We start from the raw sequence: 47566 nt of genomic DNA, 5'->3' as shown, positions 1-47566 counted from the left end.
GTTAAATAGAATTTATAATAATTGAACTAAAACTCAAATTGAGCTACTGCACAAAACTCCTTTCCTTTTTCAAGGGAAGGTGGATTTGATTTCCCCGAAAGAAACCAAAGACGGAAGGGTTAAAAATCATGAATTATTTCAAGCTAATCTCTGTATCTTCGCAACATCATGCAAGTAGATTATATAATAGTTGGAATAGGATTGGCAGGCATTGGCTTTTGCGAACAGTTAAGGGCCAATAACAAAACATTTGTGGTTTTTGATGATACTTCGCAACAATCTTCAAATGTAGCTGGAGGTTTGTACAACCCAGTGGTTTTAAAGCGATTTACGGCCTTTTGGAAATGTAAGGAACAGCTCGGTTTGGCATTGGCTATGTATGCTAAATTAGAAACAGAATTCAATGTAAAACTAGACCATAAAATTCCTGTTTATAGAAAATTTGCCTCTTTTGAAGAGCAAAACGATTGGTTTACAGCTTCCGATAAGCCGATACTTTCAGAATATCTTTCACCAAAACTAATCAAAAATGAAAATCATGCCATTGATGCGCCTTTTGGTTTTGGGGAAGTTTTGGAAACAGGACGTATTGATGTAAAAGCCTTAATGGATGTTTATAAAGAGCATTTGCTGAAAAATAATTTGTTTTTTGAAACAGGGTTTGATTATGAGGGTTTAAAAAATCTAGATAACGGTGTTCAATATGAAAATATAACCGCAAAACACATCGTATTTGCTGAAGGTTTTGGGGTAATGAAGAACCCGTTTTTTAAAGAATTGCCCTTAGTGCCAGCAAAAGGCGAATTGCTTACTATTCATGCCCCAGAGTTAAAAATTGACTATGTTTTAAAAGCCAGTGCTTTTTTGATTCCGTTAGGGGATGATTTATATATTGTAGGCGCCACTTACGAATGGAAAGATTTAAGTAATACTATTACAAGCATTGCTAAAGAAGAACTTTTAGGCAAACTCAAAAAACTCCTTCATTGTAAGTTTGAAGTAGTTAATCAGGTTGCCGGTATTCGTCCGACAGTAAAAGATAGGCGTCCTTTGGTTGGCAGGCACAAAACACATAAAAATTTATATGTGCTTAATGGTTTAGGAACGCGAGGCGTTATGATTGGTCCCTATGTGGCACAACAGCTTTTTGATTTTATTGAAAAAGATATTCCTTTGGAAGAAGATATTGATAGCGCTCGTTTTCAATTGTGAATACGACTTGAATCGGTATTTGCGTTAGGGATTGCAGCGATATCCTTTTTAAAACTTAGGAAAACGAACTTTGGTCAGAACTAAAAATTGGCAGATTGTTGTGTCGTTCCTCCGCGCAATGACGTTTTAAAAAGATTTAGCGGAAAGCCCGACCCTTGTGGTAACGCCCAAATAAAACTTATTTTCTTTTTGCCAACGTTTTATCGTAATGTATAAAAATATTGATCCAAATGTTTCTTGAAATCCTAATGATTATAGGAAAAAATATAATTAAGGTTGCTACAATGGAAGCAAAAACCACATTAATGTTGGCTTTTAAAAACACAAACGAAATTACAAAAGCCACCACAGCAAACGCAATGCCTATCCCATAACTTACGTACATAGCACCATAGAAAAATGAGGGTTCTATTTTGTATTTAGTACCGCAATTACTGCAGGTTTCGTGCATATCCATGATTTGGGAAAGTATGTACGGATTCTTATTTTTATACATGGATTCCTCATGGCATTTTGGGCAAGTTCCTGTAGAAATGCTATATAATTTTGAGCCTTTTTTAAACATATAATTTAATGTACTTTTGCATTCGCAATTACAGAACAAAAATAGAAGTTAAATGTTAAAGTTCTGTAGCAAAAGTTACATTTCTATGATGAATATCCATAATCTATCGATTTCCTTTCAAGGAGAATACCTGTTTGAGGACATTACGTTTAAACTTGGTAACGGCGATAGGATAGGGCTTATCGGCAAAAACGGGGCAGGTAAATCGACGATGCTTAAAATCCTGTCCAAAGAGATGGAACCTGATACCGGACAGATTGCTGCCGATAAAGAACTTAAAATCGGGTTTTTGAAACAGGATATTGATTTTGTTTTAGGAAGAACCGTTTTGGATGAAGCTTATGAAGCGTTTACCGAAATCAAGCAACTGGAAGCGAAAATAGAGCACGTTAATACGCAAATGGCGGAGCGAACGGATTATGAAAGTGACGGGTACCATCAATTGATGGTGGACGTTAATGAGTTTCAGCATGAATTTGAAATTTTAGGGGGCTATAATTATCAAGGTGATACAGAAAAAATTCTTCAAGGGTTAGGTTTTAAACGTGAAGATTTCAATAAATTGACCGATACCTTTTCCGGAGGGTGGCGCATGCGTATTGAATTGGCAAAATTACTGCTGCAAAACAATGACATTTTACTTTTGGATGAGCCAACAAACCATTTGGATATTGAATCCATTATTTGGTTAGAAGGGTTTTTAAAGAATTATCCGGGGGCTGTGGTAATTGTATCGCACGATAAAATGTTTTTGGATAATGTAACCAATAGAACCATTGAAATTTCTTTGGGCAGAATTTATGATTACCCCAAACCGTATTCAAAATATTTGGTTTTGCGTGATGAATTGAGGACCCAACAATTGGCTTCACAAAAAAACCAGCAAAAACAAATAGAACATACCGAAAAGCTTATCGAGAAGTTTCGTGCCAAAGCATCCAAAGCCACTATGGCGCAATCGCTCATTAAAAAGCTCGATAAAATTGACAGGATTGAAGTTGATGAAGATGATAATAGTGTGATGACCCTTAATTTCCCAGTGTCTGTAACCCCAGGGAAGGTGGTGGTTGAAATGGAGAAAGTATCGAAAAACTACGGCCAAACCCACGTTTTGAAAAATATTAGTTTATTGATTGAGCGCGACAGCAAAACGGCTTTTGTTGGGCAAAACGGACAAGGTAAATCTACGTTGGCAAAAATTATAGTGGGCGATATTAAATATGACGGCCATTTAAAGTTGGGACATAACGTGCAAATAGGCTATTTTGCCCAAAACCAAGCAGAGTATTTAGATGGGAATAAAACGGTTTTAGATACCATGATCTATGCGGCAAACGAAACCAACAGAAGTAAAGTACGCGATATTTTAGGGTCTTTTTTGTTTCGAGGTGAAGAGGTAGATAAATATGTACGGGTACTTTCTGGTGGGGAGCGTAACCGTTTGGCACTGGCAAAATTAATGTTACAGCCATTCAACGTGCTCATCATGGATGAGCCAACAAACCATTTGGATATCAAGTCTAAAAATGTTTTAAAAGAAGCATTGGCAAAGTTTGGTGGCACGTTGATTTTAGTGTCTCACGACCGTGATTTTCTTCAAGGATTGACCAATAAGGTTTATGAGTTTAAAGACCACAAACTAAAAGAGTATTTAGGCGATATTGATTATTATCTGGAACAGCGTAATGTGGAGAGTTTGAGAGAAGTCGAAAAACGTACGGTAGTTAAAGAAACCCCTAAAGAGAAGAAACAACAATCCTACGATGGCCAAAAGAAACGGAAATCTTTAAATAATAGGTTGAGTAATGTGGAGGCGCAAATAAATCAGTTGGAGCGCGACCTGAAAAAAATAGATTTTGAACTGGAAACCAATTATGAAACCGTAACGGCTAAACCCAATTTTTTTGATAAGTATCAAAAAATGAAAACTGATTTACAAGGTTTTATGGATAAATGGGAGGAAATCCATTTAGAAATTGACGCTTTAGATTCCTAAGTTTTAAGATTTTTTTAACTTTTCAGCCTTACTTATTAGGTAAATTTGCGCACTATACCATCAATAATTGAGTACATGCGTAAAATCATACTTTCTGTCCTTGGAGTGCTATTAATTATTGGCTCCGTTTTTCTTGCAAAATATTTAATAGCCAGTAAAAACAAACCCAAACCGGTTGTTGGGAAAGTAACAAAAACAGTGTTTATAGATACAGTTAAAAACGGGGAAGTCCAAATAAAAATCCCTGCAAACGGTAGTTTGGTAGCAAAACGTCGGGTTGAGATATACTCTGAGGTACAAGGGATCTTCAAATCAGGAAATGTACCGTTTAAACCAGGGCAGAAATATAGTCTTGGCCAGTCTTTAATCCGTATGGATGCGTCTGAATATTATGCCAGTGTACAATCTTCAAAAAGCAATCTATATAATGCCATTGCTGCTATCATGCCAGATTTAAGGCTTGATTTCCCCGAGGTTTATCAAAAATGGCAAAACTATCTCAATACTTTCGATTTAAACAAAACGACTCCCAAATTACCTGAAATGGCTTCTGAAAAAGAAAACTATTTTATTACCGGCCGAGGCATTGTTTCAAGCTATTACAATTTAAAAAATCTAGAACAACGCTTATCTAAATATGTGATAACGGCACCTTTTTCTGGTATTTTAACCGAAGCTTTGGTAACCGAGGGTACCTTAATAAGAAACGGCCAAAAACTGGGCGAATTTATAGATCTTTCAGAGTACGAAATGGAAGTGAACGTTAGCAAATCGTACGCCAATTTGTTAAAAGTGGGTGAAACGGTAGCGTTAACCAATTTGAATAAAACGGAAACCTATCAAGGCAAAATTTCTAGGGTGAATGGCAGTGTGGATCAAACCACGCAAACCATTACAGCCTATATTGATGTTAAAGACCCAAACTTAAAAGAAGGTGTTTATTTAGAAGCCACTATTAATGGAAACACTGTAGAAGATGCCATTGAGGTAGATAGAAACTTATTGTTGGAAGACCAACAGGTTTTTGTGATTAAGGATGGATTGTTGGATACGATGCCTGTTACTCCTGTTTATTTTTCTGAAACCAAAGTGATTTTAAAAGGATTGCCCGATGGTACCATACTGCTTAAAAAACCAGTTCCTGGGGCTTATGCGGGCATGTTGGTAAAACCTTTTGAAGACAAAGAAACCCGTCATCAATGAGAAAATTAATCACTTATTTTATAAGGTATCATGTTGCGGTAAATATTTTCATCATAGCTTTTTTTGCTTTTGGCATCATTGGTCTGTTATCATTGAAATCGTCTTTTTTTCCGTTAACGGATTCTAAAATAATAAACATAAATATTACGTATCCTGGAGCATCGCCCCAAGAAATAGAAGAAGGTATCGTGCTCCAAATTGAAGACAATCTAAAGGGGTTAAAAGGCGTAGATAGAGTGACTTCGGTCTCCAGGGAAAACAGCGGTACTATTACGGTTGAAATCCAGAAAGGGGAAAATATAGATTTTATGCTTTTGGAGGTCAAAAATGCTGTGGATAGAGTGCCTTCTTTCCCAACAGGTATGGAGCCCTTAATTGTTGCCAAACGCGAAGAAGTTAGGGAAACCATCTCATTTGCCGTAAGTGGAAAAGATATTCCGTTGGCCACATTAAAACAAATTGCAAGACAGATTGAAAACGATTTACGAACCATAGATGGTATTTCGCAAGTAGAAACCTCTGGTTATCCAGAAGAGGAAATTGAAATCGCAGTCAATGAAATTAATTTACTTGCCTACAATTTAACGTTCAATGATGTTGCTAAGGCCGTTGGTCAAGCCAATATTTTGGTAACCGGTGGAAATATTAAAACTGATGCCGAAGAATATTTAATTCGCGCCAATAACCGAAATTATTACGGCGACGAACTATCCAATATTATTGTAAAAGCTTCAAATGACGGGAAAACCATTAGGTTAAAGGACGTCGCCATTATTCGAGACCGTTTTGAGGAAACGCCCAATGCCAGCTATTTTAACCAAAAACTCTCGGTTAATATTTCCATTACAAGTACCAATAATGAAGATTTGATGTCTTCGGCAGATAAAGTAAAGGAATATATTGAAACGTACAACCAAAAATACAATAATGTTCATTTGGATGTGGTAAGGGATTTATCGATAACATTAAATCAGCGTACCCAATTATTGACTGAAAATGCCATTATAGGGATGCTATTGGTACTGCTTTTTTTATCCCTGTTTTTAAACACACGTGTTGCTTTTTGGGTGGCTTTCGGACTGCCCATTTCGTTTTTAGGCATGTTTGTTTTTGCAGGATTTTTTGATGTCACCATCAATGTATTGTCTCTTTTCGGAATGATCATCGTTATCGGTATTTTGGTTGATGACGGCATTGTAATTGGCGAAAATATTTACCAGCATTACGAAAAAGGCAAAACACCCATCCAAGCGGCTATTGATGGTACCATGGAAGTGCTTCCTCCGGTAGTTTCGGCAATAATTACCACACTCTTGGCATTTTCCCTGTTCTTTTTTCTAGAAAGTAGAATCGGGGAGTTTTTTGGGGAAGTCGCTGTTATCGTTATTTTGACTTTAGCTATTTCGTTAATAGAAGCATTGCTCATCCTTCCGGCGCATTTAGCACATTCAAAAGCACTTCGTAAACCTGTGGTAGAAGAAAACCCTTCAAGAATGAAGCAGTTTTTCTCTAAAATGAGGGAAATAAACAAATTGGGTGATAAGATTATGGGCTTCTTAAGAGATAAAATGTATAGTCCAACCATTTCATTCATTTTAAAATTTAAAATCTTATCTCTTGCTATTTTTGTTGCACTTTTGGTATTAACAATTGGTTCAGTTGGAGGCGGTATTATTGGGGTAACCTTATTTCCTTCCGTAGCGAGCGATGCAGTTTCCATTGAGTTGAATATGCCCAACGGCACCAATGTGAAGGTAACGGATTCCATCATTTCAATGATTGAGGAAAAATCATTTATTGTAAATAAAGAGTTTACCGAAAAATACTTAAAAGGCACAGGCAAAGAGCTTTTTGAGAACACTATTTTAACTTTGGGCAGCTCATCGAGCGCACGGCTTCAAATAAATTTATTGCCCGGGGAAGAACGTCCGGATGTGATAAGCTCTAATTTGGTTGCCAATAGATTACGTGAATTGGTAGGGCCGGTTATTGGAACAGAACGTTTGATATATGGTTCTGGTGGAAATTTTGGAGGCAATCCCGTGTCAGTTTCCTTGTTAAGCAATAATATTTCAGAGTTAAAAGCAGCAAAAGTAGAACTAAAGACAGTACTGGAGAGCAATCCGCTATTAAAGGATGTAGCCGATAACGACCCAGTAGGAATAAAGGAAATCCGTTTAGAACTAAAGGAAAATGCTTATTTGATTGGGCTGGATTTACAATCGGTCATGAGTCAAATACGGGCAGGTTTTTTTGGTGTACAAGCACAGCGCTTTCAAAGAGGGCAAGATGAGATTAGAGTTTGGGTCCGGTACGATAGAAGCAACAGGGAATCTATTAACGATTTGGATGATATGCGCATTGTAACACCCTCAGGTGAGCGGGTCACATTAAAGGATATCGCTATCTATACTATAGAAAGGGGCGATGTGGCCATTAACCACTTGGAAGGGCAACGGGAAATTCAAGTGTCTGCCGATTTAAAAGACCCGAGCAATAGTGCTACTGATATTTTAGATGATATAAAGGCAACGATTCTTCCGCAAATTCAATCAAAATACCCCACAATTTCAGCTTCTTTTGAAGGCCAGAACAGAGAAGCAACAAAATTATCGAGATCATTAAAAAGTGCCGGAGGCATCATTTTGTTGTTAATTTATATTACTATCGCTTTTACTTTCAGAAGTTACAGTCAGCCTATTTTATTAATTTTGTTAGTGCCTTTTAGCTTAACGGCAGTTGCATGGGGGCATTGGTTATTAGGGTTTCCGGTCAATATATTGTCCTTATTGGGAATCATTGCCTTGATCGGGATCATGGTAAATGATGGTTTGGTATTAATAGGGAAATTCAATACCAATTTAAAGGAAGGGATGCTGTTTGATGACGCCCTTATGGACGCTGGCAAATCGCGTTTTAGAGCCATCTTTTTAACTTCGCTAACCACCATAGCGGGTTTGGCACCTTTGCTACTGGAAAAAAGCCGTCAAGCACAATTTTTAAAACCCATGGCAATCTCTATTTCCTTCGGTATTGCGTATGCCACTATTTTAACATTGTTGTTATTGCCGTTATTCCTGTCGTTTAGCAACGATATTAAGAAAAACATAAAATGGTTAATTACCGGTAATAAAGTAACTAAAGAAGAAGTGGAACGAGCCATTAAAGAACAAAATGAAGAGCATGAATTATAGAGTTATTCTTTTGATCGTATTGTTTGTTGTTTCAAATGCATGGGCGCAACAAAAAACAATTACGCCCAATGAAGCTGTCTCATTGGCTTTAGAGAATAACTATGGCATTAAATTAGCCAACAATCAACTGGAAGTTGCAAAAAATAATGCGAGCATTTTTAATTCCGGATATTTGCCAACGCTTACGGGAAATGCAGGCGCTACAATTGATAAACAAAATACAGAAGGACTGCTAGCTAGTGGAGAAGCTAGAATTGCAGATGGAGTCGAAACAAGACGATATAACGCCTCAATAAATCTAAACTACACGCTGTTTGATGGAATGGGAAGAAGTTATGACTACAAACAACTAAAAGAGCGCTACCAATTAACAGAATTAGAGGCTAGGGAAACCATTGAAAACACAATTTTTCAGTTGTTTACTGTTTACTACAATGTGGCACAATTAATGGAAAACACTTCAGCATTAAAGCAAACCTTGGAAATTTCAAAAGAACGATTGTTGCGCGCACAATACCAATTTGATTATGGGCAAAGCACAAAATTGGATGTGCTTAATGCGGAAGTTGATATTAATAATGACAGTATTAGCGTAATAAACACAAAACAGCAGTTAATAAATGTTAAACGTGATTTGAATGTGGTTCTGGGCAATGCTTTAACAAAAGATTTTAATGTAAATACCCAGGTTAACTTTGATGTTTTGTTTGATAAGGAAGAGCTTTCCCAAAAAGCAAAAACCAGAAACACAGCCCTTTTACAAATTGACAGAAACATTGCCATTAGTGGTTTTGACATAAAATCCGGAAAATCGACTTATCTGCCAACCATTGGTTTGGTTGGTTCTTATGGATGGAATGAATCTACAAATAACAATCCACTGGCATTTACGCTACAAAGTACAAATTCCGGCGTCTCAGGTGGTTTAAACTTATCATGGAATTTATTTGATGGAGGCAATACCATTGCAAGAGTAAAAAACGCTAAAATCAATTTAGAAAACCAGCAATTACAAAAAGAACAATTGTTGATTTCGCTGGAGCGCGACTTTAATAATGCTTGGGACGATTATCAAAATAAGTTGAATATATACAAAATCCAGGAGACCAATATTATAACTTCCCAAAACAACTTTGACCGTACAGAAGAAAAGTTAAAAATAGGACAGGTAAATTCCATTGAATTCAGGCAAGCCCAACTCAACCTTCTCAATGCAGAATTGAGCAGAAACCAGGCAAAATATGAGGCCAAATTAGCAGAGCTGCAATTGCTTCAATTAAGTGGCGAACTTTTAAATGTAGCCTTTTGATCAACCCCATTTGCTTATTTTAAATTGAAATTTTAGATATCAAAAGTTTTTAATCGATTCGTATTTGTTAAAAAAATATACATTTCAACGAATAAAATAGTTTTTAATCGATTTATGTGTTATATTCGTAATAGAATTAATCCCCAAATATTCAACTATGAAGACTTTTAAACTAATAACGGTTTGTTTTTTTATAACAGCTTATTCCTTTGCAAATATTTCTTTAAATGAAAAAGATGCTCTAATGGCACTGTACAAGGCTACCAATGGGAGTGAATGGAACTCTACATGGGACTTGAATACTCCTGTAGATTCTTGGTATGGCATTAAAGTTGAAAACAATAAAATTGTAGAAATCAATTTACAGTTCAATAATTTACAAGGCGAATTGCCTCAAGAATTAGGAAACCTTATTTATTTGAAAAGGATCAATTTAGGTTTTAATAAATTAACAGGCACACTGCCTTCTTCAATAAAAAATTTAAAAGAATTAACTTCTTTGGAATTATTTATGAATCAATTGGAAGGCCAAATCCCAACAGAATTGGGGGAATTAAAAAAATTAGAATCTCTAAAGCTGTACAGCAATAAGTTTGCTGGAAACATTCCACAATCTTTAATGGGTTTATCGAACTTAAAAGAGCTTTTGTTGGGAAGTAACTATTTAACGGGTTCTATACCCAACACTATTTCTTCTTTATCCAAATTGGAGAAGTTGAGTTTTATGGACAATAGAATGGATGGAGAGATTCCTGCGGAAATTGCTCAATTGGCAAACCTACAAGAGTTGATATTATCTACAAACCAATTTACTGGCGATGTGCCAATAGAGTTTGTGAACCTGAAGAATTTAAATACCATCATGGTTAGTGACAACAATTTAAATTACGAATATATTAGCGTGTCCGGTAAAACGCCACCAAACTCTTTTAACATGCAATTAGAGAATTCTACCGCTATAATGGATATTGAAAAAGATTAATTTAAAATTCACCAACATTTTTTTAAGACAGCTTACAACTATTTGTTAGCTGTTTTTTTTATCTTTATATGCATGTTGGAGCATCATTTTACCTGTCCATATTGTTGGGAAACAATATCCATATTGTTGGATAATTCGGTTTCTAAGCAGACATATATTGAAGATTGTGAGGTGTGTTGCAATCCAATTCAAGTATTTGTACGATTTGAAAATTCAGAATTAATGGATTTTCAATCAGATAGCATCGAGCAATAATATTTTGTGGGTTTATGTTTGTGGGAATTAAAAAGGGTTGTATATTTGCAGTCCGAAATGATTTGGTCGGCATTATGAACCGAAAGTTAAAAGCTAAGTAAATATTTTACAAATTATATCGCGGGATAGAGCAGTAGGTAGCTCGTCGGGCTCATAACCCGAAGGTCACTGGTTCGAGTCCAGTTCCCGCTACAGAGCAAACCCATTGATAAACAGGTACTTAAAACCTTTGTCAATGGGTTGTTTTTTTGATATATTGCATACGGCATACAGTACAGGTCAAGAACAAAAATATTAGTATTTTTATTAAATTTTTAGTCCTTTATATTATTGATTATCAATAATATATATATATATATATATATATATCATGTACTAGAAAGATTTAGTTTCAGCAAATTTTTGTTTGAATATGATTTTCAACCCCATATTATTAAAACATTCCGGACAGATATTACTTATGGGTGCTTTTTTTAGTGTAATAAACGATTCTTCCATCATTGATGTGCGCGTTTTAAAGTGATTTGAAACGTTGTTCCTTTGTTTATTTCAGATTCGAGAACCTTTATTCTGCCATCATGAAAATCTTCAATAATACGCTTGGTAAGCGATAAACCCAATCCCCAACCTCGTTTTTTTGTGGTAAAACCAGGCTCGAATATTTTATTGAAATTCTTTTTGGCAATGCCTTTTCCGGTATCGGTTAGACTTACCATAATGGTATCTTCCAATTGAGAGATTTCAACCGTAAGTTTACCACGTCCTTTCATGGCGTCAATGGCGTTTTTTACTAAATTTTCAATGGTCCAACTATATAGTTGTTTGTTCAAATTCACTAAAATTTCTCCTTTAGGGATATGGATGTCAAAATCAATTAAATTTGAAGACCTCGTTTTTAGATAATCGTAGGAGCTGATGGTTTCGGTAATAATGTCTGCCACCTCCAAAGTTGGTACAGAACCTATTTTACTAAACCGCTCGGTAATGGTTTGTAAACGGTCTATATCTTTTTCAATTTCAACAATATAACTGGGGTTTACATGTTCGGTTTTTAAAATCTCGGTCCAACCAATCAATGATGATAATGGCGTGCCTATTTGATGCGCTGTTTCCTTGGCCATACCAGACCACAATTTGTTTTGTGTCGCATTTTTATTGCTTCTGTAAAAAAAGAAAATTACGGCACCAAAAAGAAAAACGATAAGCAATAAAGCTAAAGGGTAGTATTTTAGTTTGTTCAATAATTCGGAATTTCCATAATAAATGGTGCTCACAATACTGTTGCCCATTTTTACGGGAATAGGTTTGTTTTCCGCTTCAAACCTTAAAATTAATTTTTTGACATATAAGGAATCCGATATTTTGGTTTCATCCAAATTGTTAAAACCTGATAGACTCCCATCTTCATTAATAACCAACATGGGCGTTGTTTTGTTACTGTTAAGTATCCTTAATGTCAATTCTAAATTGGCGTTTGTATCAGAATTTATAAAATCGGTCTGTGCAAACGACCAATTTTCCATTTTGGTGCGTTCTTCATCTTTAAAATGCTGAAAAAACTCATAGGTTTTCCATAAAATAAGCGATACAATAGCAAAAGAAGCAGCTATAATAAACCAGCGGAGGGCATTACTGTATTTGGTAAAAATCATTAAACAATCAATTGGTATGTAATATAATGCAAATCTGTTGATATTATTGTTCAAGTTGTTAGTAAAATGGTTTTTAGTTACTCATCAAATTGGTTACATTTGCTTAAATAGTTGAAATTAAATATTTAAACGAAGCCAAACGAACATCAATATTTAATCAAAATAAATTGTTAGTTTTGTTAAAATAAAAACGCTAAATGCCATCATTCGACCCGAAAAACCTATCAACCAGTAAATTACATAGTTATTTATTAAGTGCAGTAGCACCACGGCCTATTGCATTTGCGAGTACGGTTGACGCTGATGGGCATGTCAATTTATCGCCTTTTAGCTTTTTTAATGTATTTAGCGCAAACCCGCCCATATTGGTGTTTTCACCCTCGCGACGTGTAAAAGACAATACGGTTAAGCACACCTTAAAAAATATTTTGGCTACCAAAGAAGTGGTTATTAATATGGTTAGTTTTGATATGGTGCATCAAGCATCTTTAAGCAGTACGGAATATCCTGAAGGCGTCAATGAATTTGAAAAGGCTGGTTTAAGTATGCTGAAATCGGATATTGTTAAACCTTTTCGAGTGGCAGAATCGCCCGTGCAGTTTGAGTGCAAGGTAAATAATGTGATTGGATTAGGTACCGAAGGTGGTGCAGGAAACTTGATAATTTGTGAAATTGTAAAATTTCATATAGATGAAGACGTATTGGATGAAGATGGTTCCATTAACCAAGTGAAGTTGGATTTGGTTGCCAGAGCAGGAGGTAGTTTTTACAGTCGTGCCAAAAAAGGCTTTTTTGAAATACCAAAACCGTTATCAACACTAGGAATTGGCGTTGATAATTTTCCTGAGGATGTAAGAAACAGCATGGTTTTAACAGGAAACGATTTGGGTATGTTGGGGAATGTAGAAACCTTGCCCACCGAAGCCGAGGTAGATGCTTTTATTAAGGATATTAGTGATCGATATCCAAAGATTAAAACAGCAACCCACAGACAGAAACATAAATTGGCGCGTAATTATTTAAGTTTTGGAGACGTTGAAAGTGCATGGAAAATATTGCTGTCTTAAATAAGAAGAAAGAACAGAGAATAAAGAAAATAGAATAAACAATAAGAATAAACAATAAACAAATGGAAGTTCAAGGAAGAATTAAAATGGTAGGCGAAACTCAAACTTTTGGAGGTAATGGGTTTAGAAAAAGAGAAGTTGTAGTTACTACAGAAGAGCAATACCCACAACACATTATGGTGGAATTCGTACAGGATAAATGCGATTTGCTAAATAGCTATAAAGAAGGACAGCAAGTAAAAATAAGCATTAATTTGCGTGGACGCGAATGGGTAAACCCACAAGGAGAAACCAAATATTTCAACTCAATTCAAGGTTGGCGGATTGAAGCTTTGCAAGCGGATGCTTCAGGCGGAAATATGCCTCCAGTGCCACCAATGGATGCTTTTGAACCAGCAGGCGATTTAAACGAAGATGATCACGACGATTTACCTTTCTAATTAATTCCTGCGAAGGCAGGAATCTCACGATATTAAAACTCCTTCCTTTGTCAAGGGAAAAGCCTGTGCCGAACTTGATTCGGTATGGATTTTGATTCCTTAAAGAATCAAAAGACGGAAGGGTCTTAAAATTCAACCTCAATATTTAATAAAATGTTGAGGTTTTTTTATTTTTATTGAAATATTTAAAATGCAATACCTAACCCAACACATACAGTTCCCAAATGTAAACCAAGCCACCAAAGAAGGCTTGTTGGCCATTGGAGGCGATTTATCGGTTGAGCGTTTATTGTACGCTTACAAGCATGGTATTTTCCCATGGTTTAGTACCGGTGGGCCTATTTTATGGTGGTCGCCAAACCCGAGGTTTGTGCTGTTTCCCAACAAGTTGAAAGTATCAAAAAGCATGAAACAGGTAATACGAAATAGCGATTATAAAGTAACTGTTAATAAAGATTTTAAAAGTGTTATTACAGAATGCTCCAAAGCAAAGCGAGACCGACAAGATGATACGTGGATAACAAACCAGATGTTAGAAGCTTATGTGAAACTTCACGAATTGGGCTTTGCAAAATCGGTTGAGGTTTGGCGTCATGAAACTTTAGTTGGTGGACTTTATGGCGTCGATTTAGGCAACGGTGTATTTTGTGGTGAAAGCATGTTTACTAAAGAAAGCAATGCGAGTAAAGTAGGTTTTATAACTTTTATTCAAAACACCAAATACAAACTTATAGATTGCCAAGTTTACACGAACCACTTAGAAAGTTTGGGAGCTGAGGCGATTTCTAGGGATGCTTTTTTGGGGTATTTGTAGGGTGAGGAAACTTGATTTTTCACAAAAAAAAGTCGAACTTTGTTTAACGAGCGATATAGTAAATTGAAAGAGACCATATCTTAGAGTTGTGGGTAATTTGACGCAATCAATCGAAACAAATGGCATCTATTTTATAAAAACCTTGATATGAAAATTAGAATTGACTTATTATTATTATCCTTAACCATATTATTGTTTACATCTTGTGAAGACACATTTGAACCCAGTGGAATCGAAACAAGAGTTTTTGGGAGAATGTATGATAGTCAGAATCAATTACCTTTGGCTAACCATAAATTAAGGATTGGTGAATACAATTTAATACCAGGGTTTGGTTCAGCACCAAACATTGATTTTATCCAATATGTAGATTCTACAACCACCAATTCATCTGGATATTTTGACTTTGTTTTTACTACAAGTGGTCAAGGAGACAGGTATCAACTAGAAATCGATTATAATTATGACAATTTCTTTAAGTTAAATGATGAAAACGTCTTTGGATTATTAAGTCAACAACATCGCACTGAATTGGAAAATTTAGGTGGCGATACTGAAATAAATTTCGAGGTTCTATTTTTTTTCCCTGTAAACCTCAAAATCACACTCAATTCAGATGTTCAGTTTTTACCTATTAGAATACGCGAACCTTACTCCCGTGTCGCAGACAATTTGACTGAAACTGGAGTTGAAAATAGTCGTATTTTTTATATTGATAAGAATTCAAATTGGCAAATATTACTTACAAGAAATACATCAGATGGACAAAGGCAAAGAGTAGTAATTGATATGCCTGCAACTAATAATACTGGCTTGAGCGAATTTGAATTTAATATCAATGATGACGATTTTGAAAACTATTAAAAAACTACCCACAACATTTTCTATTCGGTTTTTTTTATTTGCTAAATGAGGTACTTAAACACCCACCCACCAAACCATACACGTTAAACGAACCAATACTTTCTAAAGTTTCACAATAGCCGAAGGTAATTAAAACATTTTCTTTTCAGTTTAAATATTAAATGCATCCAAACGGTATTATAAAGCATTTTGTAATTTTAAGTTATCATAAAGTTGCCAACCTATTCAGTAGTGTTTCTCGGGTATATTTAACTTTAATTTTATTCCTATTAAATATATAGATTTAATAGGAATAATATATATTTGCAATGAAATTAATTTTCTCTAGAATGAAACACAAAGCTATTACCTTAATTTTGACCTTATTTAGTTTGATTTCCTTTCCGGTACTGGCACAGAAAAACATTGAAACGCAACAGCTTTTATGGATGCGTTATAGTTTGAAATTAAAAATAAACCCGACCTACCAAATTCGGCAAGAGTTTGAGGAACGTATCTATTGGTTTCCTTGGCGTCAACATCAATTTGTTTCCAGAACACAATTAGACCGCAAACTGGGTAATGGTTGGAATGTAGCTCTGGGTTTTACGTATTTGTTACAAGCATTGCCACAAGATCCATTGGTTAAAGACTTTGAAACGAATACAGAATTAAGGCCACAGTTTGAAATTGCAAACAATCAAAAACTAGGTAGCGGGTTCAGTTTAAACCATCGCTATTGGACGGAATTCCGATTTCTGGAACAGCCAGATGGTTCATTTGAATATAACAATATTAGAACTCGTTATAAGCTCGAACTCAGCTATACTCCATTTAAGAAAACAACACTTAAAGCTTTTGATGAAATTCAATTGAATATAGGCAGTAAAATTGTGAATAATGTTTTCGACCAAAATAGATATGGGGCAAGTTTTCAATTTATGGCTAAGGAAAATTTAGGTTTTGAACTGGGGTACATCAATTGGTTTCAACAGCGTAAATCGGGAGCGGATTTTTATAGCAGAGATATTATAAGATTTACAATTCATCAATCTTTAAACTTAAAAAGACCTAAAAGTTGAATTGATGTTGTAAATAAAACATCCAAGAACATAAAACTATTGATAATTACCGGCTTAAAATTTATGTTTCAATTTTTGTTATGTACTTAGAATTAATACAGATTATTAATTAAACCTCATTATACCTAAAACACCCAATTTCATGGTCATTGACCATACCAGTGGCTTGCATGTGCGCATACATAATCGTGCTGCCCACAAATTTAAACCCGCGCCTTTTTAAATCTTTGCTCAGCGCATCGCTAATTACGGTTGTGGGTGGTGCTTTTTTGTAATCTTTAACACTGTTTTTAATGGGTTTTCCATCAACAAAACCCCAAATGTATTTGCTGAAACTTCCAAATTCTTTTTGAATTTCCATAAATAATTGCGCATTGGTAACGGTAGCATGTATCTTTAGTTTGTTTCTAATAATGCCAGCATCCTGAAGCAATGCATCAATTTTATCTTGTTGATATTCGGCTATTTTTTTATAATCAAAATGATCAAAAGCAGCCCTGAAATTTTCACGTTTTCGCAAAATGGTAATCCAACTTAAACCTGCCTGAAAGGTTTCCAAAATCAAAAATTCAAAAATAGTGGCATCATCATAAACGGGCACGCCCCATTCGTTATCATGGTAAGTTTCATATAACGCATCGCCTTCGCACCAACCGCATCTGTGTTTTTCCATAGGTTTATTTAAAAATTCAGTATTACGAATATAAACTTTTACAGCTTACCATTCAACAGTATATAGTTTACTCTTAGGTAAGCTTTTAAAATGATTTTATGCTTTGTGGTTTTTGTGTCTTCTTTGTGTGTTTTGTGTTATAGTTATTTCACAAAGGTTCACAAAGTTTTACACGTCCCCGATATCTATTGGGATCACAAAGGTTCTTGGGTTCCTAAAAAAGTCCGTCCTAAAGTTGCGCATTAAAAATTGTAAGGAATATATTAAAATCATGACAAAAATCATCTTGTTAAAAATATTCAGACACTACATTTGTTTAACTTATTTAGAACCATTAATTTCCATATTATGAGTACGCTTATAAAAAATAGTTTGAAAAACAGTATGTCGTATCAAGCTTACAGGGCATTGGTAAAACAATTGAGTTTAGAAAACTCTACCACAGGGAATGATAAAATCGAGGTTTTGGCCAATTATACAAAACTGAATGAACAGCGAATGAAGCGTTGGGATAAAACCATAAAAGTGCAAAAAAAAGCTGAAAATAGATTAAAAGATTTCAATAATGATATGACGTGGTTGGTTATTGCCGAAAGCAGGTGTGGCGATGCTGCACATGTTTTACCAGTATTGAATAAAATAGCGCAATTAAACCTGCATATTAATTTAAGAATTGTGCTTTGCGATGAAAATCCTGAATTAATGGATGCGTATTTAACCAATGGAAATAGGGCGGTTCCTAAATTGATTATTATTGATGATGAAACAGGCGATGTGTTGGATACTTATGGCCCGCGCCCTACCGAAGCCACCAGTCTTGTAAATCTTTACAAAGCCAAATATGGTGCGTTAACGCCAGAATTTAAAGAAGATTTACAGCATTGGTACAATAATAACAAAGGGCAGAATATTATTAACGATATTGTGGGGATACTTTGCAAATTAGAACCTAGTGCTTGCCAATAAAACTAAAAGTAATAGAGCCTACTTGGTTTTTTTTAGAAGCATCGGCATTAAATCGGGAATCTTTTGCATACTGCAAAGCATACTCTTTTAAACACTCGTTGGAAGATGTAGACGACGTGTTTATATCAGTACTGGTAACTTTTCCGTTGGAATCTACCGTAATAGTCACCACTATTTTTCCCTCAACCTCGCAAAGATAAACGGGAATGGGAATGTAGACTTTTTTTCGGTCCATCAACGAAAAACTAACGGTACTTTTGGTATTTACACCTTCGTTTTGCTGATTTTTAAGTAAATCGTTCACTTTGCTAAAAGCCGACAGTTCCTCTTTGTTAATAGCAGGTTTTAAAGGTTTGTTTTCGCCAAGGCTGTTTGAGCTATCATCGGCACCATCATTCTCTTCGCTCGATGCCGGTACATAATCCTCTGCTGGTACAATTTGTTCGTAAGCCTGCGTAAAATGTTTGCTTTTATCCGTTTCGTTAAAAGCACTGTTGGTTTCGGCTTTACTGGCATTGAGTTTTTCTAAAGCTTCAAGTATTTTTGCTTCCTCAGGAGATAATTCTTTTTCTGGCTCCATTTCATAATAGCTTTCAGTAATCAATTCGTCCTGTGTTTTTATACTTAAATTAAAAACAGAAAGAATGACCGTTCCCGATAATAAGAGCGTTATCAATAAAGCTTTATGTTGGTTGGAAATATTCAAATACAATTTTTTAAATTACAATAGTACCATATATACGGCAAAGTAAGGGAAAAAGATTAAAATAGCATGAATTCCAGAAAAAGGGATATGCTGGATAAACCTTCAAGCGTTCTATACCCAAAGCGTTTTCTTGTAAAATCGAGTCCAAAGAGTATGGAGTTATTGTTCTGGAAAACCTCTTGAACGCCTACCCCGATTTTGTACACATTGCCTTTTTCAAACGATTTGCCCATGCCCAAAAGTGTTCCGTAACCAACGCGCGCAAAAACATTGGTATCATCAACAATAATATTATGTTGAAGGTTTAAATATGCAGGAAAAAAATGAAGCCCTTGTTGCGAATGGTAGTTGTATTCAAAATTTAATCCAACCATGGTACGCCGGTCAAATTGATAACCAATAGTATTGTTTATAAATACGGCACTGGGGTTTATTAACGGGCCGGAATCATCATCTTGGGCCAAAGTATATTCTTTATTTATGGTTACTGTGGAGGCCAATGAAATTTTATAGAAAACACCTTTGGTTCTTTCTTTTTCTATTTGTGAAAATGAAACCAAAGAGATTGAAAATGTGATGCAGAATAATAGATGGATGTGCTTCATGGAATGGGTTCTTTGGAAGAAGTCTATATCAATAATTATTCCGAAGGAAGATTCTTGATAAAAGTTTCAATGGATGAGGCATTATCAACATGAAAGTCGCCAATTTTGGTACGCCTTAAAGCCGATAGATGTGCGCCAGATTGCAATGCCTTACCAAAATCGTTGGCCAAGGAGCGGATGTATGTCCCTTTACTGCATACCACCCTAAAACCAACATTTACTGAACCTGTACTGAGCGCAGTCGAAGTATCAATGTTTGTAATTTCAAATTCTGAAATGGTAACGGTTCTCGATTTAATTTCTACTTCTTCCCCAGCTCGGGCAAATTCATAAAGTCGTTTACCATCTTTTTTTATGGCAGAAAATACCGGAGGAATTTGCTGGATCTTACCAATAAATGGTTTGGTGGCTTCTTTTATTAAACTTTCGGTAATATGGTTGGTTGGAAACGTGTGGTTTATCTCGGTTTCCAAATCGAATGAAGGGGTGGTGCTTCCTAAAACAATCGTACCGGTGTATTCTTTTGCTTGTGCTTGAAAAGAGTCTATTTCCTTGGTCATTTTTCCTGTGCAAATTACCAACAAACCTGTAGCAAGCGGATCTAAAGTGCCTGCGTGCCCCACCTTAATTTTCTTAATGTTGAACGCTTGCCTTATTTCCCAGCGTAATTTATTGACTACTTGAAAAGAGGTCCAATGCAGTGGTTTGTCGATTAAAAGTACTTGACCAAAAAGATAATCTTCAATTTTCAACATTAAACGATGGTTAATTTGTAGATGAAAAAGTGGATGATGAATAGCGCAATGCCCAGAACAATACGGTAATAACCAAAAACCTTAAAGCCTTTTTTACTTAAATAATCTATAAACGATTTTATGGCAAGTAAGGCCACAATAAATGCCAAAACATTACCGATGATGAGGTAGTTTATTTGGTCGCTGCTCAATGTAAACCCCGCTTTATAATAGTCATAAAGTTTTTTTGCGGTCGCCCCAAACATGGTAGGAACTGCCAGGAAAAACGAAAATTCGGCCGCTGTTTTCCGGTTCAACTTTTGTGTCATTCCCCCAACAATACTGGCGCCACTTCGAGAGGTTCCAGGAATCATGGCAAGACATTGAAAAAAGCCGATTTTTAAAGCCGCAGCATAACTTATTTTGGTGTGGGCCTCTGGGTTGGCTTCATCATAAACTTCGTTGGCTTTAAACCAATCGTCCACTTTCAACAGGATAAATCCGCCTATAATCAAAGCAATGGCCACTACAACGGGACTTTCCAATAAGTCGTCAATCACATCATTTAAAAGCAATCCTAAAACCACTGCGGGAATAAATGCCACCAATAGTTTAAAATAGAAATCCAGACTTTGAAAAAAGCGTTTCCAATATAAAACGACTACCGATAAAATGGCACCCAACTGGATAACAATGGTAAATAGTTTTGTAAAATCGTCGGAAGCTATCTTCATAAAGGACGATGCAATAATCATGTGACCCGTAGAAGAAATGGGCAGATATTCTGTTATACCTTCTATAATGGCTAAAATAATGGCTTCAATGTAATTCATCTGGCAAATGTATTAAAATACTCAAATCAAATAATGAAAAACTGTTTGAATTTATGGCAAATATGCAGGTCAAAAACATTAAAAATATTAAGCCGCGAATTTGCTTCGCCAGTTCGCTTTCGCTCGGGGTCACGAATTTTCACTAATATTTGAAAAATCCTTAGATTTTTCTATTCGTGCAATTGTTTTAGGATAATCATTTCACGAATTTTAAATGGGTTAAACTCATTCATTCGTGCTAATTAGTGAAATTCGTGGCTAAAAATAGGAATATTGATTTTAATGCTTTTGCCCTTACGGTTGCAGAAGTTTATATCTTAGCATGATATATTCTTTTGTAATAATGAAAATTGTTCTCGCTCCAGATAAATTTAAAGGTTCTTTAACGGGAACACAATTTTGTGCTGCTGTTGAGGAAGGCATCAACGAAGTTTTGCCAAATACTGAAATTGTAAAACTACCATTAGCAGACGGTGGAGATGGTACTATCGAAATATTAGAATATCATTTAAAAGGGAAACGGATTAAAGTCAAGGTGAACGACCCGCTTTTTAGAGACATAGAAGCATCATACCTGTATATGGATTCTATAAAAACGGCTTTTATTGAAATGGCTGAGGCTTCCGGCATGTATCTTTTAAAAAAGGAAGAGCAAAATTGTTTTAATACCACCACTTTAGGAACCGGTGAACTTATTTTAGACGCCATTAATAAGGGGGCTAAATCCATTGTTTTGGGTATTGGAGGAAGTGCGACCAATGATTGTGGCATGGGTATGGCAACCGCTTTAGGCTATAAATTTGAAGACGAATACGGTAAGGAGTTAATGCCTATGGGCAAAAATTTATCGCAAGTAAGAGTGATAAATAGCAATGATGTTATGGGCGCTTTAAAATCTATTGATTTTAAAGTAGCCTGCGACGTAACTAATCCTCTGTACGGAAAAGAAGGAGCTGCTTATGTTTATGGACCACAAAAAGGAGCATCTCCCGATGAAATTGAAGCATTGGATGAAGGATTGAAAAACATGTCGAAATTATTTAAAAAGCAATTTGACAGGGATGTTCAAAATATAAAAGGCGCTGGAGCAGCAGGCGGCATGGGAGCAGGCACTTTGATTTTTTTAAATGCTGAATTGAAATCTGGGATTGATTTGGTGAAAAGCTTAATGGCTTTTGATAAAAAAATTAAAGGAGCCGATTGGATTATTACGGGTGAAGGCAAACTGGATTCTCAAACGCTTTCTGGAAAAACCATTGATGGGGTTATCACTTCGGCTAAAAAACAAAGTATTCCGGTGGCTGCTTTATGTGGAAGCATATCTCTTTCTAAAAAAGAGGCTGATGCTTTAGGTATTTCATATACAGATGCGGTTATGGGAAAAGCAAAATCGTTAGATGATGCGATGCAGAATGGGTATGCTTATGTAAAACAGATGGCTGTAAATTTTGCACGTCAATTATGAAAGGAAATGGATGCAGACCCCACAGGTTTTAAGAACCTGTGAGGTCTTAAAAAGAAATTATTTCTTTTCCGGATTCAACAAAATAGCATAAATCTGAATTCCAAACCCTATAAGAACAAGTGCCGGTGCTAATCTAATACGTCTCCAGCTAAAAATTTCGGGGTTAAAAACATTGGGGTCGTCGCTACCTCCACCAGACATTAAAATAAATCCCAATGCGATAAAAGCTAAACCAATAAACATGAATTTATAGTTTTTATTACCAAATATAAAAACTGGTTTTGAAACTTCTTTTTGTTTTTTCTCTCCCATGATTGTTAAAAAGTATTGGTGCAAATTAACATAAATATTTAAAAATGATGCGTTAACACTATTATAAATTATCTACCTTGTTCTATTAGTTCTGGTTTTGCGTTAGGGGTTGCAGCGGCATCCTTTTGGTTTTCATTGGCAAGAAGCAACCTTAAAAAACAAACCTTTAACTTTGACTGTGTGTTCCTGCCTTCGCAGAAGTGTCAAAACCAAAAGATATAGCGGAAAACCCGACCCTTGGGTAACGCCCAAATTAATAATACAACGCGTCGGTTTTTAAATTCAAAAAACGTTGAGTGGCTATGTGGGTGCTTATCCAGGTAATGATGATGCCCAAAGCAAAAATAATGGCGAAAAGCAGCACGATTAAAACGGGGCTGTTTAATAAGCCTAGGTCTGGAAAGGTTTTGTTGATGTAATACAGCACGATTGCCATGCCTATTAGTGCTATTGCAGCCCCAATAATGCCCAAACGAATGCTTTTCCAAACAAATGGGCGACGTATAAATTGTTTGGTTGCGCCCACCATTTGCATGGTTTTTATGGTGAATCGTTTGGAATAAACGGCTAACCTGATGGAACTATTGATTAACAACACGGCAATTAATGTGAAAATACCGCTGATGACCAATACCCAAAAACTTATTTTTTTCACGTTTTCGTTCATGAGGTTAACCAAATCGTTGTCATAAGTTACTTCGTCCACAAAGTTTTTTGAGGTGGCTTCTTCCGATATTTTTTCGAGGTGCTCTGAGGTTACAAAATCGGCTTTTAAGTGTACATCAATGGAGTTTTGCAATGGGTTGTAGCCCACAAAATCCATAAAATCCTCGCCGTTTTCGGCTTTTAAAAATTCGGCGGCCTGTTCTTTGGTAACGTATTCAATGGATTTTACGTAATCTGCCATGGCCAAACTTTTTTCAAGTTGCTTAATTTCAACTTCCTTAGCGGTTTCTTTTAAATAAATAGTAACAACCACTTGTTCTTTAAAATGATCGGATACTTTTTTGGCATTTAAAACCAGCAAGCCTAACAAACCTAACAAAAACAAAACCAAGGCAATGCTTAATACAACCGAAAAGTATGAGGAAATTAGTCGGCGTTTTTGGTCTCTTTCAAAAGATGAACTCATAAAAATAGTGGATTAATGCTGCAAAAATAGTAAAGTATAATCAATCTCTATTATATAAACTAAAACATATCAACATTGTTGTTTAAGGGGTGTAAATTTTAACCATGTTCCAAATAACATCGGGGATCAGCAATTCACCCAAATCTATCCATCCCTTAAAAATATATCCAGAAAATAGTATTGGTTTGATTTTTACGAATTCAGCAGACCTTTAGTCTATTTTATAGTCTATTTTAAAAAGACACCCTTTACTTTATAATGGTTTAGTTGATGACCGCTTTTGGTTTTTTGCTTATGAGATATACACCAATAATAACCAGAAAGCAACTGATTATTTTAATGATGCTGATGTCGTCGGCATAGGTTTTATTGTTGAAAAAAACGGATAAAATGATGACGATAATAAAACTAAGGGCAGGTTGTGTATAGGTGTAACTTCCGGCTACAGATGGAGAAACTTGTTTGAGCGCATAAATATTAAACAGGAAGGTACAAAAGGTTGTGAAAACGATAACGAAACCAATAATTAGATAAGTATTTAAGGTAAAAGACCCATAATTAGTGTTATAAATAACATCCTTTAGGCCAATTGGAATTAAAAATAGCAATCCAAATAAAAACACCCAGAATATAATGGTTATAAAGTGGTATTTAGCCATTAAAGGTTTAACTACCACTTGATAAAGCGAAAAGAAGCACACGTTAAGAAAAACCAATAGGTTTCCTATAAAAGAACTGGTTCCTTGACTGGCATGTCCATACCAAATAAGACTAATGGCACCCATGGCGCCAATACTAAGCCCCAAGAGTTTATAATTGGTGATTTTTTCTTTTAAAAGAATGGCGCTAAGTATAAAAACTACGGCGGGTGCCGAGGTCATGATAATGGACGTATCAATGGGCGAGGTCAAACTTAAGCCATGAAAAAAAACAAGCTGATTGAAAGAAGCACCTAAAAGACCGCAAAGCGCCAACCTAAAAACATCTTTTTTCTCAATTTTTTCTTTAATGAAAAATTTGACGCAACCAAACAGAATAAGAGCCCCCAGAACCCGAAAGAAACCCAACGGGGTTGGGTTGATTTTATTGGGCATAATGCCTTTTGCCACAAAATGGTTGATGCTGTAAATTAAATTTGCTCCAAATAAGGCAAGGTGTGCTTTGAAAATAGTTTTAACCAAATTTTATACGCTTATTTTTGATTATGCATCCAAAAGTAAGCTAATATTTTATAAAGCGTTTGTAGATTCATTTTTTGTGCATTAAGTGTCTATATTTCTATTTAAACCTTAAATTTGCGCTTTTAAAATGGCTCGCAAAGTCGCAAAGCCGCAAAGTTTTAATGATTTAGTTATAATAAGTCTTTGCGTTTCTGAGCCTTGGCGAGAAAAAGGAAATTTATGAAATACAATTTCAACGAGATAGAAGCCAAATGGCAAGATTATTGGGCCAAAAACCAAACGTTTAAAGCTGAAAATAATTCAGAAAAACCAAAATTTTATGTGTTGGATATGTTTCCGTATCCAAGTGGTGCGGGGTTGCATGTTGGGCATCCGTTGGGTTATATTGCGTCCGATATTTATGCACGTTACAAACGCCATAAAGGGTTTAATGTGTTGCATCCGCAAGGGTATGATAGTTTTGGGTTGCCGGCAGAACAGTATGCTATCCAAACAGGGCAACATCCGGCGTTGACAACTGAAGAAAACATAAAAACATACCGTCGTCAGTTAGATCAAATCGGATTTTCGTTCGATTGGTCTCGCGAAGTTCGTACTTCCGACCCAAGTTATTACAAATGGACACAATGGATTTTCATTCAGTTGTTTGAATCTTGGTATAATAACGATTCCAATAAAGCTGAAGACATTTCAGAATTGGTAAAACTGTTTGCTTCGGAAGGAAATGCCAAAGTCAATGCGGTTTGCGATGATGCTATTGAAGTGTTTTCTGCAGAAGATTGGAATGCGTTTTCATCTGAAAAACAACAACAAATATTATTGCAATACAGACTGACTTATTTAGCGGAGACCGAAGTAAACTGGTGTCCTGCATTAGGAACGGTGTTGGCAAATGATGAAATTGTAAATGGTGTTTCCGAACGTGGTGGGCATCCTGTTGTCAGAAAAAAAATGACCCAATGGAGCATGCGAATTTCGGCTTATGCAGAACGTTTGCTTCAAGGGTTGGAAAAAATAGATTGGACGGATTCGCTTAAAGAAAGCCAGAGAAATTGGATTGGGAAATCGGTGGGGGCTTCTGTAACTTTCCCCATCCTATCCTTCCCCAAAGGGGAAGCGAAAGTTGGCTCGCATACGCGGGCGGGCTATATGACTGGTGGGAATAATTCGCATTTAATTTTAGATCGAGCCAAAGAAATGCGAAAAGAACCAACAGAAGCTGAAAAACTTCTTTGGGAAGAATTACGCAATAAAAAATTAAATCATAAAATAAGACAGCAACATCTAATAGAGGATTTTATTGTTGATTTTGTGTGTTTGTCAAAAAAGTTAGTTATTGAGGTTGACGGTGATTATCATAATGGTGAAGCGCAAAAACAATTGGATGCAGAGGGAACTTTAAGACTAAATAATGAAGGTTTTGAAGTCATAAGATTTACAAATAATGAAGTTCTTTTCAATATAAGTAGTGTATTATCTAAAATAAAAACTATTTTGGATAACAGTAAAAGTTATAACGAGTCAAAAGAAGAAGATTCAAGAGAGTACCGCAAGAGTAATCACATAACGTCACCCTCTCCTTTGGATAGGGCCGGGGTGAGGATATTCACCACAAGACCTGATACCATTTTCGGAGTTTCTTTCATGACGCTTGCTCCTGAACACGAGCTTGTTGAACAAATTACAACTCTAGAACAAAAAGCGGAGGTTGACGCTTATGTTTTAGCATCTTCAAAACGAAGCGAGCGCGATAGAGTGGCGGATGTAAAAACCATTTCAGGTGCTTTTACGGGAGCTTATGCTGAACATCCGTTTACTAAAGAACCCATTCCGGTTTGGATTGGCGATTACGTATTGGCAGGTTACGGCACAGGCGCAGTTATGTCCGTGCCATGCGGCGACCAACGCGATTACGATTTTGCAAAACATTTTAATATCCCGATTCCTAATATTTTTAGCCCCCTAACCCCCAAAGGGGGAACTGAAACCCCAGAGAATTTAATTGCAGATGAGGCCTTTACTGAAAAGTCCGGATTCATTTTAAAAAATTCGGGGTTTTTAGATGGTTTAGGCTATAAAGAAGCCACTAAAAAAGTCATTGTCGAATTAGAAAAACTAGGCCAAGGCCAAGGGAAAACCAACTACCGTTTGCGCGATGCAGTATTTTCGCGACAGCGTTATTGGGGCGAACCTTTCCCGGTGTATTATGTGAATGGGATGCCACAAATGATTGATGCCAAACATTTACCAATTCGTTTGCCCGAAGTTGAAAAATATTTGCCAACCGAAACCGGCGAACCGCCCTTAGGTAACGCCACCGTTTGGGCTTGGGACACAAATAAAAATGAAGTTGTTTCAAATGACTTGATTGACAATAAAACTATTCATCCTTTAGAACTTAATACGATGCCAGGGTGGGCAGGAAGTTCGTGGTATTTTAATCGCTATATGGATGCGCATAACGAAAATGAGTTTGCAAGCAAAGAAGCATTAAACTATTGGAAAGATGTCGATTTATACATCGGCGGAAGCGAGCATGCCACAGGGCATTTATTATATTCTCGTTTTTGGCAAAAATTCTTGTTTGATAAAGGGTTTGTGCCTGTAGATGAGTATGCTAAAAAACTGATTAACCAAGGGATGATTTTGGGGACTAGTGCTTTAGTTTATATGGAAGCAATTTGGTATTCTTATTCTCCGAGCAAGAATGTTAAAAAATTCCATCCAATTAAGTTGAGATTAAGGTTTAATTCAAAAAACACTTTTTCAAAGGTAGCTGATCCATATCAAGATGATATTAGAGAGCAAGATTGTTTGGAACGAATTAAAGATTATTTACCAAAACATTTTGATCAAGTGTTTGGAATTGATACCTCAGTCGCAAGAGAATTTAAAAATAAGTCCAATGATGAAATTGTTGAGTCATTGAAAGGAAATTTATTATTTAGTTTTCACCCTATCCATGTTGATGTAAGTTTAGTCAATAGTTCAAATGAGCTAAATTATGAAGGGTTTTTAGAATGGAGAAAAGAACACAAAGAAGCGGAATATGTTTTTGAAAAAGATGGAACTTTTATAGTAGGTCGCGAAGTCGAAAAAATGTCCAAATCCAAATACAACGTGGTTAATCCAGACCAAATTTGTATTGATTATGGCGCAGACAGTTTACGTCTTTACGAAATGTTCCTCGGCCCTTTAGAGCAATACAAACCTTGGAATACCGCAGGTATTACAGGTGTTCACAATTTCCTTAAAAAACTGTGGAAACTCTACCATCAAGGAGAAGACGGAAGTTTTTACGTCAAGAGTTCCCCTCCTTCAGAGGGGTTAGGGGAGGCCTTTAAAACCCTCCACAAAACCATTAAAAAAGTAGAAGAGGATATCGAGAACTTCTCGTTTAACACCTCGGTTTCAACTTTTATGATTGCGGTTAATGAGTTGACTGCCCAAAAATGTGCCCGTAAGGAGATTTTAGAACCTTTATTGATTGTGTTATCGCCTTATGCACCACATATTGCTGAAGAATTATGGGAACAGTTAGGGCATAACGAATCCATTTCAACAGCCCCATTCCCAAAATTTGATGCCAGTTATTTAGTGGAAAGCAGTAAAAACTACCCGATTTCTTTTAACGGAAAAATGCGTTTCACTCTGGAATTACCAATGGATCTTAACGCAAAACAAATTGAGGAAGCGGTGATGGCAAACGAAAAGACACAAGAACAATTGGCGGGTAGAGCACCCAAAAAAGTGATTGTTGTTCCTGGGAAAATTGTGAATATTGTAGGGTAACGATGTTGCGTTAGGGATAGCAGTGGAAAGCCCACAGCGCTCCCGCTTTTTGCGGGAGCGCGAGGACTTGTAACGAATAGCCCGACCCTAAGGGTAACGCCCAAATAATTATTTCTATTTTATGAAATTTGCATTATGAATGATATCGAAATCATAGGTTTTATCGCCGCCATTTTAACAACGACGGCCTTCTTGCCGCAAGTATGTAAAACCTGGAAAACAAAAGATGTTTCGGGTTAGTCATTACCCATGCTAACAATTTTTTTTTGACATCATAGCTTGGTTGGTTTAAGGGATATGTATAAACAGCCCATCTATAATCATGGCGAATACCATTACCGTAGTGTCTTCATTTTCACTCATTTATTTTAAAATAAAATATAACAAAAAATAGTGTCCCAAAAATGCTATATGATGATTTTTATCATTTTATTGCATCAAAAAAATGTCTAATAAATCCTTAAAAAATACTATTATTTTATTGTTTTTTCAATGAATTTTACTTTTTGTCTAAAAAAAATCATAATATTTTGAATATATTCCGATATTCTCAATCAAATATTTTAATTTTGCACCAGTTTTAAAAAATTATCTAGATATGAAATCGCCGTTAACAACAAGTTTGCGCAAGCAAACACCGATGAAGATAAAGCGATTCCATATGGCCATTAAAAAAACAAATATTATCTACATATGAAAATTGGTGTTCCTATTGAAATTAAAAATAATGAAAACAGAGTGGGTATGACGCCTTCAGGGGTGTTTGAACTTACCAAAAGAAACCACACGGTTTACGTACAAAAAAATGCAGGTTTTGGTAGTGGTTTTTTTGATAAGGATTATGTGGGAGCCGGTGCGACCATTCTTGATACTATTGAAGAAGTGTATGCCGCTGCAGAGATGATTGTAAAGGTTAAAGAACCTATTGAAGAAGAATATGGTTTAATAAAACATGATCATGTAGTGTTTACTTATTTTCATTTTGCTTCCAGCGAACCGCTTACGCATGCGATGATTGCCAGTGAAGCTGTTTGCATTGCTTATGAAACGGTTGAGGATGAAAACGGTACCTTGCCTTTATTGATACCAATGAGCGAAGTAGCAGGCAGAATGTCTATTCAGCAAGGTGCTAAATACTTAGAAAAACCAATTAAGGGCCGGGGTATTTTATTGGGAGGTGTTCCGGGAGTGCCACCAGCACATGTTCTGGTTTTAGGGGGTGGCATTGTTGGTATCCAAGCTGCTAAAATGGCTGCGGGATTGGGCGCCAATGTGACTATTATGGATGTTAATATGAAGCAGTTACGGTATATTTCCGATATCATGCCAGCAAATGTGAATACCGAATTTTCTAGCGAATATAATATTAGAAGACATTTGCCAAAAACCGATTTAATTATTGGTGGCGTGTTGTTAAAAGGCGCCAAAGCACCAAAATTAATTACCAGGGATATGTTGAAAGATATGCGTCCGGGAACGGTGGTTGTAGATGTGGCGGTAGACCAAGGTGGTTGTTTTGAAACTACCAGACCAACCACGCATCAAGACCCCACCTATATTATTGATGATGTCGTGCATTATTGCGTTGCCAATATGCCCGGGGCGGTACCTTATACCTCTACGGTAGCATTGACCAACGTAACCTTGCCTTACGTTATTAAATTAGCAAATGATGGTTGGGAGAAAGCATGTGCCAACAGTGCACCATTGGCAAGAGGATTGAATATTGTAAAAGGCAAGATTGTTTATAAAGAAATTGCGGAAGCATTCGATTTGGAATTTGCTGAGTAAACATAAAAGCAAATATACTCAAACAATATTGTCCGACTAAAGATTATAGACCGCTTCGCTGTTAGAATAAAGAAAATAGATTTGATTCTAACTAATTGAAAAACAATATAAAATACATTGATGATTTTTTAAATGACGTAATTATTATTTTTTCAAAAAAACAAGGTGTTTTAATATAAATCCCTGTAAAGTCAATAAAACCAATACGATAAGGCATCACAAAATATTTTAACCGGACAACATGATACTCAAACAAAAAGCCCTGAGATATAATTTCGGGGTTTTTTGTTTTATGGAATGACTGACAATATTTCATACATAATAAATGGCGTTATTTTTGTTATATTTAATCCGTAATTAAAATTTAAAAACAATGATTGGATATTATATATTATTAGGTGCCATTGCTCTTGTTAGCTGGTTGGTGAGCAGTACATTAAAGCGAAAGTTTGAAAAATACTCCAAAGTACAATTGCGCAACGGGATGAGTGGAGCCGAAATTGCCGAAAAAATGTTGGCAGACCATGGCATTACCGATGTAGAGGTCATTTCTACCCCAGGGCAATTAACAGACCATTATAATCCAAAAAACAAGACAGTAAATTTAAGTGAATCGGTTTACAACCAACGGAACGCCGCCGCTGCTGCGGTTGCTGCCCACGAATGTGGCCATGCGGTACAACATGCCCAAGCTTACGAGTGGCTAAAAATGCGTTCGGCTTTAGTACCTGTTGTCAGTGTAACTTCTGGTATGTCGCAATGGGTGGTTATTGGTGGTTTGTTGTTAGGTGCCGCCGCCGGTATAGGCATTGGTTATTACGTAGCGGTTGCGGGTTTGATCATGATGGGTTTTGCAACGATATTCAGCTTTATAACCTTACCTGTAGAGTACGATGCAAGTAACCGTGCCTTGGCTTGGTTAAAGAGCAAAAACATGGTGTCCCAGCAAGAATATGCCGGGTCTGAAGATGCACTTAAATGGGCGGCTAGAACATATTTGGTTGCTGCCATTGGTGCTTTGGCATCATTGGTATATTGGGCGCTTCAAGTATTTGGTGGCTCAAGAAATTAAAACCATTTAAAATATAAAATGAAAGCTCTGGAATTTTTCAGGGCTTTTTCGTTTCTTTATACATCATAAAATCACATAATGGATCAACCTTCAAAATATTATAAAAAACATTTAAAAGTCTATAAAGCCGAAGTTGAAAAACTTCATAAAAAAATGACGACTTTAAGCATCTATCGGGTTTTGGTTTTTGTAATAACAGTTTTTGGAATTTATTTCAGTTTTAATCAGTGGCAAGTCGCGGTTTTGATAGGAATAATTGGTACGGCCATTTTTCTATATTTATTATCAAAGTACAATGATGTTAAAGCTGAAAAGCGGTTCAATGAAGCTTTAGTAAACATTAATAATGATGAAATAAACATTGCTTCTGGAAATTTTCATGATAGAGATACAGGTTTGGTTTTTCAAGATGCCAATCACTTTTATAGTTTGGATATCGATTTGTTTGGCAGAGGATCTTTTTTTCAATTCATCAATAGAACCACCATCAACGAAGGCACTCAAAAATTAGCCGATGCCTTAAAAGCGAATCATATTAAAAATATTGTTGAAAGACAAGAAGCGATTAAGGAATTAAGTACTAAAGCAAAATGGCGTCAACATTATTCGGCAACATCCAGTTTGGTAGCTGTTGAAACGCCAGCAAAACAGATCATTATATGGTTGCAACAACATCAGTCATTTTTACCACAAATAGCAAAATGGCTTCCTTTGGGTTTTACGCTCATTTCAATACTCGTATTCGGGTTAGGAATTTTTGATGTTATTAATGCCACTTTTATTGGGTATTGGTTGCTTATAGGCTTGGGGATTTCAGGTGTTTATGTGAAGAAAATAAACATACTATCTGCCAATTCCGATAAGGTTAAGGACACCTTTCGCCAATACGCCTCCCTTTTGAGTTTGATTGAAAACGAGACTTTTTCATCAGGATTATTACAACAAAAGCAACAACAAATCCAACAGGAAGGCAAAAAAGCATCCGTTATATTTAAGGAATTTTCAAAGTCGTTGGATGCTCTGGATGACCGCATTAATCTTATATCGGCTATTTTTGGGAATGGCTACTTTCTGTCCGATATAAAAAACAGCTATCACGTAGAACAATGGATCAACGAACACGCCCATAAAGTGTCGGATTGGTTTGAAGTCGTCTCATTTTTTGATGCGTATAATTCCTTTGGAAACTTTGCCTTTAACCACCCCGATTTTGTGTTTCCAACTATTGAAGAAAATAATGTAGTTATAAAGGCGGAACGTTTAGGGCATCCGTTGTTAAACAAAAGCAAGCGTATAGATAGTGATTTAACTATAAATAACGAACAGTTTTTTATTGTTACGGGCGCTAATATGGCAGGAAAAAGTACGTTTTTACGAACGGTGTCTTTACATATTGTGATGGCGAATGTGGGTTTGCCTGTGTGCGCTAGAACAAGTCGTTATTCGCCAGTAAAATTGATTACCAGCATGCGGACGACCGATTCGTTGACCGATGACAGTTCGTATTTCTTTTCAGAATTAACACGCTTAAAGTACATTGTTGATGCTATCGTACAAGAACCTTATTTTATTGTTTTGGATGAAATTTTAAAAGGTACCAACAGCACCGATAAAGCCATTGGTTCCAGAAAATTTGTCGAAAAACTAGTCGCTTCCAACGCAACAGGCATTATCGCTACCCACGATTTAAGTTTGTGTGCCATTGAAAAGGAACTGGAAGATGTAAAAAACTATTATTTTGATGCTGAAATCATTAAGGACGAACTTCATTTTGATTACACCTTGAAAGAAGGCGTATGCAAAAACATGAACGCGTCTTTTTTATTGAAGAAGATGAATATTGTGTGAAGGGATGACGGGAGCTGGGAGACCGATGACGGAAGACAGAAGACCGATGTATGTGTCCACAACTGTAAGAACTCCCTCTTCAAAAACTTTTTAACTTTGCGTCTTTGAGACTCCGCGGCTTTGCGAGAGAATAAAAAAAATTGATTAGCGAGTAACGATTTTGGATTGACGATTGACGATTAACGAATTTAAAACTTTGCGTCTTTGCGCGCAATCTTTAAGCTAAAACACGGAACATTGAACTTTAAATCAAAACTCCCCAACGTAGGCACCACCATTTTTTCGGTAATGAGTGGTTTGGCAACAAAGCACCATGCCATTAATTTATCGCAGGGTTTTCCAGATTTTGATAGCGACCAAAAACTCATCGATTTTGTTAGTCGTGCCATGAATTCCGGTTATAATCATTATGCGCCCATGCTTGGAAATTTGGAACTTCGCGAAGCCATTGCAAAAAAATTCGAGTTACTTTACAATACAAGCTACCATCCAGAAAATGAAATTACCGTAACCGCAGGGGCAACCCAAGCTATTTTTACCATCATTTCAACTTTTATAAAACCGAATGACGAGGTCATTATTTTTAGGCCAGCTTATGATAGTTACCAACCCAATATTGAACTAAATGGCGGAAAAGCCGTTTCTGTCCAATTGCAAGCTTCCAACAATTTTAAAGTGGATTGGAATGACGTTAAGGGTAAAATAACCAGTCGCACCAAAATGATTATCATCAATACGCCCCATAATCCAACGGGTTCTGTGTTTTCAAAAGAAGATATGCTTCAATTGGAAAACCTTACCAGAAACACCAGCATCATCGTGTTGAGCGATGAGGTTTACGAACACATGATCTACGATGGCGAAACCCACCAAAGCGCCTGTTTGTTTCCCGAATTAAAGTTGCGAACCTTTGTGGTGGCATCATTTTGTAAAACCTTTCATAATACGGGATGGCGCATTGGGTATTGTTGCGCGCCAAAGGAATTGATGCAGGAGTTTGTTAAAGTGCACCAATTTAATGTGTTTTGCATCCATCACCCTACCCAAAAAGGAATTGCCGACTATATGCAAGAGCCAAGACATTATTTAGATTTATCAGATTTTTATCAAAAGAAACGAAATTTATTCTTAAATTTAATAAAGGATTCCAGGTTTAAATTTACGCCTTCAAAAGGCACCTATTTTCAAGTGTTGGATTACTCAAATATAACCAATGAGAATGATGTTGGTTTTGCAAAACGATTGACCATAGAATCTGGAATTGCTTCCATTCCGTTATCCGTTTTTAACACGAATTATCTGGATAACAAGGTGCTTCGGTTTTGCTTTGCTAAAACAGAGGACACCTTAAAAAGGGCCACAGATATTTTGAACAGCATTTAAGCGATTAAGAGGTCCAAAAAATAAAGAATATTTTAAAATCAAAGATTATGAAATTATTAGCAGTATTATTATTATTTTTAGGGATAGCCATAAGCGCCCAAGCACAAGAAGTCGATTTTAACGGCACCATTTATAAAGTGAAAAGGAAAACTATTTTACAAAATGGTGAGGATGTAACAAGTAAACTATCGGAGGCGGAGCAAACCAGTATCCGTGAGGCTTTAAGCAGAAAAGAAGCTTTGGAAGCCGAACATAGAAAAGCTGAAAAAGCAGTAAAAGATGCCGAAAAAGAGCAAAAAAGAGCTGAAAAGAAACAAAAAAAGGCTGAAAAAGAGTTGAAGGCAAGAGAGAAAGCGCAGTCTAAATTTGAAGATGCAAATAAAGATTATACTAAAGCCACGGCAAAATACGAAAAACTAAAAAAGAGAGGGAAATTATCGCCTAATGATGAGGCCAAATGGCTTGAGAAAATACAAGATTTAAAAGAAGATATTGATAAAACAAAAAGAAATCTTTAAGGTTTTAATAAAAAATGTAAACACATGAAACGAGCATATTAAAAGCATTATCACCCAACGAAATGATTAATAGCGAACAGTCCCGATAGCTATCGGGATAAAAAACAATAATATAAACATATGAAATTTATAAAACTATTAACTTTATTATTGTTTTTAACAATCATTTTTGGCTGTGCAAGCTCCGAAAGGGTTATTAAAGACGGGAAAGTTTATACCATAAAAGGTAATAAGATTTTACAGAATGACATGGATATATCTAAAACTTTGACTTCAGAGGAAAAACAAGCAATACAAAGCGTTTTAGAAGAAAGATTGGCTGCTGAAAAAGCTGTAGAAGCAGAAAAAGAAGCACTTGAGGCCAAACAAAAAGAATTAGAAAAAATCCAAGAAAAAGCAGAAGCAGAACAAAAGCGCATAGAAACGCAACAAGAAAATCTTCAAGACAAACTTCAAGCCAAAGAAGATGCAAGAAAAGACTTTTTAAAAGCGAATGCAAAACTTAAAAAGAATAAGGAAAAACATCAAAAACTTCATGATAAGGGTAAACTGTCGCCTATTGATGAAGAGGAATGGGCCGAAAAGCTGAAAGAACTTCAAGAAGAAAAAGATAAAGCAGAACAAACATTTAACAACTTATAATTGCAAGACCAACTTAAAATAGCCATCATTCAGTCGGATTTGGTTTGGGAAAACCCCAAAAAGAATCGAAAAAATTTTTCAGAAAAAATTAAAGGTATTTCCAAGGAAGTGGATTTAATAGTGCTTCCTGAAATGTTTACAACCGGGTTTACAATGAACGCCGAAACTGCTGCCGAAACTATGGACGGAAAAACAGTAGCTTGGATGCGTAAAAAGGCCTCAAAAACAGGTGCCGCCATTGTTGGGAGCCTTATTATTTCTGAAGCTGGAAAATTTTATAATCGATTGCTTTTTGTAGAGCCATCAGGCACCATTACAATTTACGATAAAAAGCACACCTTCACGCTTGCAGGGGAGCATAAAGTGTATGCATCAGGCACTGAAAAAGTGGTAATTCAATATAAAGGTTGGAACATTTGCCCGTTGGTTTGTTACGATTTACGATTTCCAGTTTGGGCAAGAAATATTGAAAACTATGATGTTTTAATGTATGTAGCCAACTGGCCAAAACCACGGATTTTGGCATGGGACACCCTGCTTAAAGCACGTGCCATTGAAAATATGTGCTATACCATTGGGGTGAATAGAGTGGGACTGGATGAAGCGCAAAACGAATACTCTGGAAACTCGGCAGTTTACGATGTTTTAGGAAATGCCATAACATCCATAAAACCAAATAGGGAACAAGTGGAAGTGGTTACTTTAGATAGAAACCATATCAGTTTTTATCGCAACAAACTTAAATTTTTAGATGATAAAGACACCTTTATTCTGAAGTGAACTCCAGTGTTTCAGGATATCCCCAATCGGCTCTCACTTCAATTTCCTTAAAGTGGCTTACGCGTTCGGGTTGGATCTTTTTTAGGTAATTTCCTGTGTCGTATTTCTTGTTGCCATTCGCATCGTGTATCACCCGTATGTAATACGTACCGGGTTGTAAATTTAAAAAATCGATGTCTTCCTGTTTTGTAGCATACTGTTCTGCTTTTACTTCCCCTTTTTCGTCCGTCAATTGAATGATGAGCGGATAGTTGGCATTCAATAATGTAAATCGCACAAACCCATAGTCGGAGGCTTTTTTTGTTGCAAGCGAATACCTTAAAGTATCATTTTTATTATTAAAAAAATCTGTAAAAGCTTCAGGCATTAGTTGCATGCTATATTTGTTTTCTTCTTTCTTTTTAAAGTTGAAAACGTATGTGTTATTTATGGTGTCAAACGTTGTGTCAAAATCAACTTTGGTGGAATCTTTATCCATTAAGCTCACTTTTGAAGCGTCAAAACCAACCAATGGAGTGCTGCCTCTAATGTTAAAAGCTTCGGTTAAGCCAATAGTTCCCGTAGGGTCAGCTTTCAAGGTCAATGTGTCCTTTTTCTGTTTTCTGATTTTTACGATAAAGTCTTTATCATAATTTTTATGTGAAATATTAAAAATAAGCGAATCCACTTCCAATTTCGGTTTGTACCAATAGTGGAGTGTGTCCTTTTTTTCATCTTTTGTAATGCGATACTCAAAATCGGCAGGTACATCAGATTTTATATTGATTTTCATTTGTGTATAATCGCCTTCATAGCCAAAAGCAATTTTTTCCGAAGCCGCCAAAAAGGGTCTGGAAGGTTTTAAATCTAAATCTTCCCCAAATAATTTAAGGGTATATAATGTATCTGTAGGTACTGTTATAATGCTTTTATAAAAGGCGATTTGGTCTGTTTTTTGTTGAAATTTATTATCGCTATTACCATCTTTTAAAGCCATGATCATGTATTTTCCGGCTTTAATATTATCGATGGAAAACGTAGTGACACTATCGAGAGTATTGGTAATGTATTTGGGTACTTTCGTGTAAACTATGGAATCGTTAAAGGTAGAATCTACCTCATAAAGCGCCACGTTTACAAAAGGTTCGGTCTGTTTTTTCAAGGCGTCCATTATAGTGCCTTTTACGCTTAGCGAATCAATATAACTGCCAGTAGAAAACACATAACGATAGTAGGGGTACGGATTTCCTTCATTATTATCAACAATACTGTTTCCAAAATTAAAGGCATAAGTGGTATGGGGTTGAAGCGTGTCAAAAATTTTAATAGTTATAAATTTGCTGGCACCACCTAGCGGTGTAATTTCCGGTTGGGTTGTCATTGGTGGCGAAATAATAAGCTGTTTTTGTAGGTCTTTAATCTTTATATACTCATCAAAATAAATCTTAATGACCTTGCCCTTAAAGTTTGTGCTGAAGTTTTTAGGGATTTCATCAACAATTTTAGGCGGTTTTTCGTCCTTAGGGCCACCTTCCGGAGTGCCTCTATTGGCGCAATTAACAATTACAAGACCAATAAATACAAGTAAAATAAAATTTGAAAGGGTTTTGTTCATTACCAATTTTAAATATGTTGCAAACCTACATAATTTTAGAGATATAACGGTTAACTGTTTAGGCTATTGCCATGGTAGCAATACTAATTTTAATGTTTTTTGCATGGTTCAATACAGTTATACAGGCTTCCAAAGTAGCGCCTGTGGTTATTAAATCATCAACCAAAAGCACGTGTTTGTTTTCTAAAGGTTCAGGGTTTTTTATGGCGAACAATTCATCGGTATTGTTCCAACGGGCAAACCTGTTTTTAATGGTTTGCGACGTGTTGTTGGTTACTTTTATAAGCACGTCATCTCTATAATCGGCATCTAAAGCTTTGGCAATTTGCTGTCCAAATTTAGCCACTTGGTTGTAGCCTCTTTTCTTTAGCTTATTTTTATGCAAAGGCACAGGAATAACGACATCAATGGATTTGTAATTATCCAAACCCTTTAATTCGCCACCCAACCAATTTCCTAACAAAAAACCAATGGTTTCATACCCTTTATATTTCAACCCATGAATAAGTTGTTGCACCAAACCCTTTTTTTCGAACCGAAAAAGTGCTGTACCGTTTTCAATTTTTGCACGCCCATAAAGTACTTTTTTAACAGCATCTTCGTTATCAAAATGAAAATTGGTAACAGGTAAGTCGTGCCTGCAATTAACACAAATGGTGTCCTCATTATCGTTCAGCAAGTTTAGGCATGCATAACATACTTTCGGAAATAATAAATCGACAACAGGTTTCAGCATAAAATATAAACTTAATTATTTGGGCGTTACCTTTATCCTGAAACAAGTTCAGGAACCAGGTCGTGCTTTCCGCACTCGCTTTTTTGCTCCTACGGTCGCCAAAAGAGCTCAAACAAATGCTCCAATCCCTAACGCACTTAAAAATAAGCAAATTCACACTTATATTTACCGATTTATCTATTAAGTTAACACGGTTGTTGCATAGGAAGGCGGAGCAATTAAAAAACAAATCTTGTAAGTTTTTTTTAAACCTTACAAGATTTGAAGCTTTTAATTTTGAATTACAAGTTTTTGTGTCGTATTGATTTCGCCTTCTATCTGAATAAAATAGATGTTGTTAGATAACCTTGACACATCTATTTGAGAAGTATTTTCGGTTATATTTTTTTCAATCAAAATACGTCCATTTACGTCAACAATCCGTATTAGGTCATATTTTCTGGAAGGCGTGTAAACCGTTATTTGTTGATTAGCTGGATTTGGATATACAGCTATCTTAGAATTGTTAAAATCGGTATCTAAATTATGTTCATCACTTAAAGTTTTGTTATTAGAACTAAAGCGCAGTGGTGTTACGCCGCCGCCGCCATCACAATCTGTTGGTATATTTTTGGTGTACCATGCCGATACGCCACAGTTATTCCTAGCCCTAATTTTTACAGTCATTCCATAACTGCTATCTATAGGGTCCACAAAAACAGTGCTTATACCATTATAAGTACTACTATTAACGTTTGGAATTACCACTTTGCCCCCCGAAATAATCCATTCATACTGATAAACACCCTCAATATCCGGTGATTGCTGCGCATTTATTTCTCCCATGGTACAGCCAAATACGGGAACGTGGGATAATTCATTAATTGTACTGGGTACACCTACCCAAATTGTTTTGGTTATTAAAACATTTTCACAATTAGAGCCTACAGATGCTGTTAAAATAGCATTCCCATTGTAACCTCCTACTGGTGTTAATGTTGCATTGTTACCATTTTGTATTAAAGTAAAACTACCAGATGGTGTAACACTCCAGTTAACAGTAGCACTTGGCGATAAATTATCTACTGTATATGTTTGTGAATTAGGATTACAAATCTGGTTTGCCCCCAAAATTTTTAAACCCAACGTCCCTGTACAAGCAGTTGAAGCACAAGAATAAAAAGCTACATTATTTTTTAACTCATCCATAAGCCAGTTACCATTGTTTAATGTAAACTGGATATGTTGCTCACTACTTAAAGGGTTTGTATAAAAATTATCAAAAGGGCTATTTTTAGGAGCTTTGGGTGGAGACAAAGGAGAATATGCCTTATTCAAATCTCCTATACCTATAGTTTGGTTGCCACCCCCAATGTCTAAACTACTAAACGTTGGTATAAAATTAAATTGGTCTTCTACAAGAAAGCCCTGTATTACTGGTGGTAAAGGAACAAGCGCATTAATATCATATATACCACCATTGGCATTATCTAACGGCAACATAGATGGGGAAGAATTAACTGTTTCCTCGTCTATTAAATCTTCATAAATAATTATAAAACCTAAAACGGCTTTTCTAATAAAAATCTTTCCTTAGTAAATATTTTTGGATTGTAGGTTTGGAAGTGCTTTTAAATTGAATTGTGCTTTGATGTCTGTATTTGTTGAAACCACAGTAGAAAGAAATTTTAAAGGGTTTACAGATAAAGCATTAATTGTGCCTAAGGTAAGAATAGAAATCACATACGGTAAATCTATTTTTTCATTAACATCCAATATAGTAGCATTATCTGCAAAACCCAGAGGCGTACCACATTCAGACCCATTGGCAATGGCAATGTTTCTTATACCATTTTGTTGGGGATACCCCATATTACTGTATTCTGTACTAAAACTATCATGTAATGTGCTGTTGTTTATAGAAACATTATCTCCTGTACCTTGTAATTGGTAAATGAGCATTTGTTGTGCTGCTGGACTTTGCAACAGTGCCAACCCGTCTTCCAAATCGGGGGCAATGTCTGTAATATCCAAAATATTAACATTAAATAGGCTAAAAAATACTGGCAAGCTAATTTGCTCGCCCACCAAATGCCTTACCATGGCTTGGTATGCCAAAGGCACATTAGCCCCTTGGTGCGGTACATCGTGGCTTATGTATAGTTTAGTGTCGTGGGTTTCTTGGTTAATTTCCATATCCCGCAAGGCATAACGTGCTACCAAACCACCCATACTCATACCCAGCACTACATTTTCTTCTACATTTGGATTGTTATTTTTGTTTTTCTCAGTATTTACCCAAGCTATTACTTTTTCTACCATATAAGCGTTACGCTGTATATAATCGGTGCTGTTTAAAAAATCTATAAATACCAAATCATAGCCCTCATCTTCAATAGCTTGGTTTAGAGTTAATTCTGAACCTAAATTGATTACTCGATTTATACCTCCAACATTTGCGGTATTTATCAATCTGTTGTAATTAAAACTATTATCGGGGTCAAAGCCTTCCACTACAATCAACGGTTTGGTTAATTGGGTATGCCCTGGCGCAAGCTCTACGGTTACCAAGCCTGAAGTACTGCTCCCCTGCCAAGGGTTGCCTGTAATAATTTGGGTTGTTTTACCAGAACCATTAAATCTTGCTGTTGTGCCACCTTGTGGCGCTATATAATCTACCCAAATTTTGGAATGGCTGTATAAGGTTGGTCCACCACTATACACAAACTTCACTTTAAGTTCCTTTTCGCCTCCAGAAGTATACGTAATACTTTGAGCGGTGTTAAGCGCAATGGTTTGGTAACCTTGCCCATTATCAAAATCAACTTGCACTTGTGAGATTGTAAGTCCAGAATTTGAATATATTAATGAACTTGGTAATTTAAATGTAAAGGTATTACCCTGTAACTGCTTTTTTAAAGGGGCAACCCCAAAAATGGTTTTGGTATCGTAAGGGTTTCTGCCCGCTACATCGTAAATACGGTCGTTATTTACCGTAACATCGCCATTGGTTTGCGCATTGGTTTTATATTGTTGGTAATTGTAATATTGTGCTGCCACTAAAACATCTTCGGTACTGTTGGCTTGTTCGGTTTTAAGGTTGTCGAAAACAGTATTTGGTGCTACCATATTTTGGGCTACTGTTCCCACACGCATGGTATAAAGCGAACTGTAAAGCGATTGCCATTGGGTTTTATCAACTAAATTGTTGGTGCTGATTACACCATTATAGGCTTCTACCTCATTAAAACGGATGCCAAATTCCTTTAGATAGCCTGTGGTAACTTTGGTTTTATCAATATTACCAAAAACATGTTGCATTCTATTATAATAATCTGTGTTTTGTGAATTACATAAATAAAAGGCAATAAAAAAGAATGTAAAAATTAATAGTTTTCTCATAATTAAAATGGATTAAAAAGATTATGTTATTACGGAATATATTGCAGGTCAAACCTTCCATTAGTAATACTTATTATTTCTTTACAATCATCTGAAATTGCTTGAAACCCAAATGTTCCTGAAACAATAAAATTTACTTTATCTAATTTTTTTATTTCTACAAACCCTTTTTCAGATAAAGTTGTATAGTAAAAACAGTTTTTATCTTCTCTATAGTACTGCCCTTTCATTGTGTTATCATTATTAAGAGTATATGTAATATTCTCAGCTATTTGCTGTCCGATAATCGATTCACTAATAAATATACTTACTTCGGAGAAAAAATTATTGACATCTATTTCTCCTGCTATTGAAAGCCCACCTCCTTGATATATTGCTGTCATATTTGTTGTATTTGATACTACGAAAGGTTTCCCATTCACAAGGCATCCAAAAGTATTTTCGCCAGTTTGGGTAGCAGGTGGCAACTTGTCGATAGGGTTTGATGGGGTGTCGTCGTCGTTTTTGCAGTTTGTAACTGCCATGAGCATTAGGCTAAAAACTATAAGTGTTGTAAATGTTTTCATGGGGTTTATTTTATTTGTTTATAAGTAAATTAAAACTACTAAATTATTATCAGTTTTAGTTACGGTTTTCCCACAGTTCATGTTATGTTTGTGTTAAATCTAAAGCGATTGCCATTGTGTTTTATCAACAAGATTTCCAGAACTAATAACACTGTCATAAGCTTCCACTTCATTAAAACGAATACCGAACTCTTTGAGATAGCCTGTGGTAACTTTGGTTTTATCAATGTTGCCAAAAACATACTGCATACGGTTATAGTAATCGCTGTTTTGAGCATTACTAAAGAATAACTGAACAAATAGTAGCGTGAAAATTAATAATTTTTTCATTTAGATTGGTTTTTAGATTAATAGCTTTAGGTTTTTATGGAATATATTTCATGTCAAAGCGACCATTGGTGATTTTGATATCTGGACAACCATCCTTTTTAGTTGAGAATTCAAAGCTTCCTGAGATGATATAGTTTGTTTTGTCTATTTTGGAAAAATTTATAGAGCCTTCAAATGTGTTATCAAAATCATATAAGCATCTATTTTGATTTGAACTAATCAAAAAATTAGCCTTTTGATTTGGGAGGTTTGTTAAACTGTAATTCTGTTTTACTTCAAATGGGTCTAGTACAATTATTAAAATGCTTTCTATAACTTCGTTTGTAATGATTTCACCACTTATTTGAATCCCACCCCCTTGATAAATAGCTGACATGTTTGAGGTGTTATTAGGGATTTTTGCTTTTCCATTAACCAAACACCCAAACGTATTCTCCCCAGTTTGTGTAATTGGTGGTAGTAGTTCTAAAGGGGTTAAATTATCGTCGTCGCTTTTGCAGTTTGTAAAAGCCATAAGCATTAGGCTGTAAATTAAGAGTGTTGTAAGTGTTTTCATGGGGGTCTGTTTTAATTGTTTCCACATAAATTAAAGTTAATAAATTATTGTGTGTTTTAGTTACGGGTTTCCCGCAGTTCATGTTATGCTTTGGTTAAGATTGTAACTGTTTGTTTAAGGTTTCAACTCCAAAAATGGTTTTGGTATTATAAGGGTTTCTGCCCGCTACATCATAAATACGGTCGTTATTTACCGTAACATCGCCATTGGTTTGCGCATTGGTTTTATATTGTTGGTAATTGTAATATTGTGCTGCCACTAAAACATCTTCGGTACTGTTGGCTTGTTCGGTTTTAAGGTTGTCGAAAACAGTATTTGGTGCTACCATATTTTGGGCTACTGTTCCCACACGCATGGTGTAAAGCGAACTATAAAGTGATTGCCATTGGGTTTTATCAACTAAATTGTTGGTACTGATTACACCATTGTAGGCTTCTACCTCATTAAAACGGATGCCAAATTCCTTTAGATAGCCTGTGGTAACCTTGGTTTTATCAATATTACCAAAAACATATTGCATCCTATTATAATAGTTATTGTTTTATGCAAAAATTTGAAAAAAAGAAAACAGAAAGATTCCAAATAAGATTAATTTTTTCATAATGGTTGGTTTAAAAATATTAGAAATTTATTAAGGGATATATTTCATGTCGAAGCGACCATTGGTTATATTGACTATTTCACAGCTGTCAGTGTCCGTTGAAAATTCAAATGTACCTGAGATGATATAATTTGTTTTGTCTATTTTCGAAAAAGTAACATACCCCTCGTATGTGTCAATATATTCATAGTAACAGATTTCGGTCCCCTGATTTTGTTTTGTAAATTTTGCTCTGGATATACCTTCTCCAATTCCCTTAAAGTAATATGGTGTATTAATTGTAAAAGGATCTAATACAACTATGTAAACCCCCCCCCGCTCCAAACTGAATTCCACCTCCTTGATATATGGCAGTAATTTGTCTACTATTAGTAATGCTAATAGGGTTACCATTGTTTAAATAACCAAAGGTGTTTTCACCAGTTTGTGTAGCTATCGGGAGTTGATCTATTGGGTTTGTTGGGGTGTCGTCATCGTTTTTACAGTTTGTAACTGCCATAAGCATTAGGCTGTAAACTAGAAGCGTTGTAAGTGTTTTCATGGGGTTTATTTTATTTGTTTATAAGTAAATTAAAGCTACTAAATTATTATGAGTTTTAGTTACGGGTTTCCCACAGTTCATGTTATGTTTTGGTTAAGATATTTAAAGATTCTTGTCTAAATTTATATTGAGCTAGGTCGATATACAGGAATGGTTGCCATTGGATTTTATCAACTAAATTGGTGGTACTGATTACACCATTATAGGCTTCTACCTCATTAAAACGGATGCCAAATTCCTTTAAATAACCTGTGGTAACCTTGGTTTTATCAATATTACCAAACACATGTTGCATGCGGTTGTAGTAATCATTATTTTGTGCATTACCGCTAAAAAAGGTAATACAGAGTAGTGTAAAAACGAGTCGTTTTTTCATAATTAGAATGGATTAAGATGTTTAAAATTTTATATCATGGGATGTATTTCATATCGAAGCGTCCGTTGGTGATGTTTATATCTTCACAATTATTAGTAACAGTAGAAAATGAAAATGTTCCTGAAATGAAATAATTAACTCTATCTATTTTACTAAATATTAAATTTCCTTCATATGAGTCTTGGAAGTCATAATGACATCCTAATTGAGGATTTGGATCAACAAAAAATCTAGCCTTACCTGTTAAATCATATTCCTCATTAATTTCTATTGGATCACCTAAAATCATAGTTATGCCCCCCCCACCAAATTGAAGCTGACCTTGTTGGAAAATAGCTACTTGTTGGTTAGTGTTGGTTATCACGGAAGGCTCTCCATTAACCAAACACCCAAAGGTATTCTCCCCAGTTTGTGTTGGTGGCGGGAGTTGATCTATTGGGTTTGTTGGGGTGTCGTCATCGTTTTTGCAGTTTGTAACTGCCATAAGCATTAGGCTGTAAATTAAGAGTGTTGTAAGTGTTTTCATGGGGTCTGTTTTAATTGTTTCTACATAAATTGAAGTTAATAAATTATTGTGAGTTTTAGTTACGGGTTTCCCGCAGTTTATGTTATACTTTAGTTAAGATTGTAACTGTTTGTTTAAGGTTTCAACTCCAAAAATGGTTTTGGTATCATAAGGGTTTCTGCCAGATACATCATAAATACGGTCATTACTTACGGTAACATCGCCATTGCTAACCGCGTTGGTTTTGTATTGCTGGTAATTGTAATATTGTGCTGCCAATAAAACATCTTCGGTACTGTTGGCTTGTTGGGTTTTAAGGTTATCAAAAACAGTATTTGGTGCTACCATATTTTGGGCTACCGTACCCACCCGCATGGTATAAAGCGAACTGTAAAGCGATTGCCATTGGGTTTTATCAACTAAATTATTGGAACTTATTATACCATTGTAGACTTCTACCTCATTAAAACGTATCACAAATTCCTTTAGGTAGCCTGTGGTTACTTTGGTTTTATCAATGTTACCAAAAACATGTTGCATTCTATTATAATAATCATTATTTTGTGAAAAACTTTGAGAAAAAGAAAACAGAAAGATTGCAAACAAGAATAGTTTTTTCATAATGTTTGGTTTTTTAGATTATTAGTTAGAAGTTTATGGTATATATTTCATATCAAAGCGACCATTGGTAATTTTGATATCTGGACAACCATCTTTTTTAGTTGAGAATTCAAAGGTTCCTGAGATTATATAGTTTGTTTTATCTATTTTAGAGAACTTTATAAATCCTTCGTAAGTATTACCATATTCATAATAACAAAATGTACTTTCTTGAATTTCTTTTGTGTATCTGGCTCTAGCTGTACCTTCACCAATGTCAAGAAAATCATAAGGAATATTAGTTGTAAAAGGGTCTAAAGCAACTATATAAACCCCTTCCCCCCCAAATTGAACAAAGCCTCCCTGATAAATAGCTGTTATTTTATTACTATTAGTTATAAATAAAGGATCTCCATTAATCAAACACCCAAAGGTGTTCTCACCAGTTTGTGTGGGTGGTGGCAATTGATCTATGGGGTTTGTGGGGGTGTCGTCGTCGCTTTTGCAGTTTGTAACTGCCATAAGCATTAGGCTGTAAACTAGAAGCGTTGTAAGTGTTTTCATGGGGTCTGTTTTAATTGTTTCTACATTAATTAAAGTTAATAAATTATTGTGAGTTTTAGTTACGGGTTTCCCACAGTTTATATTATGCTTTGGTTAAGATTGTAACTGTTTGTTTAAGGTTTCAACTCCAAAAATGGTTTTGGTATCATAAGGGTTTCTGCCAGATACA

At 35.7% G+C, this 47566-nt stretch carries 46 protein-coding genes and 1 tRNA gene; 24 read left to right on the top strand and 23 right to left on the bottom strand.

The features are described 5' to 3' along the window. Positions 1-168 precede the first annotated feature (168 nt). Complete coding sequence (locus ACU1LP_RS12640; protein ID WP_445733939.1) at positions 169-1212, top strand: NAD(P)/FAD-dependent oxidoreductase; 1044 nt, start codon at positions 169-171, stop codon at positions 1210-1212. A gap of 178 nt (positions 1213-1390) precedes the next feature. Here the strand turns inward: ACU1LP_RS12640 and ACU1LP_RS12635 are convergent, their stop codons facing one another. Continuing rightward, the gene (locus ACU1LP_RS12635; RefSeq protein ID WP_445731262.1) at positions 1391-1777 is read right to left on the bottom strand and encodes a DUF983 domain-containing protein; all 387 of its coding nucleotides are present in this window, start codon (positions 1775-1777) and stop codon (positions 1391-1393) included. Between the two features lie 85 nt (positions 1778-1862). Between ACU1LP_RS12635 and ACU1LP_RS12630 the strand changes: the two genes are divergently transcribed. The 7 genes from ACU1LP_RS12630 (at position 1863) to ACU1LP_RS12600 (ending at position 10908) form a co-directional block, all read left to right on the top strand. Then, positions 1863-3773 (top strand): ABC-F family ATP-binding cassette domain-containing protein, encoded by a 1911-nt coding sequence (locus tag ACU1LP_RS12630; protein WP_445733938.1) that lies wholly within the window; start codon positions 1863-1865, stop codon positions 3771-3773. Between the two features lie 75 nt (positions 3774-3848). Beyond that, entirely contained in the window at positions 3849-4976 is a 1128-nt protein-coding gene (locus tag ACU1LP_RS12625; protein WP_445733937.1) for an efflux RND transporter periplasmic adaptor subunit, read from the top strand. Next, entirely contained in the window at positions 4973-8170 is a 3198-nt protein-coding gene (locus ACU1LP_RS12620) for an efflux RND transporter permease subunit (protein ID WP_445733936.1), read from the top strand. The genes ACU1LP_RS12625 and ACU1LP_RS12620 overlap by 4 nt, the downstream gene beginning before the upstream one ends. Beyond that, on the top strand, positions 8160-9479 hold the full coding sequence (locus ACU1LP_RS12615; RefSeq protein ID WP_445733935.1) for a TolC family protein: 1320 nt from the start codon (positions 8160-8162) through the stop codon (positions 9477-9479). Before ACU1LP_RS12620 ends, ACU1LP_RS12615 begins: the two co-directional genes overlap by 11 nt. Positions 9480-9636: 157 nt before the next feature. Further along, positions 9637-10461 carry a Two component regulator three Y domain protein gene (locus ACU1LP_RS12610; RefSeq protein WP_445731267.1) on the top strand — a complete coding sequence of 275 codons (825 nt, stop codon included), beginning with the start codon at positions 9637-9639 and terminating at the stop codon, positions 10459-10461. A gap of 72 nt (positions 10462-10533) precedes the next feature. Next, complete coding sequence (locus tag ACU1LP_RS12605) at positions 10534-10716, top strand: CPXCG motif-containing cysteine-rich protein (RefSeq protein ID WP_445731268.1); 183 nt, start codon at positions 10534-10536, stop codon at positions 10714-10716. 119 nt (positions 10717-10835) lie between these two features. Continuing rightward, positions 10836-10908: transfer RNA gene (locus ACU1LP_RS12600), tRNA-Met, on the top strand. Positions 10909-11213: 305 nt separating this feature from the next. Here ACU1LP_RS12600 and ACU1LP_RS12595 read toward each other — a convergent pair. After that, a complete protein-coding gene (locus ACU1LP_RS12595) occupies positions 11214-12368 on the bottom strand; it encodes a sensor histidine kinase (protein WP_445732993.1) in 1155 nt (384 codons plus the stop codon). A gap of 197 nt (positions 12369-12565) precedes the next feature. Here ACU1LP_RS12595 and ACU1LP_RS12590 point away from each other — a divergent pair, with 197 nt between their 5' ends. From ACU1LP_RS12590 to ACU1LP_RS12570, 5 genes are all read left to right on the top strand, one after another. Continuing rightward, a complete protein-coding gene (locus ACU1LP_RS12590) occupies positions 12566-13435 on the top strand; it encodes a flavin reductase family protein (RefSeq protein WP_445736432.1) in 870 nt (289 codons plus the stop codon). 62 nt (positions 13436-13497) lie between these two features. Further along, complete coding sequence (locus ACU1LP_RS12585) at positions 13498-13875, top strand: DUF3127 domain-containing protein (protein WP_445736431.1); 378 nt, start codon at positions 13498-13500, stop codon at positions 13873-13875. A 190-nt stretch (positions 13876-14065) separates the two neighbouring features. Beyond that, on the top strand, positions 14066-14689 hold the full coding sequence (gene aat / locus ACU1LP_RS12580) for a leucyl/phenylalanyl-tRNA--protein transferase (RefSeq protein WP_445732188.1): 624 nt from the start codon (positions 14066-14068) through the stop codon (positions 14687-14689). 147 nt (positions 14690-14836) lie between these two features. Next, positions 14837-15553, top strand: a complete 717-nt coding sequence (locus tag ACU1LP_RS12575) for a hypothetical protein (protein ID WP_445732189.1) — start codon at positions 14837-14839, stop codon at positions 15551-15553. Positions 15554-15882: 329 nt separating this feature from the next. Next, entirely contained in the window at positions 15883-16614 is a 732-nt protein-coding gene (locus tag ACU1LP_RS12570) for a DUF2490 domain-containing protein (protein WP_445736430.1), read from the top strand. Between the two features lie 109 nt (positions 16615-16723). Here the strand turns inward: ACU1LP_RS12570 and ACU1LP_RS12565 are convergent, their stop codons facing one another. Further along, the gene (locus tag ACU1LP_RS12565) at positions 16724-17287 is read right to left on the bottom strand and encodes a DNA-3-methyladenine glycosylase I (RefSeq protein WP_445736429.1); all 564 of its coding nucleotides are present in this window, start codon (positions 17285-17287) and stop codon (positions 16724-16726) included. A 348-nt stretch (positions 17288-17635) separates the two neighbouring features. Here ACU1LP_RS12565 and ACU1LP_RS12560 point away from each other — a divergent pair, with 348 nt between their 5' ends. Further along, positions 17636-18253: a thioredoxin family protein gene (locus tag ACU1LP_RS12560; protein ID WP_445736428.1), complete on the top strand. Its 618-nt coding sequence runs from the start codon at positions 17636-17638 to the stop codon at positions 18251-18253. Here the strand turns inward: ACU1LP_RS12560 and ACU1LP_RS12555 are convergent. The 4 genes from ACU1LP_RS12555 to ACU1LP_RS12540 are packed head-to-tail and all read right to left on the bottom strand — an operon-like array spanning position 18237 to position 21131. After that, positions 18237-18959: a TonB family protein gene (locus tag ACU1LP_RS12555; RefSeq protein WP_445733361.1), complete on the bottom strand. Its 723-nt coding sequence runs from the start codon at positions 18957-18959 to the stop codon at positions 18237-18239. The genes ACU1LP_RS12560 and ACU1LP_RS12555 overlap by 17 nt on opposite strands. A 56-nt stretch (positions 18960-19015) precedes the next feature. Beyond that, entirely contained in the window at positions 19016-19564 is a 549-nt protein-coding gene (locus ACU1LP_RS12550; protein ID WP_445732963.1) for a hypothetical protein, read from the bottom strand. A gap of 35 nt (positions 19565-19599) precedes the next feature. Further along, positions 19600-20319 (bottom strand): tRNA pseudouridine(55) synthase TruB, encoded by a 720-nt coding sequence (gene truB, locus ACU1LP_RS12545; RefSeq protein ID WP_445732964.1) that lies wholly within the window; start codon positions 20317-20319, stop codon positions 19600-19602. Beyond that, positions 20319-21131: an undecaprenyl-diphosphate phosphatase gene (locus tag ACU1LP_RS12540; protein WP_445732965.1), complete on the bottom strand. Its 813-nt coding sequence runs from the start codon at positions 21129-21131 to the stop codon at positions 20319-20321. The genes truB and ACU1LP_RS12540 overlap by 1 nt, the downstream gene beginning before the upstream one ends. 343 nt (positions 21132-21474) lie before the next feature. Here ACU1LP_RS12540 and ACU1LP_RS12535 point away from each other — a divergent pair, with 343 nt between their 5' ends. Further along, positions 21475-22596: a glycerate kinase gene (locus ACU1LP_RS12535; protein ID WP_445732966.1), complete on the top strand. Its 1122-nt coding sequence runs from the start codon at positions 21475-21477 to the stop codon at positions 22594-22596. Between the two features lie 57 nt (positions 22597-22653). On the opposite strand, the gene ACU1LP_RS12530 is transcribed toward ACU1LP_RS12535, so the two are convergent. The 3 genes from ACU1LP_RS12530 to ACU1LP_RS12520 all read right to left on the bottom strand — a co-directional run bounded on the left by ACU1LP_RS12530 (position 22654) and on the right by ACU1LP_RS12520 (position 25221). Then, positions 22654-22908 (bottom strand): DUF3098 domain-containing protein, encoded by a 255-nt coding sequence (locus ACU1LP_RS12530; protein ID WP_445733360.1) that lies wholly within the window; start codon positions 22906-22908, stop codon positions 22654-22656. 253 nt (positions 22909-23161) lie between these two features. Next, positions 23162-24040 carry a cell division protein FtsX gene (locus ACU1LP_RS12525; protein ID WP_445733187.1) on the bottom strand — a complete coding sequence of 293 codons (879 nt, stop codon included), beginning with the start codon at positions 24038-24040 and terminating at the stop codon, positions 23162-23164. Between the two features lie 263 nt (positions 24041-24303). Further along, complete coding sequence (locus ACU1LP_RS12520; protein ID WP_445736427.1) at positions 24304-25221, bottom strand: DMT family transporter; 918 nt, start codon at positions 25219-25221, stop codon at positions 24304-24306. 219 nt (positions 25222-25440) lie between these two features. Here ACU1LP_RS12520 and ACU1LP_RS12515 point away from each other — a divergent pair, with 219 nt between their 5' ends. The 9 genes from ACU1LP_RS12515 (at position 25441) to ACU1LP_RS12475 (ending at position 37047) form a co-directional block, all read left to right on the top strand. After that, complete coding sequence (locus ACU1LP_RS12515) at positions 25441-29013, top strand: leucine--tRNA ligase (protein WP_445736426.1); 3573 nt, start codon at positions 25441-25443, stop codon at positions 29011-29013. Between the two features lie 135 nt (positions 29014-29148). Continuing rightward, a complete protein-coding gene (locus tag ACU1LP_RS12510) occupies positions 29149-29253 on the top strand; it encodes a PQ-loop domain-containing transporter (protein WP_445734611.1) in 105 nt (34 codons plus the stop codon). Between the two features lie 453 nt (positions 29254-29706). Continuing rightward, positions 29707-30804 carry an alanine dehydrogenase gene (ald, locus tag ACU1LP_RS12505; protein ID WP_445736425.1) on the top strand — a complete coding sequence of 366 codons (1098 nt, stop codon included), beginning with the start codon at positions 29707-29709 and terminating at the stop codon, positions 30802-30804. A gap of 373 nt (positions 30805-31177) precedes the next feature. Further along, positions 31178-31876, top strand: coding sequence for a zinc metallopeptidase (locus ACU1LP_RS12500; RefSeq protein ID WP_445734877.1), 699 nt, complete (start codon positions 31178-31180; stop codon positions 31874-31876). A gap of 78 nt (positions 31877-31954) precedes the next feature. Continuing rightward, positions 31955-33724: a MutS-related protein gene (locus tag ACU1LP_RS12495; RefSeq protein WP_445736424.1), complete on the top strand. Its 1770-nt coding sequence runs from the start codon at positions 31955-31957 to the stop codon at positions 33722-33724. A 237-nt stretch (positions 33725-33961) separates the two neighbouring features. Beyond that, a complete protein-coding gene (locus ACU1LP_RS12490) occupies positions 33962-35107 on the top strand; it encodes a methionine aminotransferase (protein WP_445736423.1) in 1146 nt (381 codons plus the stop codon). A 47-nt stretch (positions 35108-35154) separates the two neighbouring features. Then, positions 35155-35625: a hypothetical protein gene (locus tag ACU1LP_RS12485; RefSeq protein ID WP_445736422.1), complete on the top strand. Its 471-nt coding sequence runs from the start codon at positions 35155-35157 to the stop codon at positions 35623-35625. 120 nt (positions 35626-35745) lie between these two features. Beyond that, on the top strand, positions 35746-36267 hold the full coding sequence (locus ACU1LP_RS12480) for a hypothetical protein (RefSeq protein ID WP_445736421.1): 522 nt from the start codon (positions 35746-35748) through the stop codon (positions 36265-36267). After that, the gene (locus ACU1LP_RS12475) at positions 36268-37047 is read left to right on the top strand and encodes an amidohydrolase (RefSeq protein WP_445734247.1); all 780 of its coding nucleotides are present in this window, start codon (positions 36268-36270) and stop codon (positions 37045-37047) included. Here ACU1LP_RS12475 and ACU1LP_RS12470 read toward each other — a convergent pair. The 13 genes from ACU1LP_RS12470 to ACU1LP_RS12410 all read right to left on the bottom strand — a co-directional run bounded on the left by ACU1LP_RS12470 (position 37034) and on the right by ACU1LP_RS12410 (position 47397). After that, positions 37034-38641, bottom strand: coding sequence for an Ig-like domain-containing protein (locus ACU1LP_RS12470; protein ID WP_445734248.1), 1608 nt, complete (start codon positions 38639-38641; stop codon positions 37034-37036). The two genes, ACU1LP_RS12475 and ACU1LP_RS12470, sit on opposite strands and share 14 nt — an antisense overlap. Before the next feature lie 58 nt (positions 38642-38699). Further along, positions 38700-39377, bottom strand: coding sequence for a ComF family protein (locus tag ACU1LP_RS12465; RefSeq protein ID WP_445734249.1), 678 nt, complete (start codon positions 39375-39377; stop codon positions 38700-38702). A 270-nt stretch (positions 39378-39647) separates the two neighbouring features. Further along, the gene (locus tag ACU1LP_RS12460) at positions 39648-40859 is read right to left on the bottom strand and encodes a T9SS type A sorting domain-containing protein (RefSeq protein WP_445734250.1); all 1212 of its coding nucleotides are present in this window, start codon (positions 40857-40859) and stop codon (positions 39648-39650) included. A 90-nt stretch (positions 40860-40949) separates the two neighbouring features. Beyond that, complete coding sequence (locus tag ACU1LP_RS12455) at positions 40950-42758, bottom strand: hypothetical protein (protein WP_445734251.1); 1809 nt, start codon at positions 42756-42758, stop codon at positions 40950-40952. A gap of 29 nt (positions 42759-42787) precedes the next feature. Continuing rightward, positions 42788-43324 (bottom strand): DUF6252 family protein, encoded by a 537-nt coding sequence (locus ACU1LP_RS12450; protein ID WP_445734252.1) that lies wholly within the window; start codon positions 43322-43324, stop codon positions 42788-42790. Between the two features lie 99 nt (positions 43325-43423). Further along, complete coding sequence (locus ACU1LP_RS12445) at positions 43424-43654, bottom strand: hypothetical protein (protein ID WP_445734253.1); 231 nt, start codon at positions 43652-43654, stop codon at positions 43424-43426. Between the two features lie 34 nt (positions 43655-43688). Continuing rightward, complete coding sequence (locus ACU1LP_RS12440) at positions 43689-44210, bottom strand: hypothetical protein (RefSeq protein WP_445736420.1); 522 nt, start codon at positions 44208-44210, stop codon at positions 43689-43691. A gap of 94 nt (positions 44211-44304) precedes the next feature. Beyond that, the gene (locus ACU1LP_RS12435) at positions 44305-44730 is read right to left on the bottom strand and encodes a hypothetical protein (RefSeq protein ID WP_445736419.1); all 426 of its coding nucleotides are present in this window, start codon (positions 44728-44730) and stop codon (positions 44305-44307) included. Between the two features lie 355 nt (positions 44731-45085). Next, positions 45086-45352, bottom strand: coding sequence for a hypothetical protein (locus ACU1LP_RS12430; RefSeq protein ID WP_445736418.1), 267 nt, complete (start codon positions 45350-45352; stop codon positions 45086-45088). Between the two features lie 82 nt (positions 45353-45434). Further along, positions 45435-45728: a hypothetical protein gene (locus ACU1LP_RS12425; protein WP_445731794.1), complete on the bottom strand. Its 294-nt coding sequence runs from the start codon at positions 45726-45728 to the stop codon at positions 45435-45437. Between the two features lie 34 nt (positions 45729-45762). Continuing rightward, on the bottom strand, positions 45763-46254 hold the full coding sequence (locus ACU1LP_RS12420) for a hypothetical protein (protein WP_445731793.1): 492 nt from the start codon (positions 46252-46254) through the stop codon (positions 45763-45765). A gap of 93 nt (positions 46255-46347) precedes the next feature. Continuing rightward, entirely contained in the window at positions 46348-46854 is a 507-nt protein-coding gene (locus ACU1LP_RS12415; protein ID WP_445736417.1) for a hypothetical protein, read from the bottom strand. Positions 46855-46887: 33 nt separating this feature from the next. Continuing rightward, positions 46888-47397: a hypothetical protein gene (locus tag ACU1LP_RS12410; protein ID WP_445736416.1), complete on the bottom strand. Its 510-nt coding sequence runs from the start codon at positions 47395-47397 to the stop codon at positions 46888-46890. Positions 47398-47566 lie beyond the last annotated feature (169 nt).

This window comes from Mariniflexile sp. (assembly GCF_052728615.1).
The sequence above is the reverse complement of the archived record's forward strand: the minus strand, read 5'-3'. Positions and strand labels throughout refer to the sequence as shown.

Coding starts and splice junctions, on each gene's coding strand:
- ACU1LP_RS12445 (WP_445734253.1), bottom strand. CDS start 43,654: ATGAAAAAATTATTAATTTTCACGCTACTATTTGTTCAGTTATTCTTT.
- ACU1LP_RS12515 (WP_445736426.1), top strand. CDS start 25,441: ATGAAATACAATTTCAACGAGATAGAAGCCAAATGGCAAGATTATTGG.
- ACU1LP_RS12620 (WP_445733936.1), top strand. CDS start 4,973: ATGAGAAAATTAATCACTTATTTTATAAGGTATCATGTTGCGGTAAAT.
- ACU1LP_RS12630 (WP_445733938.1), top strand. CDS start 1,863: ATGATGAATATCCATAATCTATCGATTTCCTTTCAAGGAGAATACCTG.
- ACU1LP_RS12560 (WP_445736428.1), top strand. CDS start 17,636: ATGAGTACGCTTATAAAAAATAGTTTGAAAAACAGTATGTCGTATCAA.
- ACU1LP_RS12610 (WP_445731267.1), top strand. CDS start 9,637: ATGAAGACTTTTAAACTAATAACGGTTTGTTTTTTTATAACAGCTTAT.
- ACU1LP_RS12440 (WP_445736420.1), bottom strand. CDS start 44,210: ATGAAAACACTTACAACACTCTTAATTTACAGCCTAATGCTTATGGCT.
- ACU1LP_RS12540 (WP_445732965.1), bottom strand. CDS start 21,131: ATGAATTACATTGAAGCCATTATTTTAGCCATTATAGAAGGTATAACA.
- ACU1LP_RS12535 (WP_445732966.1), top strand. CDS start 21,475: ATGAAAATTGTTCTCGCTCCAGATAAATTTAAAGGTTCTTTAACGGGA.
- ACU1LP_RS12470 (WP_445734248.1), bottom strand. CDS start 38,641: ATGAACAAAACCCTTTCAAATTTTATTTTACTTGTATTTATTGGTCTT.
- ACU1LP_RS12420 (WP_445731793.1), bottom strand. CDS start 46,254: ATGAAAACACTTACAACACTCTTAATTTACAGCCTAATGCTTATGGCA.
- ACU1LP_RS12495 (WP_445736424.1), top strand. CDS start 31,955: ATGGATCAACCTTCAAAATATTATAAAAAACATTTAAAAGTCTATAAA.
- ACU1LP_RS12510 (WP_445734611.1), top strand. CDS start 29,149: ATGAATGATATCGAAATCATAGGTTTTATCGCCGCCATTTTAACAACG.
- ACU1LP_RS12465 (WP_445734249.1), bottom strand. CDS start 39,377: ATGCTGAAACCTGTTGTCGATTTATTATTTCCGAAAGTATGTTATGCA.
- ACU1LP_RS12410 (WP_445736416.1), bottom strand. CDS start 47,397: ATGAAAACACTTACAACGCTTCTAGTTTACAGCCTAATGCTTATGGCA.
- ACU1LP_RS12595 (WP_445732993.1), bottom strand. CDS start 12,368: ATGATTTTTACCAAATACAGTAATGCCCTCCGCTGGTTTATTATAGCT.
- ACU1LP_RS12640 (WP_445733939.1), top strand. CDS start 169: ATGCAAGTAGATTATATAATAGTTGGAATAGGATTGGCAGGCATTGGC.
- ACU1LP_RS12625 (WP_445733937.1), top strand. CDS start 3,849: ATGCGTAAAATCATACTTTCTGTCCTTGGAGTGCTATTAATTATTGGC.
- ACU1LP_RS12425 (WP_445731794.1), bottom strand. CDS start 45,728: ATGAAAAAACGACTCGTTTTTACACTACTCTGTATTACCTTTTTTAGC.
- ACU1LP_RS12455 (WP_445734251.1), bottom strand. CDS start 42,758: ATGAGAAAACTATTAATTTTTACATTCTTTTTTATTGCCTTTTATTTA.
- ACU1LP_RS12525 (WP_445733187.1), bottom strand. CDS start 24,040: ATGAGTTCATCTTTTGAAAGAGACCAAAAACGCCGACTAATTTCCTCA.
- ACU1LP_RS12635 (WP_445731262.1), bottom strand. CDS start 1,777: ATGTTTAAAAAAGGCTCAAAATTATATAGCATTTCTACAGGAACTTGC.
- truB (WP_445732964.1), bottom strand. CDS start 20,319: ATGTTGAAAATTGAAGATTATCTTTTTGGTCAAGTACTTTTAATCGAC.
- ACU1LP_RS12565 (WP_445736429.1), bottom strand. CDS start 17,287: ATGGAAAAACACAGATGCGGTTGGTGCGAAGGCGATGCGTTATATGAA.
- ACU1LP_RS12575 (WP_445732189.1), top strand. CDS start 14,837: ATGAAAATTAGAATTGACTTATTATTATTATCCTTAACCATATTATTG.
- ACU1LP_RS12605 (WP_445731268.1), top strand. CDS start 10,534: ATGTTGGAGCATCATTTTACCTGTCCATATTGTTGGGAAACAATATCC.
- ald (WP_445736425.1), top strand. CDS start 29,707: ATGAAAATTGGTGTTCCTATTGAAATTAAAAATAATGAAAACAGAGTG.
- ACU1LP_RS12585 (WP_445736431.1), top strand. CDS start 13,498: ATGGAAGTTCAAGGAAGAATTAAAATGGTAGGCGAAACTCAAACTTTT.
- ACU1LP_RS12550 (WP_445732963.1), bottom strand. CDS start 19,564: ATGAAGCACATCCATCTATTATTCTGCATCACATTTTCAATCTCTTTG.
- ACU1LP_RS12480 (WP_445736421.1), top strand. CDS start 35,746: ATGAAATTTATAAAACTATTAACTTTATTATTGTTTTTAACAATCATT.
- ACU1LP_RS12590 (WP_445736432.1), top strand. CDS start 12,566: ATGCCATCATTCGACCCGAAAAACCTATCAACCAGTAAATTACATAGT.
- ACU1LP_RS12485 (WP_445736422.1), top strand. CDS start 35,155: ATGAAATTATTAGCAGTATTATTATTATTTTTAGGGATAGCCATAAGC.
- ACU1LP_RS12500 (WP_445734877.1), top strand. CDS start 31,178: ATGATTGGATATTATATATTATTAGGTGCCATTGCTCTTGTTAGCTGG.
- ACU1LP_RS12460 (WP_445734250.1), bottom strand. CDS start 40,859: ATGTTGCCGTTAGATAATGCCAATGGTGGTATATATGATATTAATGCG.
- ACU1LP_RS12530 (WP_445733360.1), bottom strand. CDS start 22,908: ATGGGAGAGAAAAAACAAAAAGAAGTTTCAAAACCAGTTTTTATATTT.
- ACU1LP_RS12435 (WP_445736419.1), bottom strand. CDS start 44,730: ATGCAATATGTTTTTGGTAATATTGATAAAACCAAGGTTACCACAGGC.
- aat (WP_445732188.1), top strand. CDS start 14,066: ATGCAATACCTAACCCAACACATACAGTTCCCAAATGTAAACCAAGCC.
- ACU1LP_RS12570 (WP_445736430.1), top strand. CDS start 15,883: ATGAAACACAAAGCTATTACCTTAATTTTGACCTTATTTAGTTTGATT.
- ACU1LP_RS12430 (WP_445736418.1), bottom strand. CDS start 45,352: ATGAAAACACTTACAACGCTTCTAGTTTACAGCCTAATGCTTATGGCA.
- ACU1LP_RS12450 (WP_445734252.1), bottom strand. CDS start 43,324: ATGAAAACATTTACAACACTTATAGTTTTTAGCCTAATGCTCATGGCA.
- ACU1LP_RS12415 (WP_445736417.1), bottom strand. CDS start 46,854: ATGAAAAAACTATTCTTGTTTGCAATCTTTCTGTTTTCTTTTTCTCAA.
- ACU1LP_RS12615 (WP_445733935.1), top strand. CDS start 8,160: ATGAATTATAGAGTTATTCTTTTGATCGTATTGTTTGTTGTTTCAAAT.